At 71.9% G+C, this 56897-nt stretch carries 48 protein-coding genes, 3 pseudogenes and 2 riboswitches (1 of these 53 running past the window's edge); of the genes and pseudogenes, 19 read left to right on the forward strand and 32 right to left on the reverse strand.

Features of this window, described 5'->3' with window-relative positions:
* From M2266_RS30040 to M2266_RS30070, 7 genes are all read right to left on the reverse strand, one after another.
* A partial coding sequence (locus M2266_RS30040) for a response regulator transcription factor (protein WP_277441439.1) occupies positions 1 to 603 on the reverse strand: 603 nt, incomplete at its 3' end.
* A 45-nt stretch (positions 604 to 648) separates the two neighbouring features.
* The gene (locus tag M2266_RS30045; protein WP_277441440.1) at positions 649 to 1629 is read right to left on the reverse strand and encodes a lysylphosphatidylglycerol synthase transmembrane domain-containing protein; all 981 of its coding nucleotides are present in this window, start codon (positions 1627 to 1629) and stop codon (positions 649 to 651) included.
* A 339-nt stretch (positions 1630 to 1968) separates the two neighbouring features.
* On the reverse strand, positions 1969 to 4032 hold the full coding sequence (locus M2266_RS30050; protein WP_277441441.1) for a PQQ-dependent sugar dehydrogenase: 2064 nt from the start codon (positions 4030 to 4032) through the stop codon (positions 1969 to 1971).
* A 306-nt stretch (positions 4033 to 4338) separates the two neighbouring features.
* Positions 4339 to 5094, reverse strand: a complete 756-nt coding sequence (locus M2266_RS30055) for a dienelactone hydrolase family protein (protein ID WP_277441442.1) — start codon at positions 5092 to 5094, stop codon at positions 4339 to 4341.
* A 100-nt stretch (positions 5095 to 5194) separates the two neighbouring features.
* Positions 5195 to 5827 (reverse strand): hypothetical protein, encoded by a 633-nt coding sequence (locus M2266_RS30060; protein WP_277441443.1) that lies wholly within the window; start codon positions 5825 to 5827, stop codon positions 5195 to 5197.
* The gene (locus tag M2266_RS30065; RefSeq protein WP_277441444.1) at positions 5824 to 8913 is read right to left on the reverse strand and encodes a DEAD/DEAH box helicase; all 3090 of its coding nucleotides are present in this window, start codon (positions 8911 to 8913) and stop codon (positions 5824 to 5826) included. The genes M2266_RS30060 and M2266_RS30065 overlap by 4 nt, the downstream gene beginning before the upstream one ends.
* A 54-nt stretch (positions 8914 to 8967) precedes the next feature.
* On the reverse strand, positions 8968 to 10776 hold the full coding sequence (locus M2266_RS30070; protein WP_346780977.1) for an RICIN domain-containing protein: 1809 nt from the start codon (positions 10774 to 10776) through the stop codon (positions 8968 to 8970).
* A 315-nt stretch (positions 10777 to 11091) separates the two neighbouring features.
* Between M2266_RS30070 and M2266_RS30075 the strand changes: the two genes are divergently transcribed.
* Positions 11092 to 11919: an SDR family oxidoreductase gene (locus M2266_RS30075; RefSeq protein ID WP_277441446.1), complete on the forward strand. Its 828-nt coding sequence runs from the start codon at positions 11092 to 11094 to the stop codon at positions 11917 to 11919.
* A 42-nt stretch (positions 11920 to 11961) separates the two neighbouring features.
* Here M2266_RS30075 and M2266_RS30080 read toward each other — a convergent pair whose 3' ends face one another.
* Both M2266_RS30080 and M2266_RS30085 read right to left on the reverse strand, forming a co-directional pair.
* Positions 11962 to 12822 (reverse strand): tetrahydrofolate dehydrogenase/cyclohydrolase catalytic domain-containing protein, encoded by an 861-nt coding sequence (locus M2266_RS30080; protein ID WP_277441447.1) that lies wholly within the window; start codon positions 12820 to 12822, stop codon positions 11962 to 11964.
* A 23-nt stretch (positions 12823 to 12845) separates the two neighbouring features.
* Positions 12846 to 12930: riboswitch (ZMP/ZTP riboswitch) on the reverse strand.
* A 57-nt stretch (positions 12931 to 12987) separates the two neighbouring features.
* On the reverse strand, positions 12988 to 13725 hold the full coding sequence (locus M2266_RS30085; RefSeq protein ID WP_277441448.1) for a (2Fe-2S)-binding protein: 738 nt from the start codon (positions 13723 to 13725) through the stop codon (positions 12988 to 12990).
* 130 nt (positions 13726 to 13855) lie between these two features.
* Between M2266_RS30085 and M2266_RS30090 the strand changes: the two genes are divergently transcribed.
* On the forward strand, positions 13856 to 14719 hold the full coding sequence (locus M2266_RS30090; protein ID WP_277441449.1) for a serine protease: 864 nt from the start codon (positions 13856 to 13858) through the stop codon (positions 14717 to 14719).
* Positions 14720 to 14805: 86 nt separating this feature from the next.
* On the opposite strand, the gene M2266_RS30095 is transcribed toward M2266_RS30090, so the two are convergent.
* The 3 genes from M2266_RS30095 to M2266_RS30105 all read right to left on the reverse strand — a co-directional run bounded on the left by M2266_RS30095 (position 14806) and on the right by M2266_RS30105 (position 18607).
* Positions 14806 to 15816, reverse strand: a complete 1011-nt coding sequence (locus M2266_RS30095; protein WP_277441450.1) for an enoyl-CoA hydratase/isomerase family protein — start codon at positions 15814 to 15816, stop codon at positions 14806 to 14808.
* A 71-nt stretch (positions 15817 to 15887) separates the two neighbouring features.
* Positions 15888 to 17141 carry an MFS transporter gene (locus tag M2266_RS30100; RefSeq protein WP_277441451.1) on the reverse strand — a complete coding sequence of 418 codons (1254 nt, stop codon included), beginning with the start codon at positions 17139 to 17141 and terminating at the stop codon, positions 15888 to 15890.
* A gap of 83 nt (positions 17142 to 17224) precedes the next feature.
* The gene (locus tag M2266_RS30105) at positions 17225 to 18607 is read right to left on the reverse strand and encodes a GH1 family beta-glucosidase (RefSeq protein ID WP_277441452.1); all 1383 of its coding nucleotides are present in this window, start codon (positions 18605 to 18607) and stop codon (positions 17225 to 17227) included.
* Positions 18608 to 18736: 129 nt separating this feature from the next.
* On the opposite strand from M2266_RS30105, the gene M2266_RS30110 reads away from it, so the two are divergent.
* Both M2266_RS30110 and M2266_RS30115 read left to right on the forward strand, forming a co-directional pair.
* Complete coding sequence (locus M2266_RS30110; protein WP_277441453.1) at positions 18737 to 19393, forward strand: TetR/AcrR family transcriptional regulator; 657 nt, start codon at positions 18737 to 18739, stop codon at positions 19391 to 19393.
* A gap of 39 nt (positions 19394 to 19432) precedes the next feature.
* Positions 19433 to 19527: riboswitch (ZMP/ZTP riboswitch) on the forward strand.
* 19 nt (positions 19528 to 19546) lie between these two features.
* A complete protein-coding gene (locus M2266_RS30115; RefSeq protein WP_277441454.1) occupies positions 19547 to 21022 on the forward strand; it encodes a glycine hydroxymethyltransferase in 1476 nt (491 codons plus the stop codon).
* A gap of 228 nt (positions 21023 to 21250) precedes the next feature.
* Here the strand turns inward: M2266_RS30115 and M2266_RS30120 are convergent, their stop codons facing one another.
* The 3 genes and pseudogenes from M2266_RS30120 to M2266_RS30130 all read right to left on the reverse strand — a co-directional run bounded on the left by M2266_RS30120 (position 21251) and on the right by M2266_RS30130 (position 24300).
* A complete protein-coding gene (locus M2266_RS30120; protein ID WP_277441455.1) occupies positions 21251 to 22420 on the reverse strand; it encodes a hypothetical protein in 1170 nt (389 codons plus the stop codon).
* Between the two features lie 144 nt (positions 22421 to 22564).
* Positions 22565 to 23480, reverse strand: a pseudogene (locus tag M2266_RS30125) (SDR family oxidoreductase).
* A gap of 1 nt (position 23481) precedes the next feature.
* Complete coding sequence (locus tag M2266_RS30130; protein WP_277441456.1) at positions 23482 to 24300, reverse strand: SDR family oxidoreductase; 819 nt, start codon at positions 24298 to 24300, stop codon at positions 23482 to 23484.
* Between the two features lie 79 nt (positions 24301 to 24379).
* Here M2266_RS30130 and M2266_RS30135 point away from each other — a divergent pair, with 79 nt between their 5' ends.
* From M2266_RS30135 to M2266_RS30150, 4 genes and pseudogenes are all read left to right on the forward strand, one after another.
* Positions 24380 to 25135 (forward strand): enoyl-CoA hydratase family protein, encoded by a 756-nt coding sequence (locus tag M2266_RS30135; protein ID WP_277441457.1) that lies wholly within the window; start codon positions 24380 to 24382, stop codon positions 25133 to 25135.
* Between the two features lie 14 nt (positions 25136 to 25149).
* A complete protein-coding gene (locus tag M2266_RS30140) occupies positions 25150 to 25998 on the forward strand; it encodes a CoA-transferase (protein ID WP_277441811.1) in 849 nt (282 codons plus the stop codon).
* Positions 25995 to 26769: pseudogene (locus M2266_RS30145) on the forward strand (CoA-transferase). Before M2266_RS30140 ends, M2266_RS30145 begins: the two are co-directional and overlap by 4 nt.
* Positions 26766 to 27863, forward strand: a complete 1098-nt coding sequence (locus M2266_RS30150; RefSeq protein WP_277441458.1) for a nitronate monooxygenase — start codon at positions 26766 to 26768, stop codon at positions 27861 to 27863. Before M2266_RS30145 ends, M2266_RS30150 begins: the two are co-directional and overlap by 4 nt.
* 18 nt (positions 27864 to 27881) lie before the next feature.
* Here M2266_RS30150 and add read toward each other — a convergent pair whose 3' ends face one another.
* The 4 genes and pseudogenes from add to M2266_RS30170 all read right to left on the reverse strand — a co-directional run bounded on the left by add (position 27882) and on the right by M2266_RS30170 (position 31614).
* Positions 27882 to 28898, reverse strand: a complete 1017-nt coding sequence (gene add / locus M2266_RS30155) for an adenosine deaminase (RefSeq protein ID WP_277441459.1) — start codon at positions 28896 to 28898, stop codon at positions 27882 to 27884.
* A gap of 56 nt (positions 28899 to 28954) precedes the next feature.
* Entirely contained in the window at positions 28955 to 30112 is a 1158-nt protein-coding gene (locus tag M2266_RS30160; protein WP_277441460.1) for an acetyl-CoA C-acetyltransferase, read from the reverse strand.
* Between the two features lie 36 nt (positions 30113 to 30148).
* On the reverse strand, positions 30149 to 30736 hold the full coding sequence (locus tag M2266_RS30165; RefSeq protein ID WP_277441812.1) for a TetR/AcrR family transcriptional regulator: 588 nt from the start codon (positions 30734 to 30736) through the stop codon (positions 30149 to 30151).
* 78 nt (positions 30737 to 30814) lie between these two features.
* Positions 30815 to 31614: pseudogene (locus M2266_RS30170) on the reverse strand (SDR family oxidoreductase).
* Between the two features lie 105 nt (positions 31615 to 31719).
* Here M2266_RS30170 and M2266_RS30175 point away from each other — a divergent pair.
* The 4 genes from M2266_RS30175 to M2266_RS30190 all read left to right on the forward strand — a co-directional run bounded on the left by M2266_RS30175 (position 31720) and on the right by M2266_RS30190 (position 35148).
* Entirely contained in the window at positions 31720 to 32871 is a 1152-nt protein-coding gene (locus M2266_RS30175; protein ID WP_277441461.1) for an acyl-CoA dehydrogenase family protein, read from the forward strand.
* Positions 32871 to 33857 (forward strand): acyl-CoA dehydrogenase family protein, encoded by a 987-nt coding sequence (locus M2266_RS30180; protein WP_277441462.1) that lies wholly within the window; start codon positions 32871 to 32873, stop codon positions 33855 to 33857. The genes M2266_RS30175 and M2266_RS30180 overlap by 1 nt, the downstream gene beginning before the upstream one ends.
* Positions 33858 to 33993: 136 nt before the next feature.
* The gene (locus M2266_RS30185; RefSeq protein WP_277441463.1) at positions 33994 to 34632 is read left to right on the forward strand and encodes a TNT domain-containing protein; all 639 of its coding nucleotides are present in this window, start codon (positions 33994 to 33996) and stop codon (positions 34630 to 34632) included.
* Positions 34633 to 34926: 294 nt separating this feature from the next.
* Positions 34927 to 35148 (forward strand): hypothetical protein, encoded by a 222-nt coding sequence (locus tag M2266_RS30190; RefSeq protein WP_138354203.1) that lies wholly within the window; start codon positions 34927 to 34929, stop codon positions 35146 to 35148.
* 263 nt (positions 35149 to 35411) lie between these two features.
* Here M2266_RS30190 and M2266_RS30195 read toward each other — a convergent pair whose 3' ends face one another.
* The gene (locus M2266_RS30195; RefSeq protein WP_277441464.1) at positions 35412 to 36191 is read right to left on the reverse strand and encodes a L,D-transpeptidase family protein; all 780 of its coding nucleotides are present in this window, start codon (positions 36189 to 36191) and stop codon (positions 35412 to 35414) included.
* Positions 36192 to 36411: 220 nt separating this feature from the next.
* Between M2266_RS30195 and M2266_RS30200 the strand changes: the two genes are divergently transcribed.
* Positions 36412 to 36909 carry a DUF309 domain-containing protein gene (locus M2266_RS30200; protein WP_277441465.1) on the forward strand — a complete coding sequence of 166 codons (498 nt, stop codon included), beginning with the start codon at positions 36412 to 36414 and terminating at the stop codon, positions 36907 to 36909.
* A gap of 282 nt (positions 36910 to 37191) precedes the next feature.
* Positions 37192 to 37983, forward strand: coding sequence for a trypsin-like serine protease (locus M2266_RS30205; protein WP_277441466.1), 792 nt, complete (start codon positions 37192 to 37194; stop codon positions 37981 to 37983).
* 56 nt (positions 37984 to 38039) lie between these two features.
* Here M2266_RS30205 and M2266_RS30210 read toward each other — a convergent pair whose 3' ends face one another.
* The 4 genes from M2266_RS30210 to M2266_RS30225 form a co-directional block, all read right to left on the reverse strand.
* Positions 38040 to 38852 carry an SAM-dependent methyltransferase gene (locus M2266_RS30210; RefSeq protein ID WP_277441467.1) on the reverse strand — a complete coding sequence of 271 codons (813 nt, stop codon included), beginning with the start codon at positions 38850 to 38852 and terminating at the stop codon, positions 38040 to 38042.
* 70 nt (positions 38853 to 38922) lie between these two features.
* Positions 38923 to 40242: a cytochrome P450 gene (locus M2266_RS30215; RefSeq protein ID WP_277441468.1), complete on the reverse strand. Its 1320-nt coding sequence runs from the start codon at positions 40240 to 40242 to the stop codon at positions 38923 to 38925.
* Positions 40243 to 40383: 141 nt separating this feature from the next.
* Complete coding sequence (locus M2266_RS30220; RefSeq protein ID WP_277441469.1) at positions 40384 to 41955, reverse strand: MDR family MFS transporter; 1572 nt, start codon at positions 41953 to 41955, stop codon at positions 40384 to 40386.
* Positions 41956 to 42110: 155 nt separating this feature from the next.
* Positions 42111 to 43088, reverse strand: a complete 978-nt coding sequence (locus tag M2266_RS30225) for an NADPH:quinone oxidoreductase family protein (protein WP_277441470.1) — start codon at positions 43086 to 43088, stop codon at positions 42111 to 42113.
* Positions 43089 to 43506: 418 nt separating this feature from the next.
* Here M2266_RS30225 and M2266_RS30230 point away from each other — a divergent pair, with 418 nt between their 5' ends.
* Positions 43507 to 43917: a MarR family winged helix-turn-helix transcriptional regulator gene (locus M2266_RS30230; protein ID WP_277441471.1), complete on the forward strand. Its 411-nt coding sequence runs from the start codon at positions 43507 to 43509 to the stop codon at positions 43915 to 43917.
* A 69-nt stretch (positions 43918 to 43986) separates the two neighbouring features.
* Here M2266_RS30230 and M2266_RS30235 read toward each other — a convergent pair whose 3' ends face one another.
* The 5 genes from M2266_RS30235 to M2266_RS30255 form a co-directional block, all read right to left on the reverse strand.
* On the reverse strand, positions 43987 to 44820 hold the full coding sequence (locus tag M2266_RS30235; protein WP_277441472.1) for an ester cyclase family protein: 834 nt from the start codon (positions 44818 to 44820) through the stop codon (positions 43987 to 43989).
* 83 nt (positions 44821 to 44903) lie between these two features.
* Positions 44904 to 45866 carry a GNAT family N-acetyltransferase gene (locus M2266_RS30240; RefSeq protein WP_277441473.1) on the reverse strand — a complete coding sequence of 321 codons (963 nt, stop codon included), beginning with the start codon at positions 45864 to 45866 and terminating at the stop codon, positions 44904 to 44906.
* A 95-nt stretch (positions 45867 to 45961) separates the two neighbouring features.
* Complete coding sequence (locus M2266_RS30245) at positions 45962 to 46174, reverse strand: ferredoxin (protein ID WP_277441474.1); 213 nt, start codon at positions 46172 to 46174, stop codon at positions 45962 to 45964.
* A gap of 12 nt (positions 46175 to 46186) precedes the next feature.
* On the reverse strand, positions 46187 to 47254 hold the full coding sequence (locus M2266_RS30250) for a cytochrome P450 (RefSeq protein WP_277441475.1): 1068 nt from the start codon (positions 47252 to 47254) through the stop codon (positions 46187 to 46189).
* Entirely contained in the window at positions 47157 to 48254 is a 1098-nt protein-coding gene (locus tag M2266_RS30255) for an SDR family oxidoreductase (protein WP_277441476.1), read from the reverse strand. The genes M2266_RS30250 and M2266_RS30255 overlap by 98 nt, the downstream gene beginning before the upstream one ends.
* A gap of 248 nt (positions 48255 to 48502) precedes the next feature.
* Between M2266_RS30255 and M2266_RS30260 the strand changes: the two genes are divergently transcribed.
* The 4 genes from M2266_RS30260 to M2266_RS30275 all read left to right on the forward strand — a co-directional run bounded on the left by M2266_RS30260 (position 48503) and on the right by M2266_RS30275 (position 52029).
* Positions 48503 to 48877: a hypothetical protein gene (locus M2266_RS30260; RefSeq protein WP_277441477.1), complete on the forward strand. Its 375-nt coding sequence runs from the start codon at positions 48503 to 48505 to the stop codon at positions 48875 to 48877.
* A gap of 102 nt (positions 48878 to 48979) precedes the next feature.
* Positions 48980 to 50437 (forward strand): FAD-binding oxidoreductase, encoded by a 1458-nt coding sequence (locus M2266_RS30265; RefSeq protein WP_277441478.1) that lies wholly within the window; start codon positions 48980 to 48982, stop codon positions 50435 to 50437.
* Between the two features lies 1 nt (position 50438).
* Entirely contained in the window at positions 50439 to 51248 is an 810-nt protein-coding gene (locus M2266_RS30270; RefSeq protein WP_277441479.1) for an SDR family oxidoreductase, read from the forward strand.
* Positions 51249 to 51279: 31 nt separating this feature from the next.
* Positions 51280 to 52029, forward strand: a complete 750-nt coding sequence (locus tag M2266_RS30275) for an SDR family oxidoreductase (protein WP_277441480.1) — start codon at positions 51280 to 51282, stop codon at positions 52027 to 52029.
* 61 nt (positions 52030 to 52090) lie between these two features.
* On the opposite strand, the gene M2266_RS30280 is transcribed toward M2266_RS30275, so the two are convergent.
* The 3 genes from M2266_RS30280 to M2266_RS30290 form a co-directional block, all read right to left on the reverse strand.
* Positions 52091 to 52270: a hypothetical protein gene (locus M2266_RS30280; protein WP_277441481.1), complete on the reverse strand. Its 180-nt coding sequence runs from the start codon at positions 52268 to 52270 to the stop codon at positions 52091 to 52093.
* A gap of 4 nt (positions 52271 to 52274) precedes the next feature.
* The gene (locus M2266_RS30285) at positions 52275 to 52940 is read right to left on the reverse strand and encodes a hypothetical protein (protein ID WP_277441482.1); all 666 of its coding nucleotides are present in this window, start codon (positions 52938 to 52940) and stop codon (positions 52275 to 52277) included.
* Between the two features lie 103 nt (positions 52941 to 53043).
* On the reverse strand, positions 53044 to 56897 hold the 3' portion of the coding sequence (locus M2266_RS30290; protein WP_277441813.1) for a carboxypeptidase regulatory-like domain-containing protein. 235 nt of this gene lie beyond the right edge of the window; only the last 3854 of its 4089 coding nucleotides appear in the window; its start codon lies off the right edge, out of view — the gene reads right to left on this strand; the stop codon is at positions 53044 to 53046.

Raw genomic sequence — 56897 nt, forward strand, 5'->3', positions numbered from 1 at the left:
GACGGCGTCGGTCCGCACGTCGAAGTCGTACCCCCAGACCCGGTCGAGCAGCTGGTCACGGGTGAGCACGATCCCCGCGTTACGGGCCAGCGTCTCCAGCAGCTCGAACTCGCGGCGGGTGAGATGCAGCTCGGCGCCGTCCAGGTGCGCGGTGCGGGCCGCCGGGTCGAGCAGCAGGCCGCCGGCGCGCACGGCGTCCGTGGGCCGGGGCGGGCGGCGGCGCAGCAGCGCGTGCAACCGCAGCACCAATTCGTCGAGGGCGAACGGTTTGACGAGGTAGTCGTCGCCGCCCGCCTGCAGCCCGGCGACCCGGTCGGCCACCTCGTCCAACGCCGACAGCATCAGCACCGGTATGTCGTCGCCGTCCTCGCGCAGCGTCCGGCACACCTCGATACCGCTGATGTCGGGCAGCGAGATGTCCAGCACCACCACGTCGGGCGGGTCGTCGCGTACCCCGGCGAGCGCCGCCCGGCCGGCGTCCGCCTCGGTGACGTGGAAGCCCTCCAGGCGCAGCCCGCGGCCCAGCGAACGGCGGATCGCCGCATCGTCGTCGACGACCAGGACCCGCCCCCGACCTGCCGCATCACCCCATGGTTCCCGCATGGGGACGCACCCTACTCCCGGCCGTTCCGCGGGCCGGGCGGGGCCTCAGAGCACGCGGCGGCGCACCAGTGCGGCCAGCACCAGGACGCCGGGGATCAGCGGCAGCCAGACCGTCACCAGCCGGTAGCCGAGGACGGCCGACGTTGCCATGACGGCCGACGCGCCGGCGGTCACCAGGGTGAAGGCGAGGGCGGCGTCGAGCGATCCGAGGCCGCCGGGGGCCGGCAGCCAGGCCGCCGCGGTGCTCGCGAAGAGGTATGCGAGGATGACTCCGCTGACCGGCACGGGGGCGTTCAGCGACTGGACGACCGCCACCAGCACGGCGGCGTGCATCACCGGGAAGGCCAGGGATCCGCCCCACAGGGCCGCGATCCGTGCGGACTTGCAGTGCAGCGCCCGCACGTCGACCGCCACGGTGCCGAAGAACGCGCGCACGCGCCGGCGGATCCGGCGGGCGAGGAGCAGCAGCAGTGCGCCGGTCGCCGCGCAGCCCGCCACCACCGACGCGATGAGGACGGGGTGGGCGGGCCCGGTCGGCGCGACCCGGTCGACCTTCAGGGCGTTCGGGAAGACGACGAGCAGTATCAGGAGCATGCCGACGCGCACCACCGCGGCGGCCACGGCGCGCACCGCGAGAGCGGCGGCCGAACGACCGGGCGGCAGTCCGTGGCGCAGCAGGAACCGCAGGTTTACGGCGTTGCCGCCGACCCCGGCCGGCAGCAGGTGGTTGGCGGCGGACGCGGCGAACTGGGTGGCGAGCAGCCGTCCCGGGGGCAGTGACTCCACCACCGCGCCCTGCTGGGCGGTGGCCGAGCAGATCCAGGTCATGACGGCGGCGGCCGCCGCGACGGCCAGCCATTGGCGGTCGGCGGCGCCGAGCTGGTCGGCGCTGGAGCCGATCAGCGCCCACTTGCGGATCGCGACGACCGCGAGGGCGAGCAGTGGGATCAGGACGGCCAGGGAACGGACCGAGGTCCGCTGCCACCCCGACTGCCACGTGACCCGTTCGACCTGGGCAAGTGACATGGCCCCTCCTCGGTGCAGATGGTCTCGATACGGCAACGACCGGGTAACGGCGGTGCGGCGGTCCGCCCAGCGTAAGCGCGTTCCGGCACCCGGTCTCCCGCACGACCGGCTGCCGGGCTGGGTGTGCGCGTTCCCGCCACTGCCTCAATTCATGCCCAGCACGCGGAAAGTGCGGGGGGCCGCGGGTCGAACACTCCGTGAAGGAGTTCACCCGGTGTCACGGCCAAAGGGGTGACGAACCCGGAAAAACGCGATACCGGGCGGGGCACCTGCTCCCCGCCCGGCGTCCTGCGACCGGTTCCAGCGGCCGGTGGCCTCATGGCCCCGGCCGGGCTCGCGCTACTTCAACTCGATGCGGAAAACCTTGTCCGCGCCGTCGGCGGCGTTGCCGTTGTTGTCGCAATTGGTCGTGGACAGCCACAGCGCGCTCTTGCCGGGGATCTTCTCGACGGTCCGCAGTCGGCCGTACTGGTTGACGTAGTACGCGGCCGGGGTGCCCGCGGTGGTCCCGCTGACCGGGACGCGCCACAGCCGCTGCCCCTTCAGTGCCGCCATGTAGATGGCACCGTCGGAGTAGGCGATGTCACTGGGTGACGCCTGGGCGACCGGCCACTGGGCCTTCGGGTTGGTCATGCCGGAGGTGGAGCACTTGCCCTCGCAGGTGGGCCAGCCGTAGTTGGCACCCGGGGTGATCAGGTTCAGTTCGTCGTACTTGGAGTTGCCGAACTCGGCCTCCCACAACCGGCCCTGCGGGTCCCAGGTCAGGCCCTGCGGGTTGCGGTGGCCGTAGGAGTAGACGAGCGTTCCGAACGGGTTGCCCGGTGCGGCCTTGCCCGCCGTGGTCATCCGCAGGACCTTGCCGTTGAGGGAGCTCTTGTCCTGCGCGAGGTCCGGGGTCTGGGCCTCGCCCGTGGTGGCGTAGAGGTAGCCGTCGGGGCCGAACTTGAGGCGTCCCCCGTTGTGGTACTTGCTCTTCTTGATGCCGCCGACGAGCTGGGTGTAACCCTTCAGCGTCGAGCCGTCGTAGGTCATCCGGGCGATCCGGTTGCCCTCCGCGGCGGTGTGCATGAGGTAGACGTAGTGGTCGCTGCTCCAGTCGGGCGACACCGCGATGCCGAGCAGGCCTCCCTCGCCGTCGGTGGTCATCGCGTTCGGCACGGTGCCGACCTGGGTCCGCACGCCCGCCTGGGTGAGTTTGAAGACCTTGAACGAGTCGCGCTCGGTGATGAGCGCGGAGCCGTCGGGCAGCCAGCTCATGCCCCAGGGGATCGTCCAGCCGCCGGCGACCGTCGTGATGCTGGAGGGGGTCTTGTCGCTGCCGCTGTCGGGCAGGGTCTTCGCCGTGACCTGGTTGCCGGCCGGCGAAACGTTGCCCGCCGCGTCCTTGGCCCTGACGGTGAAGATGTACGAGGTGTCGGCGGCGAGTCCGGTGACCGTGGCCGTGGTGGCCGTGACGTCGGGGAGGATGACGTCCGCGCCGTTGTAGACGTCGTAGCCGGTCACGCCGGTGTCGTCGGTCGCGGCCGTCCACTTGAGCGAGACACTGCCGGAGGTGGTCCCGGTGACGGCCAGCCCCCCGGGCGCGGTGGGCGGGGTCATGTCCGAGCTGGGCGGGGTGCTGACGGTGGCCAGGTTGCTGGCCGGGGAGACGTTGCCGGCCGCGTCACGGGCGAAGGCGGTGAAGCGGTAGGCGGTGTTGGGGGTCAGGCCGGTGACGTTCTTCGAAGTGGCGGTGCCGGCAGCTTCCGCAATCTTGTTGCCGTCGTTGTAGATGTCGTACGCGGTGACGCCCGTGTCGTCCGTCGAGGCGTTCCAGGCGAGCGCGGCACTGGTCGGCGTCGTGCCGGTGGAGTGCAGACCGCCCGGGGTGGTGGGCGGTTTCGTGTCGGCGCTGCCGCCGCCGAAGACCTGGAACTCCTGCAGCGAGTAGCCCATCGTGGAGCGGCAGCGCGCCGATCCGGTGGTCCGGACGTAGCGGGCGGTGCCGGTGACCGCGAGGTCGTCGGTGCCGCCGTCGCCCGCGCTGGTGGAGTAGACGCTCTTCCAGGTGGTGTTGTCCGTCGAGAACTCGACCTTGTACGCCGTGGCGCAGGACAGGTCCCAGATCAGCTTGACCGAGCTGATGGGGGCGGCCGTGCCCAGGTCGACCTTGATCCACTGAGGGTCGACGTTCTTGACGCTCGCCCAGCGGGTCGCGGTGTCGCCGTCGAACGCGAGCTTCGCGGCGTATCCGGCGCCGCCGTCGGACGACGAGGTGGCGGGCTTGCCCTGGCTGAGCAGTACGGGTGCGGCGCTGCCCGTTCCGGCAACGGCGACGAGCAGTCCGGCGGCGGTGGCCGTGACGGCTCCCGCGGCGATCAGGGCTCTCGGGGTGAAGCGGCGAGGGGTGGGGGGCCTCGGCATTGCGCGTCCTCCTACAGGTTCCGTGCTCGACCCAGCATTTGTTCAAGGCATGACAAAGCAAGACATGACAAAGCACCGAGCGGACCGCGGCGGATGGGCCGAATCTCTACCGCCATGGACGGTAAAGAAACCTTCCAATTGCGTCAAGAGATCGGACCAGTTGGGCCTGATTGTTCGACGAATCGCGAGAGGTTCGTTACGTGTGGGGAGAGTTCCGATGACACATCCGACCTCACACCCAGCGGCTGCCGGAGTCCGAGGACTGCTCCTCGGACTCCGGCCGCCGGCCGGCGGTCGTGGAACGCGCTACCCGCGCTGCGGGAGTTCAGCGGCGAAGAGCTCCTGGACACGGAGCCAGGCGTCGTCCGCGGCCTCTTTGCGGTAGGTGTCCCGGACGTCGCAGAAGAAGCCGTGCGCGACCCCGGGGTAGACGGTGACCTCGTGCCGGACGCCGGCCTCCGCCAGCCGGGCGGCGATGGCCTCGCGGTCCGCGGCGGGGACCGCGTGGTCCTCGTCGCCGACGAAGAACGCCAGCCTGCCGCCGTGCTCGGCGATGCCCTCGGTGAGGCCGAGGGTCGGCTCCGGCCGGCCGAGCCCGATGTCGCCGCTGCCCAGCCAGCCCGCGTAGAAGACCGCCGTCGCGGCGAGGTCGAACTGCGTGGCGCCCAGATAGGCGAGATGGCCGCCGAAGCTGAAGCCGACCATCCCGACGGACGGCGCACCGCCCGCCCGCAGGTGGTCCACTGCCGCGCGGATGTCCTCGACGGCTCCCTCACGGGTGAGCCGTCCGCTGAGTTCGAGGCCCTTGCGACGGCCGTCCGGGTCGTCGGTGAAGTCGATGCCCGTTCCGGCCCGGTGATAGAAGTCCGGCACGATGACGGTGTAGCCGAGCCGGGCGATCCGCTCCGCGACGTCCCGGATGTGTGCGGTCAGCCCGAAGATCTCGAAGGCGACGACCACGCCCGGGTGGTCTCCGGGAGCCTGCGGCCGGACCAGATGGGCGGCCATGGAGCCGTCGCCCGACGGAAGGGTGATGCTTTCGCTGACGATCTCGAATGCCATGATCGAAGCGTAGGACGCGCACGCGAACCCCGACCAATAGCCCCAGTCGCAGCGGGACATCGGATATCCGATCCCGGGCGCGAACTCGTGACCGGCCAGGTCACCAGCCGGTGAACGCCTCGTAGGCCGGCCCCAGCACCTCGGTCAGACCGCGGCCGCGAACGGTGATGCCGGGCGGGCCGAGCAGCAGCAGCGCGGAGTCCGCCGGCTCACGCCTCGGTGCGGCGGGCGGCAGCTCCTTGAGCAGTTCCTCACGGGTCCGCCCGCGCCAGGTCAGGACGAGGTACGGATCGGCGTCGAACGCGTCGGCCAGGTTCCGCAGCACCGCGCTGAGGTGCGCGCAGGGCAGCGCCCAGTCGGGGCACGAGCACTCCATCACGAGGTCCGAGGTCCGCGCGGGGAAGAGCCGCAGACCGGCCCGGGCGAAGAGGTCCTCCGCGTCGGGGGCCAGTTCGTTGTCGAGCAGCCGGGCCCGGCAGTCCGGGTCGGCGGACATGGCCCGTGTGGCGCGGCTCCACTGCGCGGGAGTGAACTCCGCCAGCGCGATCCGCACGTCGTAGCGCGCCTGCCGCTCCCTGACCCGGGCCGTCACGGCGCCGGCCGCCACGTCCAGACCGATCACCCCGGCGGCGGGCGGGCCCGACGGCACGGTCGTGCCGATGGACGCCAGCCGCTCGGCGAACCGCCCGGACCACGAGCGCGTCCCGCCGGGCCGCCCCGGCCGCGCCGTCATTCGCTCACCGCGTCGGCGCCGAGACCGACCAGGTCGGACAGCGCTTCCGTCGACAACTCCGTCAGCCAGCTCTCGCCCGAGCCGACCGCCAGTCTGGCCACGGTCCGCTTCGCCTCGATCATCGCGTCGATGCGCTCCTCCACGGTGCCCACGCACACGAACTTGCGGACCTGGACGTCGCGGCGCTGACCGATCCGGAACGCCCGGTCGGTCGCCTGCTCCTCGACCGCCGGATTCCACCACCGGTCGACATGGATGACCTGGTTGGCCGCTGTCAGATTCAGGCCGGTGCCACCGGCCTTGAGGGAGAGCAGGAACACCGAGGGGCCGTCCCGGTCCTGGAAACGCTTGATCATCTCGTCACGGGCGCGCTGGGGCACACCGCCGTGCAGGAACAGGACGTCGGTGTCCAGCCGCTCGGCCAGATGGCCCCGCAGCAGGGAACCGAACTCGGCGAACTGCGTGAAGCACAGCGTCTTGTCGCCCTCGGCGAGCGCCTCCTCCAGCGTCTCCTCGAGCCGCGCCACCTTCCCCGACCGCCCCGCCAACGGGGAGCCGTCGTGCGCGAACTGCGCGGGATGGTTGCAGACCTGCTTGAGTTTGGTGAGTGACGCCAGCACCAGCCCCTTGCGCTCGATGCCGCGGCTCTCCTTGATCTGCTCCAGCAGGTCCGTCACGACCGCCTGGTACAGCGCCGCTTGTTCGGCGGTGAGATTGCACAGCACCGTCATCTCCTGCTTGGCGGGCAGGTCCCGCGCGATGGCCGGATCGCTCTTGAGCCGCCGCAGGACGAACGGCCGGGTGCGCTGCCGCAGCGCCTGCGCGGCAGCCTCGCTGCCGTCCCGCTCGATGGGCACGGCGTACCGCTCCTTGAACCGGTACGCCGAACCGAACAGGCCGGGGTTGGCGAAGTCCAGGACGGCGTGCAGCTCGGCCAGCCGGTTCTCCACGGGCGTGCCGGTGAGCGCGATGCGGTGGTCGGCGGTCAGTTCGCGGACAGCCCGGTACTGGCGGGTGGCGGAGTTCTTGACGTGCTGGGCCTCGTCGATGATGACGCGCCGCCACTCGGTCTGCGTGAGCGCCTCGGTGTCGCGCTGCACCAGCCCGTACGTCGTGATCACCAGATCTGCGTCGGCGACCGCTTCCCGCAGCTCCGCGCCGGACAGCCGTCCGGCCCCGTGGTGGACGTGGACCCGCAGCATCGGGGCGAACCTGGCGGTCTCCCGCCGCCAGTTGCCGACCAGCGACATCGGGCAGACCACCAGCGTCGGCCGGATCTCCGCCGTACGGTCCTGCTGCTCCGCGTGCTCCACCGCGAGCAGCGCCAGCGCCTGGGCCGTCTTGCCCAGTCCCATGTCGTCGGCGAGGACGGCGCCGATGCCCAGCTCCGACAGGAACCTGAGCCAGGCCAGACCCCGTTCCTGGTACGGGCGCAGCGTCGCGCCGAACCCCTGGGGCACGCTCACCGGTCGCAGCCGCTGCTCCGCGGTGCCGGAGAGCAGTTCGCCGAGCCGGCCGTCGGCGCTGACGGAGGCGACGGGCAGGCCGCCCGCCGTGGCGTCCGGGTCGAGCGCGATCCGCAGGATCCGGCCGGAGGCCATCGCGCCGCTGCCTTCGCGTTCCAGGAAGGCGAGGGCGGCGGCGATCCGGTCCGGGTCGACCTCGGTCCACTGGCCCCGGATGCGGATCAGGGGCTGTTTGGCGGCGGCCAGCTCGGCGAGTTCCGCGGCGGTCAGCGGCTGGTCGCCGAGCGCGGCCTGCCAGCGGAAGGCGACGATGGCATCCTGGTCCGCCAGGCTGCCGATGTCGACGGCGCCGGGCTGCGGGGTGCGTACGGTCAGGGTCATGCCGAGCTTCTGCGGCCGCTGCCACCAGGTGGGGAGCAGGACGCCGAAGCCCGCGTCGGCCAGTGCGGGGGCGGCGTCCCGCAGGAAGCCGAGGGCGCCGGGCCGGTCCAGCGGCAGCCCTACGGGCCGGTTGCCGCGCACCGCGCGCCGCAGCTCGGGGTAGGCGCGGCCGGCCCGATCGAGCCCGGACAGCAGGGCCTCCTGGGGGCGGGGGGCTTTGCGTTCCAGGGCGCTGAGAGCGGGGCCGTCGGTCCAGACGTCATCGGCGTGCACCATGAGCGACGGTTCGTCGGCCGCCTGGAGCAGGAAGTCCAGCCGCCAGTTGTCGTCGGACGGGTGGCCGCGCGGGTCGGCGGGGTCCGGTCCCACCGGTTCGACGAGCCGGAAGCAGACGCGCAGCGGGCCGTGGACGGGCGGCTCGGAGCGGTGCCAGGCGGTGAGCTGAGCCGCCAGCTCGCCCAGCTCCGCGGGGTCCGCGCCCTCGATCCGGCCGGTCGGCGAGGTCAGGGCCCGCAGCCACAGCTCGGTGGCGGTCGTAGCCGGCCGCCGGCCGCGTGCGGTGCGCAGCAGCTCGGGTTCGTCGTCGAGGACCGCGCGGGCCTCGCGGTCGGTGAGGACGTCGAGCAGGTCGGTGAGGATCGCGGCGGCGGCGCGGCCGTCGGGCCGGCCGTCATGGTGCTCGGCGAGGCACTCCCGCGGCGCGGCGCCGGCCAGCTCGCCGGCCTCCTGCCAGCCGGCGTCGTCGCGGACCGGGCGCCAGCGCGCGTACGGGGCTCCGCCCTCGCTGACCAGCACGGGCAGCACCCTGCCCCGGCCGACCGTGCGCCAGGCCAGGTCGTGGGCGGCGATCAGCCAGCGCAACGAGGCGCCGTAGGGCGCTTCGGGCAGTCCCGCGGTGGACAGCTCGCCCAGCAGCAGTGCGGAGTCCGAGGGTTCGAAGAGCAGGCAGGGGACGGTCCACGGTGCGACGGGCAGGCCCGTGGGCGCGGTGGGCCCGCCGAGTTCCGGCGACGGCAGCGGAGCGCCGTCACGGGTGGGCAGCAGCAGACCGGTCGGCCCCGCACCGGCCCGGCCGGCGAGCCAGCCGAGCGCGGCTCCGCCGTCGCCGAGCAGCTCGGCGACGGCGGGGCCGGGGACGGCGTACGGGTGGCCCGGCGCGGGGACCGGCGGCTGCCCGGAGTCCTCGGCCCACAGGGCGAGGCGCTGATCCGCTCTCCACAGCGCGTGCAGAGCGAACACGGTGCGGCCTCTTCCTGCTGGGCGTGTGATGACACCCGGAAGCCTACGTGCAGGTCAGGCCGCGGGGACGGTCCACTGCTGGTTGGCGCCGCCGGCGCAATCCCAGATCTGCAGCCGGGTCCCGTTGGCGGAGCTCATCCCGGTGGCGTCCAGGCATCTGCCGGACGCCGGATTGACCAGCGTTCCGCCGCTGCCGGGCTGCCACTGCTGGGCGCCGGTGCCGTTGCAGTCGTACAGCTGGGCCTTGGTGCCGTTGGCGGTGCCGCCGGCGGCCAGGTCCAGGCACTTGCCGAACGCCTGGTAGGTGCCGGCGGAGGCGGTCCACTGCTGGGCGGCGCTGCCGTTGCAGTCCCAGAGCTGGACGGCGGTGCCGTTGGCGCTGTTGCCGGAGGCGACGTCGGCGCACTTGCCGCCGATGCCGGTGATCGGGCCGGTCGCGCCGGTGCCGCCGCCCGATCCCGGGGTCCCGGTCCAGGTGAAGGTCGCCGAGGCGCCGGCGGGCAGGGTGTACGCGAAGGACTGGTTGCCCCAGTTGACGCGGACGGGCTGGGCGCTGCCCGTGTCGTTGTAGGCGATGAGCGCCTTCGAGCCGTCCGGGTTGCGCCAGGCGACGTTGGGCACCGAGGTGTTGGCGGTCGACGCGATCCGGTAGGCACCGGGCTTCACGAACTTGGTGAGGTGGCCCATCGTGTAGTACTCGACGGTGTAATCGACCTGTCCGCTGCGGCCGTCGCCGTTGTGCACGGTGACCAGACCGGTGCAGGTGCCGCAACCGCCGTTGTGCGGCCCCATGTTCTGGTCCACGGCCAGGCTCCACTTGACCCAGCTCTGGCCCCAGTTACGGGTGTAGTCGATCAGGTTGTGCATGTCCTCCTTCTGCTGGTTGGCGATCCAGGTGCCGCCGGAGTGCTCGGTGTCGAAGGCCTTCACGGTCGGGTACTTGTTGTGGACGGTGGTCTGTTGCGCGACGTCGCCGCCGTAGCCGTGCCAGGCCATGCCGCCGAAGTTCGGGTCGTTGCGGATCGCCGCGTCGTCGAGGGTCGGGGCGGCGAAGGCGTCGTACTGGTCCCAGTTCCAGTCCAGGGCCAGCACCTTGGTGGCGAGCCCGGCGGTGTGCAGGGCGGGCAGCAGGTTGTTCTTGGTGAAGAACGCCAGGCCGGCGCCGTTCCACTGCATGGACGGGTAGCCGCCGCAGCAGGTGGGCTCGTTCTGCGCCGAGATGTAGTCGACGGGCACGCCGTTCGCCTGGTAGGCCTGCAGGTACTTCGTGAAGTACTGGGCGTAGGCGGCGTAGTACTGGGACTGGAGCCAGCCCAGGCTCATGCTGCCGTTGTCCTTCATCCAGGCGGGCGCGCTCCAGGGCACGCCCATCACCTTGACGGCGGGGTTGAACCGGCGGGCCTGCTGCGTCAGGGGCAGGACGTCGGCCAGGTCGTGGGCTATGGAGAAGTGCGCCAGACTCGCGTCGGTCTGCCCGCTGGGCATGTCGTCGAAGGTGTAGTTCGAGCGCGCCAGGTCGGAGGCGCCCATGGGGTTGCGCAGGAAGCCGATGCCGATGCCGTTCACCGGGTCGAAGAGCTTCTTCATCACCCCGTCACGGGTCGCGCTGCTCAGCGCTCCGCTGGAGTTCATCAGCCAGGCGGCGGTGTCGGTGAACGACGCGCCCCCGCCCTCGAACTGCTGGTAGCGGGTGTTCTCGTCGACGGTGACGGACTGGCCGGAACCGCTGCCGGCGGTGAAGGCGATCGGTGCCTGCTGTTCGAGCCCCTTGACGACGTTGCGGCCGCCGGAGTCGGAGGTGGTGGTCAGCCACACCTGGACGCTCTCGCCCGCCGCGTGCGCGGTGAGCGGAACGGCCAGCATGGGGGTGACGACGGCGACGGCCGAGGCCAGCAGAACGGTGGCGGAGCGGGCGAGTCCGGTGCGGAGAAGCCTGTTCCTGCCCGTGTGGGGACGGGTGTGTGAGCGCATGGGTCGGTTGCCTTTCTACGGCACTTGCCCTGGTGCGTGACTTAATTCAGAACTTGATTTAGCGCTTAGTTCGAGGCGTGAGTTAACTCGGGCGACTTGAGCGCGTCAAGGCTTCGCACAGGAACGGCGGCTTCCGCGCCACGGTCGCCGCCGGGAGGCGGCCCCGGTGCCTTCCGAACTGACGCACCATCATGAGACCGTGCGCCCATGACACCACCGGCGACGACTCCCCCACTGCACGGCAGGACCGCGCTCGTCACCGGCGCGTCCCGGGGCATCGGGCTGGCCGTCGCGCACGCCCTGACCCAGGCGGGCGCCGCGGTCCTGTTGACCGCCCGCGACCCGGACGGGCTGCGGGCAGCCGTCGCGGAGGTACGGGCTCTCGGCGGCCGGGCCACCGGCCTCGCAGGGTCGGTGGGCGACCCCGCACACCCGGAGGCGTGCGTGACACGCGCGGTCGAGGAGTTCGGCGGGGTGGACATCCTGGTCAACAACGCGGGCACCAACACGCCGTTCGGCCCGCTCGTCGACATCGATCCGGACGCCTGGCGCGATGCCTTCGCGGTCAATGTGGACGGTCCCCTGCGGCTGGTCCAGTGCGCGTGGCGCGCCTGGATGCGCGAGCACGGCGGCACGGTGGTGAACATCTGCACCGAGGGGGCCCACGGCGTCGGCCCCAACATCGGCGCCTACGGCACCAGCAAGGCCGCACTGCTGCATCTGACCCGCCAGCTCGCGGGCGAACTCGCCCCGACCGTCCGGGTCAACGCGGTCTCCCCCGGCCTGATCCGCACGGAGATGGCCCGTTTCGTCTGGGAGGACGCCGAGCCGCAGATCACCGCCGGGCTGCCGATGGGCCGGATCGGCGAGCCGGAGGACGTCGCGCGCGCCGTCCGGTGGCTCGTCTCCGACGACGCCTGCTGGGTCACCGGGACCGATCTGGTGGTCGACGGCGGCACCCGGGTACGCGGCGCCCGCACCGGGGCGGGCGCCGCGTACACCGTCCACGAACGGCTGCGCGCCCACGGCGGATGACCCGCGGAACACCCGCGGACGATCAGGCCGGGTCGGCTGCCGTCAGCGGGAAGCCGCGACCGACGCCGCGTGCCGGACCGCCGCGTCCACGGTCTGCTCCAGCAGGACCGCGATCGTCATCGGCCCGACCCCGCCGGGCACCGGGGTCAGCAGACTCGCGCGTTCCATGGCGCCCTCGAAGTCGACGTCGCCCACGTTGCCCGGGTTGTACCCGGCGTCGATGACGACCGCGCCGGGCTTGATGTCGCGGCCCTTGATGAAGCGCGGTCTGCCGACCGCGGCGACGACGATGTCCACCGTCGCGACGATCGCGGGCAGGTCGACGGTCTTCGAGTGGCAGTAGGTGACCGTCGCGTCGCGGGCCAGCAGGAGCATGCCCATCGGCTTGCCGAGGATCGGACTGCGGCCGACCACGACCGCACGCCGTCCGGCGGGGTCGACCCCGTAGGCGTCGAGCAGGCGCATGATCCCGCCCGGGGTGCAGGAGGCGAAGCCAAGGTGGCCGAACGCCATCGCGGCGAACGACCACATGGTCACGCCGTCGACGTCCTTGGCCGGATCGATCGCCTCGAACGCGGCCCGCTCGTCGATGTGCGCCGGTACCGGGTGCTGCAGCAGGATGCCGTGCACCGAGGGGTCGTCCGACAGCGCCCGTACGGTCGCGACCAGCTCCGCCGTGGTGGTCGCGACCGGCAGCGGCACGTGCCGTGAGTCGATGCCCGCTGTGGCGCACCGGTTGCGCTTCATCGCCACGTAGGTGACCGAGCCCAGGTCCTCGCCGACGAGAACGGTGGCCAGACAGGGTCGCACGCCGGTCTCCCGCAACAGGTCCCGCGTTCGCCGGGCACTGCGGTCGAGGCTGTCCTTCGCCAGGTCGGTGCCGGTCATGAGCTGTGCCGTCATGGGCAGGTCCCATCGTTCGAGAAGGGGATCGCCCAGGCGCACGGCTTCGACTGAAGGCGGATCGCTCCCCGGTGGTGACCCACCCAAGCGCCAGTCACGGCCCGCTCCGTCATCGTACGCGGGTTCGGCGGCGGTGTGGCGTGTCGGCCGGCGGCTGCGCCCCGGTCACCGGAGCACGCAGTCACCGCACAGCCCGCCACCCGGGATCCGGTAGTAAAGGCAGCAACTACGGCGTATGAAGCCGACGTTGCCGGTGTCCAGCGTCCCCGTGCCGCTCAGCAACGGTTCCCGGAAGAGCTGCTCGGTGAGGGCCAGGGCGGTGCGCGCCTGCGCCGTCCTGCCGTGCGCGACGCACCAGGTGTGCAGCACCCGCAGGGAGCCGGCCAGCGCGGAGCCGGCGTTTCCCCACAGCAGCCCGTCGGCGACCGGACAGGCGTCCCGGGTCGCGCGGTGCAGCGGGACCAGATGCCCGGCCAGCACCATGCCGGCCAGCTGGCCGCCGAGGTCGGCGGAGTCGGGGAGGGCCGCCGGGTGCGGCAGCCAGAGGTCTTGGGGGGCGGTGAGTGCGGGGTTCCACCACAGGCGGTCGGCGGCCAGGTCGGGAACCCGGCCCCCGAGGACGGCCGCGCCCAGCGCCACCGACCACAGCCGGGCGGCAAGCCCCTGGAAGGCGAGCGAAGCGCCGACCCGGAGCTCCGGCGTACCCAGCCGTGCGGCGACGTCCGCCGCCCGCTCTCGGACCGGGTACGACGCGTCCGCTGCCGTGTTCGTGGCTGTGTCCGTGGCATCCGTCGCGTACAGCTCGGCGAGCGGCCGGTAGCCGTGGGCACGGGGATCGCCGGGCCCGGTCCTGACGGCGAAGAACGGCCCCACTTCCGCGACGTCCCGCAGCGTCCTGTCCATGGCTCGATCATGACCCACGCGTCGCACCGCGAACCGGGCGGCCCACGAGGCCCTATTGCCGGGGCATCGAGCAGTCCCGACAATGCTCATGACAATGCCGAAAGAACTTCGGTCTGGAGAGGACCCCCACATGAAACGACCTCTCGTCGGTGTCTTAGCCGCCCTGCTGCTCAGCGGCGCGGCGCTGACAGGCACCGGTGCGGCGTCCGCATCGGCCACAAGCCGGGATGCGGCGCCCGCACACACCGCGAAGGCGGCCGTCACGGTCAACTTCGCAGGCACCGTGGCACTCAGCAACTGTTCGGGCTCGGTCATCAAGATGCCGAACTCCGTGCCGACGGACCCCGCGATCGTCATGTCGAACGGGCACTGCCTGTCCGGCGGCTTCCTGGATCCGGGCGAGTCCATCGTCAACGTCGCGTCCAGCCGGACGTTCAGCCTGCTCAACGGGGCCGGGACCAAGGTCGCCACCCTGCGGGCGACCAAGGTCGCCTACGCGACCATGACGGACACCGACATCTCGCTGTACCAGCTGAACACCACGTACGCGCAGATCCAGTCCAGCTACGGCATCGCGGCGCTCGAACTCTCCGCCACCCACCCCGTGGCCGGGACCGCGATCAAGGTGGTGTCCGGCTACTGGAAGCGGATCTACAGCTGCAACATCGACGCCTTCGTCTACCGGCTGCACGAGGACAGCTGGGTCTGGAAGGACTCGGTCCGCTACACCTCGGCGTGCAACACCATCGGCGGCACGTCGGGCTCCCCGGTGGTCGACGCCACGACCGGCAAGGTCGTCGCCATCAACAACACGGGCAACGAGGACGGCGGACGCTGCACCCTCGACAACCCGTGCGAGGTGGACCAGAACGGCACCACCACCGTGCACCAGGGCATCAACTACGCCGAGCAGACGTATCTGATCACCCAGTGCGTCAGCGCCGGCAACAAGATCAACCTGAGCCTGCCGGGATGCACCCTGCCCAAGCCGTGACCTGAGGCGGCCCCCGGCGCACAGCGCCGCTCCCCGGACCTGGGATCCGGGGAGCGGTGACCGCCCCGGCGACCCCGCCCACGCAGCTACGCGTCGAACCAGCTCAGCAGGCCGGCGCGGTCCGCCGCCGTGAGCGGCTCGGGCGACCAGCGCGGAGCGCGGTCCTTGTCGACCAGCGCGGCCCGCACGCCCTCGGTGAAGTCATGGGCGCGGGCCGTACGGCAGGCCAGCCGCAACTCCCGGTCCAGACAGGCGCCGAGGTCGGATCCGGCGCCGCGCCGCAGCAGCTCGAAGGTGAGGAACAGGCTCGTCGGCGACATCCGGCGCAGCCCGGCCAGCGTCTCGGCCGCCCAGTCGCCGTCCTCGGCCGCCAGTCGTTCGAGGACCTCCGGCAGTTCGGGGGCGGAGAAGCAGCGGTCGACGGCGTCGAGGTGCGGGCCGAGTTCGGAAGCGGGCGCCGCCACCGCGAACCGGTCGAGCACCGCGGCCGGCGCACCCCCGCCGGTCAGCGCCTCCTCCAACGCGGGCAGATCCGTGGAGTGCGCGTAGTGCGTGGCGAGTGAGCAGCCGACCGCCGCCGCACCCGAGATCCGCGCGCCCGTCAGCCCCAGGTACCGGCCGATCGAGCCGGGCAGCCGGGGCAGGAAGTGGCTCGCCCCGATGTCGGGGAAGAACCCGATGGCCGTCTCGGGCATGGCCAACGCCGCCCGCTCCGTCACCACGCGCGCCGCGCCGTGCACGGAGATCCCCAGGCCGCCACCGAGCGCGAAGCCGTCGATGATCGCCGTGTACGGCTTGGGGTAACCGGCGATCAGCGCGTCGAGCGCGTACTCGGCGGCGAAGTACTCGCGCACGGCCGCGTGGTCACCGCGCAGGCTCGCCTCCCGGATCGTACGGATGTCGCCGCCCGCGCAGAACGCCTTCGGCGAGGTGCTGCGCACGACGACCGACCGGATCCCGTCGTCCTCCCGCCACCCCTCGAGAGCCTCGGTCATCGCCCGGACCATGGTCAGATCGAGCGCGTTGAGCGCCTCGGGCCGGTCCAGGGCGATGACGCCTGTGGCGTTGCCGACGTGCGTCTGCACGGGGAGGTACATGGTGCTCCGTGGGGCTCTGCGCGGCCGCGTCGCCGCGCCCGCGTCCGGTCTCTGGCCATTCGTCGGTGATCTCAGTCCACTCCGACAATACGCAGCACCAGCGCACCGCCGAGCAGGGTCACCAGGGCGGTGGCGACGTACAGGCCGGGGTAGCCGCCGAGGTGGGCCACGATCGGCGCGGCGACGGCGGGGGCCAGCACCTGCGGACCCGAGTTGGCGATGTTGATGACGCCGAGGTCCTTCGCGCGGTCGGCGGCGGACGGCAGCACCTGGGTGATCAGCGCCTGGTCGACGGCGAGGTAGACGCCGAAGCCGGCGCCCAGGACGGCGGCGGCGACCATCACCGCCGTCCAGGTGTGGGCGGCGGCCAGCAGCAGGGCGGCCACCGCCATGATCACGCTGCACACGACAACGAACACCTTGCGCCGGCCGATGCGGTCCGACGCGATGCCCGCGGGGATCGCGGTGAGGGTCGCGGAGACGGTGTAGATGACGGTCAGCACCAGCACGCCGGTGTCCGGGTCCGGGTGGTGCACCTCGTCGGTGAGGTAGAAGAGCAGGTAGAGCGTGCCCAGGGCGTTGCCGAGGTTGATCAGGAACCGGCTGAGCCAGGCCCAGCCGAAGTCCGGATGGACGCGCGGATCCACCCACAGCCCGGCGAGCAACGCCCGGAGGCGCAACGCGGGACGCAGTGCGCGCGGCAGGACCGGCTCCCGGAAGCAGAGCGCGTACGGCAGGGCCAGCGCGACGGCCAGCACCGCCGTGAGCAGGTAGCCGGGCCCGACGCCGGAGACGGCCGTGGTCACCAGCAGCGCCCCCAGCACCAGGCCGAGGGACTGCATGATCCCCGTCCAGCCGGAGACGGCGGCGCGCTGCCCGACCGGCACCTGGTCGGCCACCGGCGCCGTGACTCCGGCGAGCATCGCGTTCAGACCGCTCTGCGCGAGGCACCAGCCGGCGGCGATGCCGGGCAGGGTGTGCTGTGCCGCGGTGACCAGCAGCCCGGCCGCGCCCGCGAGGGCGCCGCCGACGATCCACGGTCGGCGGCGGCCCCAGCGCCCGGCCGTACGGTCCGACAGCGCGCCGGCCAGCGGGTTGACGACCACGGCGACGAGCGCGCCCGCCCCGGTCACCCACGCGAGGTTCGCCCCCTTGTGCGCCTCGTCGAGGTGTTCCAGCTGCAGGGGCAGCAGGATCTGGATCGGCGTGAAGAACGCCATGAACACCGCGAGGCTCGCCAGGCTCAGCGCGGCGGTCCAGCCGGCCCGCACCCGGACGGTGGGTTCCTCGAGCGCGGCCGGCGGACGTGCGGTCACGGCGCGCATGAGCTCTCCTCAGTTCAGCAGAACATGAGTGCTGCTCATGTTGGCGCGAGTGTAGCCACGCGGTCGGGCGCCGCCAAGGGGTCTCACCCGCCGCCGGAGCCGGTTCCGGTGCCGCGGTGGGCGGCGATCAGGTCGCGGTACCAGGCGTAGGAGTCCTTGGGAGTGCGGACCTGGGTGTCGTGGTCCACGTGCACCAGCCCGAACCGCTGGTGGTACCCCTCCGCCCACTCGAAGTTGTCGATCAGGGACCAGGTGAAGTACCCGCGCACGTCCACGCCGAGGGCCACCGCGTCGGCCACCGCCTTGATGTGGCCGTCCAGATAGGTGATCCGTGCGCTGTCCGCGATCCGGCCGCCCACGACCTCGTCGGTCTGGGAGCAGCCGTTCTCGGTGATGTACACCGGCGGCAGGGCGGTGCCGTAGCGCTCCTTCAAACCGGTGAGGAGTTCGGTGAGCCCGTCCGGGACGACCGGCCAGTCGAAGGCGGTCCGCTCGAAGCCCTCGACCCGGGCCTCCGCGAAGGGCAGCGCGGGGTCGCCCGCCGGGGCCTGGATCCAGGTGGGGTTGTAGTAGTTGACGCCGAGCCCGTCGAGCGGGGCGGCGATGATCTCCAGGTCACCCTCCGATACCGCACCGCCGAGGTCGGGGCCGACGCCGTAGGCCGACAGGTCGGGGTAGCGGCCCAGGAACAGCGGGTCGTTGAAGAGGCCGTTGTGCAGGGCGTCGTACGCCCCGGCCGCGGCCCGGTCGGCGGTGGACTCCCCCACCACGCGTACCGGCGTGCAGTTGTTGGCGATCAGGACTTCGGCGGCGCCGCGCTCGCGCAGCGCGGCGACCGCAAGACCGTGGCCGAGCAGTTGGTGGTGGGCGGCCGGCAGGGCGTCCAGCATCAGGGCCCGACCGGGCGCGTGGACGCCCAGGGCGTAGCCGAACACCATGTGCACGAAGGGTTCGTTGAGGGTGATCCAGCGGCGGACCCGGTCGCCGAGCCGGTCGGCCACCAGTCCGGCGTACTCGGCGAACCGTTGGGCGGTGGCGCGCGCGAGCCAGCCGCCCTCGTCCTCCAGGGCCTGCGGCAGGTCCCAGTGGAACAGGGTGGGGGTGGGCGCGATGCCGGCGGCGAGCAGTTCGTCGACGAGCCGGTCGTAGAAGTCCAGCCCCGCCGCGTTCGCCGGGCCCTTGCCCGACGGCTGGACGCGGGGCCAGGCGACGGAGAAGCGGTACGCGTCCAGTCCGAGGTCCTTCATCAGCGCGACGTCCTGCGGATAGCGGTGGTAGTGGTCGCAGGCCACCGCTCCGGTGTGGCCGTCGCGGACCGTGCCGGGGCGCGCGGTGAACGTGTCCCAGATCGAGGGTCCCCTGCCGCCCTCGTTGACGGCCCCCTCGACCTGGTAGGCGGCGGTGGAGACACCCCAGACGAAGGATGCGGGAAGCTGCGGGCGCTGCGGTGTCGACGGGTCCGGCACTGGCTCACTCCTTGACGGGAAGAACGAGGTGACGCGCGAGCAGGCGCGGCATGGGCCGCTGGGTCAAACATGAGCGATGCTCACGATAGCTGGCCACTCGCCGGGCGCCCGATCCGGCAGAGTGGCCTCATGCACGAACACCCCCCGACCGCCGCCCCCGCCCTCGTCGCGGGCCCCGCCACCGTCCGCCGCAGTCCGGTGCAGCGCCGCAGCGCCGAGCGGGTCGAGCGCATCCTCGGCGCGTGCGCGGCCCTGCTGGACGAGGTGGGCTACACCGCGCTCACCACGAAGGAGGTGGCCCGCCGGGCGGAGGTGCCGATCGGCACCCTCTACCAGTTCTTCCCCGGCAAGGACGGGCTGCTCGGCGCGCTCGCCGCCCGCAACCTGGAGCGCTACACCGACCGCCTGTCGCGGCGGATGGCGGCCGAGTCCCCCCAGGACGTCGCCGCCCTGGTGGACCTGGCCGTCGAGGAGTTCGTCGCGATGCGGCGGGCGGTGCCGGGATTCGGGGTCGTCGACTTCGGCGCCGTCGGCCGCGAGGACCCCGCCGCCCGGCATCTGCTCGACACCGAGATCGACAACAACACCGCCGTCGCCGACCGGCTGTGGGCCCTCACCGGCGGCCTGCTGGACCCCGCCGCCTCCCGGCTGACCGGCCGCGTCGCCCTGGAGTGCGCCGACGCCGTGCTGCGGCTCGCCTTCCGCACCGACCCGGACGGCGACCCCGCGCTGATCGCCGAGTGCAAGCGGTTGCTGCGCCGCTATCTCACCGTTCGGACGGACTGAGCCGGGACCGCGCGCGCCGCGGGTCGCGCTGCTAGGGTCGGCGTGAGCCGTGACTGGCGCTTGGATGGGACCGACCATCGGGGAGCGGCTCCGTCTCCTATGACGATGTGATGCCGCGCGCCTGGGCCACCCCTTCTCGTCCAGGAGGCCCGCATGGCCGCAGAACCGTCGTCCTTCAGCATCAAGCCCGGCGAATCCACCGAATCCACCGCCTTCCGCAGCGCGCTGGACGTCATCCGGGCCGTCGAGCCGCGCGTCGCCGACGCCATCGGCGCCGAGGTCGAGGACCAGCGCGCCCAGCTCAAGCTCATCGCCAGCGAGAACTACGCCTCCCCCGCCGTCCTGCTGACCATGGGGAACTGGTTCAGCGACAAGTACGCGGAGGGCACCATCGGCCGCCGCTTCTACGCGGGCTGCCGCAATGTCGACACCGTCGAGGCGCTCGCGGCCGAGCACGCCCGCGAGCTGTTCGGCGCGACCCACGCCTACGTGCAGCCGCACTCCGGCATCGACGCCAACCTGGTCGCCTTCTGGTCGGTGCTCGCCCAGCGGGTGGAGAGTCCGGCGCTCGAGCGCGCCAAGGTCCGGCACGTCAACGACCTGAGTGAGCAGGACTGGGCGGCGCTGCGCCGCGAACTCGGCGACCAGCGCATGCTCGGCATGTCGCTCGACGCGGGCGGCCACCTCACCCACGGCTTCCGCCCCAACATCTCGGGCAAGATGTTCGACCAGCGCAGCTACGGCACCGACCCGAAGACCGGACTGCTGGACTACGACGCGCTGCGCGAGACCGCACGCGAGTTCCGCCCGCTCATCCTCGTCGCCGGCTACTCCGCCTACCCGCGGCTGGTCAACTTCCGCATCATGCGGGAGATCGCCGAGGAGGTCGGCGCGACCCTGATGGTCGACATGGCGCACTTCGCCGGTTTGGTCGCGGGCAAGGTGCTCACCGGCGACTTCGATCCGGTGCCGCACGCCAACATCGTCACGACCACCACGCACAAGTCGCTGCGGGGGCCGCGCGGCGGCATGGTGCTGTGCGACGCCGAGCTGGCCGAGCACGTGGACCGCGGCTGCCCCATGGTGCTCGGCGGGCCGCTACCGCACGTGATGGCCGCCAAGGCGGTGGCGCTCGCCGAGGCCCGCAGGCCCGACTTCCAGGACTACGCCCGCCGCATCGTCGACAACGCCTCCGCACTGGCCGAGGGGCTGCTGCGGCGCGGCGCCTCCCTGGTGACCGGCGGCACCGACAACCACCTGGTGCTCGCCGACGTCTCCGGCTACGGACTCACCGGCCGCCAGGCCGAGGCCGCGCTGCTGGACGCCGGCATCGTCACCAACCGCAACTCCGTCCCGCAGGACCCGAACGGCGCCTGGTACACGTCAGGTGTCCGCATCGGGACCCCGGCACTCACCACCCGCGGGCTCGGTGTGCGGGAGATGGACGAGGTCGCGGGCCTGATCGACACGGTGCTCGCCAACACCCGCCCCGGCACGACCGCCCACGGCACCCCGTCCAAGGCGAGCCACGTGCTCGACGCGTCCGTGGCGGACCAGGTCGCCGCACGTTCGGCCGACCTGCTGGCCGGATTCCCGCTCTACCCGGGTGTCGACCTGAGCCAGGGCTGATCCAGGGCACGTACCTGCCGGAACGGCGGCGCCACGGGTCGAACCGCTTGCGGTGTCACCGGGACCGCCGACCGCCGCACTGCGGCACCTGCTCAACGCCCTCGCCGAGACCGATGCCGCGTGATGCGTGATGCGTGCTGCGTGCTGCGTGCTGTGTGCGTGACACGTGACACGACAGCGGCCCGGCCGAACCCCGGCCGGGCCGCTGCCTGAGGCCGAAGCCGTCCCCTACCTGCTACGGGCGAACTTCCGGCTGACCGCGTTGTAGACGCCCTGTGCCTCGGGGCCCAGGTGTGGGCCCGCCAGCCAGGTGTTGTCGGCGGGCTTGATCGACGTGTCCGACACCAGGGCGGTCTTCCCGTTCGGCATGGTGGCGAACCAGCCGCCACCCGAGGAACCGCCGGTCATCGTGCAGCCGATCCGGTACTCCGTCGGCATGGTGGCGCTCATCGACAGCCGACCGGGCTTGCCGATGCAGTCGAACATCCGCGCGCCGTCGTACGGCGCCGCCTGCGGGTAGCCCCAGGCGCCGATGCCGCTGAACAGCGTCGGTGACGGGGCGCCGAACCACACCGGCAGCGAGGCGCCGACGGTCTCCTGCAGGGACTTGCCGCCGCCGTTCTCCGGCTGGACGTGCAGCACCGCGAAGTCGTACGGCGAGCCGCCGCCTCCGGAGTGGGTGCCGGTGGCGATCCACTGCGAGGAGGTCTGCGACCAGTCGGCCCACCAAGCGCCGTAGGGTGTGCGGTTGCGCTGCGGCGAGTTGCCGACCCGCGAGGCGGACAGGCCGTTGTCGTTGTACGACGGGACGAAGATGATGTTGCGGTACCAGCCGCCCTTCGCGCCGTCGTGGACACAGTGGCCGGCCGTCCACACCAGGTTCGACTTGCCCGGGTGCGCCGGGTCGTCGACGACGGTGCCGGAGCAGACCATCGGGCCGGTGGGGCTGTCGAAGAAGACCTTGCCGACCGGTGCCGCGTGCTGGTGGTACGGGCGGGCGACCTCCTTGGCCGCCACCGGGCGCGGAGCGGGGTCGGTGGTCCCCTGGTCCGAACCGAAGTTCGTCTGGACGGTGTTCTCGTTGTCCTTCGCCCCGGACATCCGGGACGGCTTCCACAGGTCCTTGATGACCGGGTTGGCGAAGTCGGCCGCGTCACGCGCCCACTTGTCCCAGTTCTTCCAGTCGCCCTGCTGCCACTTCTCCAGGTCCTCGAGGCTGGTGGGCAGGCCCTTGGGAAGCTTGGCGCTGGAACCGGTGTCCGTCGCGGCCGGGGTACTGGCAGCCGCGGTCGACTTCGCCGCCGCGTCGCTGTCGTCAGGGCCGCAGGCGGTGGCGGTGAGCGCGAGCAGCGCGGTCACCGCCACCGCGGCTCGGGCGGACCGTCGTATGGATGGCATTGAGTTGTTCCCCCATGTACGTGCGCTTTGGTGCGTCACTTGTCATGCCCCCACCGGGGGCGGCCCCCACTATGCCGTTTCGGCGGCGGCATTCGATCAGTGGGCCCCCGTTGTCACAGAACCGTTTCGTGGTGCGCGCAATCATCACGTCCCGTAGACCGGCCGCGGAGGTTCGGCGTCGGCGAGCAGTTTCAGTGCGGTCTCGCCGGCTTCCGCCGGGGTCCACCGGGCGCCCTTGTCGGCCGTCGGTCCCGGCCGCCAGCCCTCCATGACGGTGATCCGGCCCGCCTCCGTCTCGAAGACCCGTCCGGTGACGCCGGCCGAGGCCGCGGAGCCGAGCCAGACCACCAGCGGGGAGACGTTCTCCGGCGCCATGGCGTCGAAGGCGTCGCCGTCGGGCGCGGCCATGGTCGCGGCGAAGGTCCGCTCGGTCATCCGGGTGCGGGCCGCGGGCGCGATGGCGTTGACGCGGACGCCATAGCGGGCCATCTCGGCCGAGGCGACGAGCGTCAGGCCGATGATCCCGGCCTTGGCCGCCGCGTAGTTGCCCTGTCCGACGCTGCCCAGCAGTCCCGCCCCCCGAGCTGGTGTTGACCACCCGGGCGTCGGGAGCGCGTCCCGCCTTGGCCTCGGCCCGCCAGTGCGCGGCGGCATGCCTGAGCGGTAGGAAGTGGCCTTTGAGGTGGACGCGCAGCACCGCGTCCCAGTCGTCCTCTTCGAGGTTGACGAGCATCCGGTCGCGCAGGAACCCGGCGTTGTTGACGAGGGTGTCGAGCCGCCCGAACGTATCGATCGCGGTGGCGACCAGGGCGGCGGCCCCTGTCGTGGTGGCGATGTCGTCGCCGTTGGCGACCGCTTCGCCGCCCAGCGCCCGAATCTCGTCGACGACCCGCTGGGCCGGCCCCGTCGAGCCGCCCGCGCCGTCGAGGCCGACCCCGAGGTCGTTGACGACGACGCGCGCGCCCTCGCTCGCGAAGGCGAGGGCGTGGGCGCGGCCGAGGCCGCGCCCCGCGCCGGTGACGACGGCGACCCGCCCCGCGCAGATTTCGGCTCCGGTCATGTCAGTTCTCCTTGCTCGCGGTTGACGGCGGCGGTGGCGACGAATCGCGGTTGACGGTGGCGGCGTCGAGGAAGGCCGGGCGCTCGCCGCCGCCGTGCACGAGCAGGCTCGCCCCGGTGATGTACGCGGCGCGGTCCGAGGCGAGGAAGACGCAGGCGTCGCCGACGTCCGCGGGCTCGGCCAGCCGCCCGGCGGGCACCGTCCGGCCGACGGCCGCGATGCCGGCGTCGTCCCCGTAGTGCAGATGGGACAGTTCGGTGCGGACCATGCCGAGGAGCAGGGTGTTGACGCGAACCGCGGGCGCCCATTCGGTGGCCATGGAGCGTGCGAGGCTGTCCAGGCCCGCCTTGGCGGCGCCGTAGGCGGCGGTGCCGGGCGACGGGCGGCCGCCGCTGACGCTGCCGATCATGAGGATCGAGGCGCCGCCCGGCTGGCCTCGCATCACCTCGTAGGCGGCCAGTGACGCGGTGAGCGGGGCGGTGAGGTTGAGTTCGAGGACCCGTGCGTGCCGGGCGGCGCCGCCGTCGGCGAGCAGCCGAAAGGGCGTCCCTCCGGCGTTGTTGACGAGGGTGTCCAGTCGCCCGTGATCGTCCTTCACCTGGGCGAAGAACGCCGTGACGGAGTCGGGTTCCCGCAGGTCCAAGGGGCGGAACCGGGCCGTGCGGCCGTCCGCCGCGACGGGTTCCGCCGGGGGGCGGCGGGCGCAGACCACCACCTCGGCGCCCGCTTCCAGGAAGGCGCGGGCGATCCCCGCGCCGACGCCTCGCGTGCCGCCCGTGACGACGGCGACGCGTCCGGACAGATCGACGGTGACCGTCAACTGGCACCTCCCACGGTGCTCGATCCGCTGCTACCTTCTACCTAACAAATGTTTGGTGGAAAGGTAGCTGATCCTCATCATGGGTGTCTCCACCTCGGCCCCGCAAGACGGAATCACCGTCATCACCGTCGACTTCCCGCCCGTCAACGCCCTTCCCGTACAGGGGTGGTTCGACCTGGCCCACGCGCTGCGCGCCGCCGGCGCCGATCCGGCCGTCCGCTGTGTCGTGCTCACCGCCGCGGGCCGCGGCTTCAACGCGGGCGTCGACATCAAGGAGATGCAGCGCACTCCCGGACACCAGGCGCTGATCGGCGCCAACCACGGCTGCGCCGAGGCGTTCAGCGCGGTCTACGACTGCGAGGTGCCGGTCATCGCCGCCGTGCACGGCTTCTGCCTGGGCGGCGGCATCGGCCTGGTGGGCAACGCCGACGCCATCGTGGCGAGCGACGACGCGACGTTCGGACTGCCGGAGTTGGACCGGGGAGCACTCGGGGCCGCCACCCACCTTTCCCGGCTCGTCCCCCAACACCTCATGCGTGCCCTGTACTTCACCTCCCGCACCGCCACCGCCCAGGAGCTGTACCGGCACGGCTCGGTGTGGGAGGTCGTGCCGCGCGAGAGGGTGCTGGACGCCGCACTCGCACTGGCCCGCGACATCGCGGCCAAGGACGGTGAGCTGCTGCGGCTGGCCAAGGCCGCGATCAACGGCATCGACCCGGTGGACGTCCGGCGCAGCTACCGCTTCGAGCAGGGCTTCACCTTCGAGGCCAACCTCAGCGGGCTCGCCGACCGGCACCGGGACGCGTTCGTAGCGACGAAGAAGGAGGAGCGGTGAGCACGGACAAGACCATGACCGCCGAGCAGGTCGTCGACCGGCTCGAGAGCGGGATGACGCTGGGCATCGGCGGCTGGGGGTCCCGCCGCAAGCCGATGGCGCTGATCCGTGCGCTGCTCCGCTCGGACGTCACGGACCTGACCGTGGTCTCCTACGGCGGTCCCGACGTCGGGCTGCTGGCCGCCGCCGGGAAGATCCGCAAGCTGGTCGCGGCCTTCACCACACTGGACTCGATCCCGCTGGAACCGCACTTCCGGGCCGCCCGCGAGAGCGCCGCGTTCGAGATGACGGAACTGGACGAGGCGATGTTCATGTGGGGGCTGACCGCGGCCGTGCACCGGCTGCCCTTCCTGCCGATCCGGGCCGGCCTCGGCTCCGACCTGATGCGGGTCAACCCCGGCCTGCGCACCGTCGTCTCCCCCTATGAGGACGGCGAGGAACTGGTGGCGGTGCCCGCGCTGCGGCTCGACGCCGCGCTCGTGCACCTCAACCGGGCCGACGCGTTCGGCAACGGTCAATATCTGGGCCCCGATCCGTACTTCGACGACCTGTTCTGCGAGGCGGCCGATGCCGCGTACGTCAGCTGCGAACGCATCGTCGACAGCGCCGAGCTGCTGCGGGCCGGCACCCCGCAGACGCTGCTGGTCAAGCGGTATGCGGTCACCGGGGTCGTGGAGGCGCCGAACGGCGCGCACTTCACGTCCTGCGCCCCGGACTACGGCCGGGACGAGGCCTTCCAGAGCGCGTACGCCAAGGCCGCCGCCGACCCCGCGGCCTGGCGGGAGTTCACCCAACGCTTCCTGTCCGGCGACGAGGGCACCTACCAGGCCGCGGTGGCGGCGTTCGCGAGGGAGGGCGCATGACCGGGCCGGCGAAGGCGGCGGGCGCGACGCGCGCCGAGTACTGCGTGGTGGCGTGCGCCGAGGCCTGGCGCGGTGACGGCGAGATCCTCGCCAGCCCGATGGGCACCGTGCCGACGATCGGCGCCCGGCTGGCGAAGCTCACCTTCTCGCCCGACCTGCTGCTCACCGACGGCGAGGCGATGCTGATCGGCGACGTCCCGGCGGTCGGGAGCGCGTCGGAGCTGATCGAGGGCTGGCTGCCGTACCGCGCGCACCTGGCGATGGTCACCGGCGGCAAGCGGCACGTGATGATGGGCGCCGGCCAGGTGGACCGGTTCGGCAACCAGAACATCTCCTGCATCGGAGGCTGGGAACAGCCGACACGCCAGCTCCTGGGCTCTCGGGGCGCCCCCGTCAACACCCTCAACAACCCCACCAGTTACTGGGTGCCGCGGCATTCCTCCCGGGTCTTCGTCGCGCGCGTCGACATGGTCAGCGGCGTCGGTTACGACCGCGCGGCGGCGGGCCGGGAAGACCGCGACCCGGTTCCACGAGATCCGCCGGGTCATCTCCGACCTCGCCGTCTTCGACTTCGACACCCCGGACCGGTCGATGCGGATCCGCTCGCTGCACCCGGGCGTGAGCGCGGAACAGGTGCGGGACGCCACCGGCTTCCCGCTCGTGATCTCCGACGACGTCCCGCTCACCCGCGAGCCGACCGACGGTGAACTGCGATTGATCCGCGAGGTGATCGACCCCCGGTCCCTGCGCGACCGCGAGGTGCGGACATGAACGGGACGCAGCCCGACGAAGGCCCACCGTCGTTCACCACCCCGCTGACCGAACTGGTCGGCGTGCGGTACCCGATCGTGCAGACCGGGATGGGCTGGGTGGCCGGCCCCCGGCTGGTGTCCGCCACCGCGAACGCGGGAGCGCTCGGCATCCTCGCCTCCGCCACCATGACGGCGGAGCAACTGCGGGCCGCCGTACGGGAGGTCACGTCGCGGACCGACGCACCGTTCGGCGTCAACCTGCGGGCGGACGCGGGCGACGCCCCGGAGCGGGTCGGGATCCTGATCGAGGAGGGAGTGCGGGTGGCGTCCTTCGCGCTGGCCCCTTCCCGGGAGCTGATCTCGCGGCTCAAGGACGCGGGCGTGGTCGTCATCCCGTCCATCGGCGCCCGCCGCCACGCCGAGAAGGTCGCGGCGTGGGGCGCCGACGCCGTCCTGGTGCAGGGCGGCGAGGGCGGCGGCCACACCGGGAACGTCGCGACGACGGTGCTGCTCCCGCAGGTCGTGGACGCCGTCGCCATCCCCGTCATCGCCGCCGGAGGTTTCTTCGACGGCCGCGGGCTCGTCGCCGCCCTGGCGTACGGGGCGGCCGGGATCGCGATGGGCACCCGCTTCCTGCTCACCTCCGACAGCACCGTCCCGGACGCGGTCAAGGCCCGTTACCTGGCGGCGTCGGTCCAGGACGTCACCGTCACCACCAAGGTCGACGGCCTGCCGCACCGGATGCTGCGCTCCGAGCTGGTCGACGCCCTGGAGCGCTCCGGGCGGCCCGCCGCCCTGCTGCGCGCCCTGCGGCACGCGGCAGGGCTCAAGCACGATGCCGGGCTCGGCTGGCGGCAGATGGTCCGCGACGGTCTCGCGATGAAGCACGGCAAGGAGCTGACGTGGAGCCAGGTGCTGCTGGCCGCCAACACGCCGATGATGCTCAAGGCGTCGATGGTCGAGGGCCGCACCGACCTCGGGGTGATGGCCTCGGGCCAGGTCGCGGGCCTGATCGAGGACCTGCCGTCGTGCGCGGAGCTCGTCGACCGGATCATGGCGGAGGCCCGGACGGCGCTCGGCGCGCTGCCCGGAGCCCAGCCGGCGGTGCACTGAACCAGCGGCCCCGGACCGTCAGGAGCCCGCGGTGAGCCAGTGGTCGATCTCCGCGCGGAGCCGCGCCTTGGTCCCGTCCGGCGCGAACGAGGCGTCCACTCCCGCGCGGGCCAGGCCGGCCGACACCTCGTCCCCGTAGCCGAAGGCGTCCGTGACGAGCTCGTACTCGCGCGCCAGTGACACGTTGATCATCGACGGGATGTCGGTGCTGAGCGTGACGTTCAGGCCGGCCGCGCGCATCCGCTCCAGCGGGTGCGCGCGCAGCGACGCCGCGAAGCCCAGGGCGACGTTCGACGACGGGCACACCTCCAGCGGGATCCCCCGCTCCCGCACCTCGGCGACGAGCGCCTCGTCGTCCAGGATCCGGATGCCGTGGCCGATCCGCTCGGCTCCCCCGACGTCAAGGGCCGCGCGGATGCTCTCGGGACCGCATGCCTCGCCGGCGTGATGCACGATGTGCAGCCCCGCCTCGCGCGCGGCGGCGAAGACCTCCGCGAACGGTTCGACGGGGTGGGCCTCGTCGCCCGCGACCCCGATGCCCACCACCCCGCTCCCGGCGTGGCGTTCGGCGAGTTCCAGGGTGCGCCAGGCGCGCTCCACCGAGCGGCGGCGGGAGTGGTCGAGCAGGACCCGGCACTCGATGCCGAACGCCTCCTGGCCCGCCGCCAGTCCCTCCAGCACGCTCACCAGCGGCATGTCGAGATCGCCGAGCCGCTCCCCGTGGCCGGCGGCGGTGAAGGACACCTCCGCGTAGCGGGTGCCGTTGGCCGCCTCGTCCTCGCAGAACTCGTAGGCGATCCGGTGGAAGTCCGCCGGCCGGCACAGGCAGGAACGCACCAGGTCGTTCTGTGCGAAGAAGTCCGCGAAGCTCTCGAAGGCGTGCCCGCCGTCCACCAGATGCGCCGGGATCGGCACGCCGTTGGCGGCACCGATCTCCGCCAGGGTCGGCCACCGCACGGTGCTCTCGAGGTGGACGTGCAGATGAGCTTTGGGAAGGGTGCGCAGGTCACGCGTCGTGGCGGTCGTCGACGTCATATCGGGAAGCCTGCCACCGGGTACGGGAGGCGTCGAACGAATTGCCCGGCCCCCGGCTACAGCCGCTCGATGATGGTGACGTTCGCCTGGCCGCCGCCCTCGCACATGGTCTGCAGGCCGTACCGGCCGCCGGTGCGCTCCAGTTCGTGCAGCAGTGTCGTCATCAGCTTGGTGCCGGTGGCACCGAGGGGGTGGCCCAGCGCGATGGCGCCGCCGTTGACGTTGACCTTCTCGGGGTCGGCGCCGGTCTCCTTGAGCCAGGCGAGCACGACCGGGGCGAACGCCTCGTTGATCTCCACCAGGTCGATGTCGTCCATGGACAGCCCGGTCTTCTTCAGCGCGTACGCCGTCGCGGGGATCGGTGCGGACAGCATCCTGATCGGGTCCTCGCCGCGGCAGGACAGGTGGTGGATGCGGGCGCGCGGTGTCAGGCCGTGCTCGGCGACCGCCCGCTCGGAGGCGATCAGCATGGCCGAGGCACCGTCGGAGACCTGGGAGGAGACCGCGGCGGTGATCCTGCCGCCCTCGACCACCGGCTTGAGCGCCGCCATCTTCTCCAGGCTGGTGTCCCGGCGCGGCCCCTCGTCGGTGGTCACCTCGCCGTACGCGACGAGTTCGCGGTCGAACCGCCCCTCGTCAATGGCCCGCAGCGCCCGCTGGTGGGAGCGCAGCGCCAGCTCCTCCATCGCCTCGCGGGTGATGCGCCACTTGTCCGCGATCAGCTCGGCGCCGTGGAACTGGTTGACGGGCCGGTCACCGTAGCGGGCCCGCCACCCCTCAGAGCCGGCGAACGGGCCCTCGGTGAGGCCGAGCGGTTCGGCGGCCTGGCGACTGGCGAAGGCGATGGGGATCATCGACATGTTCTGCGTACCGCCCGCCACCACCAGGTCGCTGGTGCCGGAGAGCACCGCTTGGGCGGCGAAGTGCACGGCCTGCTGGGAGGAGCCGCACTGCCGGTCCACGGTGACCCCCGGCACCTCCTCGGGAAGACCCGCCGCCAGCCAGGCCGTCCTGGCGATGTCGCCGGCCTGCGGACCGACGGTGTCCAGGCAGCCGAACACCACGTCCTCGACCGCCGCCGGGTCGGCGCCCGAGCGCTCCATGAGCGCCTTGAGGACATGCGCCCCCAGATCGGCGGGGTGCACGGCGGACAGTCCGCCCCTGCGCCTGCCGATCGGGGTGCGGACCGCTTCGACGATGTAGGCCTCGGCCATGACTACTCCTCGCGCTGAATTGTCGCTTCGTCCATGTCAGCTCCGGACGGCCACGCCGTCCAGCACCATCGACAGGTACTGCCGGGCGATCTCCTCCGGGCTGTGCTGTCCGCCCGGCCGGTACCAGGAGGCCGCGACCCATACGGTGTCGCGGACGAACCGGTAGGTGAGCCGGACGTCGAGGTCGGCGCGGAAGACCCCGGCGGCCACCCCGCGCTCCAGCGTCCCCAGCCAGGCCCGTTCGAACTTCACCTGCGAGTCGGCGAGGTAGCCGAAGCGCGGCTGGGCGGCCAGGTGCCGGGCCTCCTTCTGGTAGATCGCCACGGCCGCCCGGTGCCGGTCGATCTCCTTGAAGGACTGCGTGACCAGGGCCTCGATCGTCTCCCTGGGGCCGAGGCCGGCGGCCAGCACCTCGTCGTACCCGGCCCACAGTTCGTTGAGGAAGGTCGAGAGGATCTCGTCGACCATCGATTCCTTGGAGTCGAAGTGGTAGTAGAGGCTGCCCGCAAGCATGCCCGCCGCGTCCGCGATCCGCCGGACGGTCGTCGCGTTGTAGCCCTGCGCGGCGAACACCTCGGCCGCGGTCGCCAGGAGTTCGCCGCGGCGCTCGGGGGCGGCACTCACCGCCGTCTTCCCGCTGCTCTTGGCGGTCCTGCCGCTCTTGCTGCTCTCGCTGCTTTTCTGCACCCGTCCATTCTCGCCTCACGCGTGCTGGCTGCTGGCCGACACGGTCTCGCCGGTCAGGTACGACGAGTAGCCGCTGGCCAGGAAGACGATCACGTTGGCGATCTCCCACGGTTCGGCGTACCGCCCGTAGGCCTCCCGCTCGGTCAGTTCGGCGAGCAGTTCGGGGGTGGTGACCTTCGCCAGGTGCGGGTGCATGGCCAGGCTGGGCGAGACCGCGTTGACCCGGACCCCGTACGCGGCCGCCTCCACGGCGGCGCAGCGGGTGAGCGCCATGACGGCCGCCTTGGCGGCTGCGTAGTGCGCCTGCCCCGCCTGTGCGCGCCAGCCCACGACGGAGGCGTTGTTGACGATGACGCCGCCGGCGCCGGCCGCCTTCATGCGGCGCAGCGCCGCACGGGTGCAGCGGAAGGTGCCGCCGAGGGTGACGTCCAGGACCCTGGACCACTGCTCGTCCGTCATGTCGACGAGGGCGGCGGTGCCGCCGAGGCCCGCGTTGTTGACCAGGACGTCCAGCCGTCCGTGCCGCTCCTCGGCGAGGTCGAGGAGCGCGGTGACGTCGTCCTCGCGGGTCACGTCGCAGACCAGGCCCGCCACCCGGTCCGCGCCGAACTCCGCCGCCAGCGCCTGCGCGGACTCCTTGACGCGGCGGGGGTGCGCGTCGCCGATGACGACGCTCGCCCCCTCCTCCAGCAGCCGGCGCGCGCGGTGGCACCGCCGATTCCGGCGCCCGCCGCCGCGGTGACGACGGCGGTACGTCCGGCGAGGAGGTCGTGCCCCTGCGGATACGGGGGCGGAACACCCAGGTTCGCGGTCATACGCGGGACTCCTCCTCGGCTGCTTCCTCCTCGACGGCTGACGGGGCGTACGTTAATCTACCAAACACTTGTTAGGGAAGGATCGTCAGGGGAGGACGGAATCCGATGGACCTCGACTTCACGCCCGGGGAGGACGCGTTCCGGGCCGAGGCCCGCTGCTGGCTCGCCGCGCACGTCCCCTCCACGCCACTGCCCTCACTGGAGACCGCCGAGGGCTTCGCCGCCCACCGGGCGTGGGAGCGCGAGCTCGCCGCCGCCCGCTGGTCGGTGGTGTCCTGGCCGGAGGAGTACGGCGGCCGGGGCGCCTCGATCCTGCGCTGGCTGGTGTTCGAGGAGGAGTACTACGCGGCTGACGCGCCCGGCCGCGTCAGCCAGAACGGCATCAACCTGCTCGCCCCGACCCTCTTCGAGCACGGCACCGACGAGCAGCGCGCCCGCGTCCTGCCCGCCATGGCGAGCGGCGCGACCATCTGGGCGCAGGCCTGGTCGGAACCGGACGCGGGCAGCGACCTGGCCTCGCTGCGCTCCACCGCCACCCGTGCCGACGGGGGCTGGCTGCTGAACGGCCAGAAGACCTGGTCCTCCCGCGCCGCCTTCGCCGACCGCGCGTTCGGCCTCTTCCGCAGCGACCCGGCGGCCGACCGGCCGCACCGCGGCCTGACGTACCTGATGTTCGCGCTGGACGCGTCGGGCGTGACGGTGCGGCCCATCGGACGGCTCGACGGTAAGCCCGCCTTCGCCGAACTCTTCCTGGACGACGTCTTCGTACCGGACGAGGACGTCATCGGCGCCCCGGGCGAGGGCTGGCGGGTGGCGATGAGTACAACGGGCAACGAGCGCGGCCTCACCCTGCGCAGCCCCGGCCGCTTCCTGGCCGCGGCCGACCGGCTGACCGCCCTGTGGCGGGAGCGGGCGGACCCGCTCGACACGGAGCTGCGCGACCGCGTCGCCGATGCGGTGATCGGCGCCCGCGCCTACCAGCTCTTCACCTTCGCCAACGCCTCCCGGCTCGCGGAGGGCGGGGACATCGGCGCCGAGTCCAGCCTCAACAAGGTCTTCTGGTCGGAACTCGACATCCGGCTGCACGAGACCGCCCTCGACCTGCTCGGCGCCGACGGAGAGCTCGCCGACGGGGACGGCGGGTGGGCGGAGGGATATGTCTTCTCCCTCGCCGGACCGATCTACGCGGGCACCAACGAGATCCAGCGCGACATCATCGCCGAGCGGCTGCTCGGCCTCCCGAAGGGACGCCGGTGATGCGGTTCCTCCTCGACGCCGAGCAGACCGAGTTCGTCCGCACCCTGGACCGGCTGCTCACCTCGGCGGACACCCCGGCCGCCGTCCGCGCCTGGTCGGCGGGCGACCACGGGCCGGGCCGAGCCCTGTGGGAACGTCTCGCCGGAGCCGGCGTCTTCGCCCTGGCCGTGCCCGAGGAGTACGACGGCCTCGGACCGCTCCCCGTCGAACTCGCCGCCGCCTTCGTGGAGCTCGGCCGGCACGCGGCGCCGGGCCCGCTGGCGGAGACCGTCGCGGTCTGCGCGCTCCTGAGGGGACTCGGCGACCGGGGGCCGGCGAAGGAGTGGCTGCCACGGGTCGCCTCCGGCGAGGCGGTGGTTTCGCTGGCGCCGGCCGGCTCGTACGCCCTCGACGCGGATGCCGCTGACGCCGTCTTCCACCCGGTGGACGACGGCCTGGCCGTCGCGACCGGCCACGGGCCGGTTCGTGCCTCGCTCGATCCCGCGCGCCGACTGGCCCGCCCCACCGGCGGTGACGTGTTCGTCACCGGTGCGGCCGTGCGGGACGCGGTGCGCGCTGCTGCCGACTGGGCGGCCCTCGCCACCGCCGCCCAGGCCCTGGGGGTCGGCCTCGCCCTGGTGGAGCGGACGGTGGCCTACGCGAAGCAGCGGACCCAGTTCGGAAGCGCCATCGGCGGCTTCCAGGCCGTCAAGCACCAGCTCGCGAACGCGCTCGTCGGTCTGGAGTTCGCGCGGCCGCTGCTGTACGGGGCGGCGGTGGCGCTTTCCCAGGCCGGGGGCGCGGTGGACGCGGGCCGCGAGATCGCGGCGGCCAAGGTCGCCTGCGGCGAAGCGGCGTACGCGGCGGCCCGCACGGCTCTGCAGCTGCATGGCGCGATCGGATACACCGCGGAGTACGACCTGTCGCTGTGGATCGGGAAGGCACGGGCGCTGCGAACGGCTTGGGGGACGCCGTCGTCGTGCCGGGCTCGGGTGCTTGCCCGGTAGCCCGGTGCATGGGGGGCACGGCGCCCGGGCCCCTCGCCGCCGCTCGAACACCTGGGCGCCGTTGCCCGCTCCCCGCGGAGTCTGCTGTAGTCCTCTGGTTGCGCTGTGTGGCCAACATGACTGAGCAGGGGAAAATATGAGGCTTCGTCAGCTGTTCGTTTCGCTGGTGGCCGGGGCGCTGCTCGCCACCACCGCCGGGGTCGCCGCGGCGGCGCCGGAGGGTGCCGGTACCGCACGGACCGAATGCTCCGCGACCTTCTTCGCGGGGGACCCCCGACTCGGGCCGGAGGTGCTGCCCGACCGGGGCGCGGTCGGGCGTGAGCTCGTCGGGTACCACCGGACGGGGGGACTGTCCGAGCAGGCGTTCCTGGCGACGTACAACACCGGCACCGGGTGGATCTACCCACCCCGGAACGGTTACGTCCTCGACCCCGACGGCCGGCCCGTCGAGTGGCGGCAGACGCTGCGCCCCGGTCAGGACATCGACCGGTTCGGCAGTGAGTACGGTTCGTTCCTCGCGCCCGAGGGCCTGCCGTACGCCAACCGCTCCATCCCGCCGCAGAGTCTGGACGGCACCCCCGCGGCCGGTTGCAACTACCACGACTACCGCGTCCTGAAAGCGTTCACCGTGGACGCGGGGCCGATCGCGCCCTGGTTCGCACAGCCCGGCCACGGACTGCAGTACCAGTTGGACGCGACTCTCGTGCCCGGCTCCCCCGCCACCCTCAACGTGATGTGGCTGGTGGCCAACGGCTATCTCCAACGGCTCGTCTAGCCACGTTGGTTACCGAAGGTGATGTTGTGGCACCGACGGTAGTTGACGAGCCGCTGTACAGGAGCGTTCGGGCGTTAAACACATGTCGAACGGTCAAAAATCCGCGGGCTGGACGGCGGCGCCAAAGGCGTAATCGAAGGTGACGCTCGGTGACGGATGCCGCGATGAACTCAGCAGATGGCCTTCCGGGACGCCACCGACCGCCTACCGGGCGGTACTCCGCGCCGGCCACCCGGAAGAAAGGCCACCGGTTGGGAGGACCGCAAGGGCCTCGGAGGGGCCATACTGGGGGTAATGACGAAATCAGCCGTGACCCGCCGCCACCTGCCCGCCAGCCCCTTCCGGATTCCGGTCGCCCCTCCCGTCGAGAACTTCGAGGTGGGTGACCGGGTAACGCACGACGTCTACGGACTCGGCCGAATCATCGGTGTCGAGGACGAGGTCGCCGTGCTCGCCGACTTCGGTTCCCGCCAGGTACGGATCATCAAGCCGTACTCGAAGGTGACCAAGCTCTGAGCTTCCTGGCCGCGCCCCGCAAGGTCGCGGCCAGGATCCTCTCCGCCTGCCGCCCTGAGCTCCACAGACCTCAGGGACGGCCTGAATTCCGGCATGCCGTTTGTCGCTCACGGCACGTCGGCCGGTATCCCGACTCGGCACTGTCGAGCCCTCGCACCATCTCTTCATGCCTCAACTCCCCACCGTTCAGACGTGTTCCAGGCCCGTGAAGTTCCCCGGCTCCGGCACGAGTTTTTCCGTGTGCGCGCGGCCCGCCGACCGGTTCAGCGTGCCAGCGAGGCCCCGTCGCCCATGGCGATCACCGGGTGGCTCCGGGGGTCGAGCGCGCGCAGCAGGTCGACCATGTGTGCCGCGGACAGGCTGACGCAGCCGTGCGTCGGACCGCCGTGGTCGACGTGGATCCAGATGCCGCCGCCGCGCGGACTGCCCAGTGGCTGCCTGCCGTCCAGCGGTGAGGAGCCCGGCACGCGGTTGTAGTCGATCGCGATGACGTAGTCGAAGGATCCGCCCAGCGCCTCACCGCGGAACCCGGTGCCGCCCGCGGTGAAACCCTGTGAGCGGTGGTACGGCAATCCGCTGCCCGGGTCCGCTTTGAAGCCGCCGGCGTCGCTGAGGGTGAAGATTCCCACGGGGCTGTGCAGATCGCCCTCGTGGTGCGTGCCGGTCCAGCCGCGCAGGGCGTTGTGCGCGGGCCAGGCGGAGCCCGCCCGCCACCGGCCGTCGGCGGCCCGGGTCCACAGCGTGACGGTGGAGTCGGACGAGTCCTTCGCCCGGCCCGAGGCCAGCAGCACCTGGCGGGAGGCGGTGGGGATGGACGCCAGCGTGGCCGGGCCCAGCCCAGCTATCGACGCCGACTCCCGGCCAGGCCCCTGGCCGGGCGCGGTGTCCGCCACGGGCGCCGGGGGCCGGGGGTCGTCCCCGCCGATGACGGCGGGGACCGAGTCCGCCCGGTCCTGCGACCGGGGGCCGAAGACGTCGACCGGTCCGATGGAACCGACCCCGCACCAGGCGGCGGCGGTGGCCAGCGCCAGTACCGCCGTCACCCCGGCCAGGGCGGCCGTCCGACCCGAGGCGCGACGGGGGGCCCGGTGCGCCGCCCGGTGGCGGCCATGACCGGATCGTGTCGGGAGCACTGTGACGGGCCTCACGGGCAGCCATACTGGCAAAGTCCGGGAGCGATGGGGCCAGCCACGCCGACATCCGTCCCAGATGTCACAACCCGTCCCTCGTGCCGCCGGGCCGTCACTGATGAACAATCGCACGATGGACGAGACCCCGCAGTACGACAGCGCCTCCGACGACCGCGACCGCGACCCCGCCGGGCGGGCCCGCAACGCCCGGCCGCGCGACGGTCTCGGCCGTCCGCTGCCCTACGGGTCACCCGGCGTGGAGCGGCAGCCCGAGGGGGTGCCGCGCTCCCCCGGCCAGTCGCTGGCCGAGGCCCAGCGGCTGCTCGACGCCGGGATGCCGTTCCACGCCCATGAGGTGCTGGAGGACGCCTGGAAGGCCGCCGACGAGCCGCAGCGCGCCCTGTGGCGCGCCCTGGCCCAGCTCGCCGTGGGGCTCACCCACGCCCTGCGCGGCAACGCGTCGGGCGCGGCCTCCCTGTTGCGGAGAGGCGCGGAGGGCATCGATCCTTACAGGGAGGCCGCGCCGTACGGCATTGACATCGCGGGCCTCGCCGACTGGGCCCGTGAGCTGGCGGACCATCCCGGCTCGGCACCGGGCGCCCCGGCCCCGCGCCTGGTGGGAGGCGCGTAACGGTTTTGGGCGCCCGGCCCAAGGACAGACGTAAGGCATCGCTCGTCTGTTCAAGGAGTCGTTTGTGCCAGCGGAGCATTCGATACCGCCACCCCCGCCGCAGTCCCGGCTTCTTCTCAGAACGCTCATACAGCTCTCTCACAGGGCTCTCACACTGGCCCGGGATGATCAGGTCGACCGGGGCGACGAGAGAGGACCCGCCGCATGGAAAAGCGTCCGCGGCCCCTACGCGGTGAAACGGTTCGTCTGTCCCGCCTGCTGGGCAGGACCTGGGTCCTGGTCATGGCATGGCTGACCGTCACGGTCGCCGGAACCGGGGTGGTCGTCGCGACGGGCGGGACGCCGTTCGCGGCCTCCGAGGCGGCGAGCGGGCCGGGTGTGTTCGCCGGGCTTCCCGGGGTCTCGAACACGGTGCACGCGACCGCGAGCGTCAAGCAGGTCGGCGCGCTCTTCGACGGCGGCTTGTCCGGCGGCCACTTCTGCACGGCGAGCGTGGTGCGCAGCGCCGGGAAGAACGTCGTGGTGACCGCGGCGCACTGCCTCAGTGGCGGCACCGACGGCACGGTCTTCGTGCCCGGCTACCACGACGGCGAGGCGCCGTACGGCGTCTGGCCACTGCAGGGCGTCACGCTCGCCCCGGGCTGGACCAGCGGCGCGGACCAGGACCTCGACGTGGCCTTCGCCGAGGTGGCGCCGTTGCACGGACGCGAGGTCCAGGACGTCGTCGGCGGTTACACCTTCGGAACCAGTGGGAGCCGTGACAACGACGCGGCGACGGCGACCACCGTGCGGATCACCGGCTACCCGTCCACCGCGGACGCCCCGCTCACCTGCTACAACGACGTCACGGCGTACTCCGCGGACCAATTGCGGATCGCCTGCACCGACTACACCGGTGGGACCAGCGGGAGCCCCTGGGTCACCGGACTGGATCCGGAGTCCGGCACCGGGACCGTCATCGGGGTGATCGGCGGGTACCAGGAGGGCGGCGACACCGCGGACGTGTCGTACAGTCCCGCCTTCGACAGCGCGATCGGCGCCCTCTACGAACAGGCCGTGAAGTCGTCCGAGTGAGGTGGGACGTCGGCTCCGGGCCCCGGACAGGTCCGCGGGGCCCGGAGCCGACGCTGTCAGACGGCGGGCTTGAGGGCGGCGCCCGCCAGCATGGGTGCGCCGGCTCCCAGCCCGTCGACGTCCGCGTCCGCGTCGGGCCGCCACACGGTCACCGGCGTGACGCCGGGATCGATCAGCTGGAAGCCTTCGAAGAGCGCGGTGAACTGCTCGGTGCTGCGCCAGATGACCTCGCTGACCGCGCCGCCGTAGGACTTGGCGACGTTCGGCGCGGCCTGCGGCACCTCGTCCGCGCCCGCGTGGGAGAGCACCAGGTAGCTGCCGGGCACCAGGCGGTCGGTGAACTGCCGGATGAGCGCGAGCGGGTCGTTCTCCTCCGGCACGAAGTGCAGCACTGCGCCGAGGATCAGTCCCACCGGCTGGTCGAAGTCGATGAGCCGCACGGTGTCGGGCGCCTCGAAGATGTCCTTCGGCTTGTACAGGTCGCCCTGGAAGATCGCCGCGCGCGGTTCGTCGGCGAGGATCGCCCGGCCGTGGGCGACGGCGACGGGGTCTATGTCGGTGTAGACCACCTTGCTGTCGGGCGCGGCCGCGAAGACCGCGTCGTGCACGTTGTGCTCGGCGGGGATGCCGGATCCGACGTCCAGGAACTGTCGGATGCCGAGCCCGGCCAGCTCCCGGCCCGCCCTGCGAAGGAACGCCCTGTTGGCCCGGAAGGTCTTGGGGAGCGCGGGGTTGGCCTCCTCCACCTGCCGGGCGACAGCGCGGTCGACCTCGAAGTTGTGGGTGCCGCCGACCCAGTAGTCGTAGACCCGCGCGATGCTCGGTGTCTCGATGTCCACGTCGGACGGTGCCCAGCTCGGTCGCTCCACGTCGCTTCCTCTTTCCGTTGTGTCGGGGGCGGTATGTCAGGTGGGGGCGTTGGACCGGTCGCTGCCCGGGTCAGCCGTGCAGGACGGGCAGTTCCTCGAGCCCGCGCATCATCAGGCTGAAGCGCCAGCGCAGTTCGCCTGGCTCGACCGCGAGGCTCAGGTCGGGGAAGCGCGCGAAGAGCCGGCTGAGCACGATGTGCCCTTCGAGCCGGGCCAGCGGCGCGCCCAGGCAGTGGTGAATGCCGTGGCCGAAGGCGAGGCCCGCGGTGGCGCGGCGGGTGATGTCGAGCTCGTCGGGCTCCTCGTAGTGCGAGGGGTCCCGGCCGGCGGCGCCGATGGAGATCGTGACGAACTCCCCTTCGGGGATGACGACTCCCCCGACGTCCACCGGCTCCGTGGTGTAGCGCCAGGTCGCGTTGGTGACCGGGCCCTCGAACCGCAGCAGCTCCTCGACGGCGTTCGGCCACAGGGAACTGTCGGCGGCCAGTTTCGCCCGCTGGTCCGGGTGCGTGAGCAGCGCGTAGGTCCCGTTGCCGATGAGATTGACGGTGGTCTCGTGGCCGGCGACCAGCAGCAGGAACGCCATGGCCATCAGTTCGTTCTCGTTGAGCCGGTCGTCGCCCTCACTGGCGTTGACCAGGTCGGTGAGCATGTCGTCCGCCGGGTTGGCCCGCTTGTCGGCGATCAGCGCCCGCAGGTAGTCGACCATCGCGACGCTGGCGTCGCGCACCTCGTCGGTGCCCACTCCGGAGACCAGCAGGTTGGACCAGCGGCGGAACTCCGCGCGGTCGTCCGGCGGCACTCCCAGCAGCCAGCAGATCACGGTGAACGGGACGGGGAAGGCGAGCGCGTCCATGAGGTCGGTGCGGTCCTGGAGGGCGATGGCGTCCAGGAGTTCGTCGACGAGTTCGACGATCCGCGGGGTCAGCGCCTCGACCCGGCGGGTGGTGAAGGCCCGACCCACCAGGCGGCGCAACCTGGTGTGGTCGGGCTGGTCGCTGTCGAGCATGTGCTCGCTCAGTTCGTGGGCGAACTGCCGGCGCGAGCCGGCCTCCTTGAGGAACTCCTGGCGCTTCTCCTCGTCGATGAAGTTGCGCGGGATGAGTTCCTGGCCCTTGCGCATGTCCTTGCTCAGCCGGGGGTCGGCGAGCAGCGACCTGGCGTCCTCGTAGCGGGTGACCAGCCAGGTCCGCAGTCCGTTCGGAGTGGCCACGGGTTGCGCCGGCGCCTGCCCGCGCAGATCGGCGAGCGCGGCGTGCGGCTCCTGGAAGAAGTCCGGCGTGAACAGCTCTTTCACGCTGGTCGGTGATTCCGTCCGATCCACGACGCGGTTCCCCTCTTCGGTCTTCGGCGTTCCTGACGTGGGCGTGACGGCCCGGTGCGGGCTCATCGGCCTGGCTCCACCATCACGGGTCGGTTTCGAGCGGCACTCGCGCCGGGCTGTAGCGGCCCCGCGCGTGCGGGGACGCGGGAATGCCCTGCCTCCCGTGGCCGCGGGTGGCAGGGCACTCGATCCGTGCGGAACGGTGGTTCAGTGCTGGTCGGCGCCTTCCTTCTGCTCGGCGGGGGCGTCGCTGTTCCAGGTGCGCAGGGGGATGTTCTTGAGCAGCGCGGAGAGCACCAGTCCCACGGCGAGCACCACGGCCGCGGTGACGAAGACGGGGGTGAGGGAGGCCGCGTACGCCTGCTCCACCGCCCGCCGTACCGGCGCGGCGAGGTGTTTGAGGACATCCGCGTCCGACAGCGAGTTGTTGTCGGTGGTGCCGAGCGCACCGGCCGGGACGCGCTGGGTGAGTTCGTCGGTGAGGCGGTTGTAGAAGAGCGCCGCGAAGACGGAGATGCCGAGCGAGGCACCGAGCATCCGGGCGAACGAGACGGTCGCCGAGACCGCTCCGATGTCGTCGCGCGGGGCGGTGTTCTGAGCGGCCATGGTGAGCACCGACATGTTGAGGCCCGCCGCGATGCCGAGCAGCAGCATGTAGCCGGTGGCCATCACGCGCGAGGTGTCCGCGTCCATGGTGGCGAGCAGCAGCGCGGAGACGATGCCGATGGCCATGCTCGCCGCCGGGTACCACTTGTAGTTGCCGGTGCGGTGGATGATGCGCGCGCTGATCATCGAGGAGGCGACCAGGCCCAGCATCATGGGCAGCAGGATCACCCCGGACATCGTCGCGCTGGCGCCGGTGACGACCTGCAGGAAGAGCGCGAGGAAGTTCACCGAGCCGACGAAGACGAAGCCGGCGACGATGCTCACGACCGCGGCGATGCTGAACGTCGAGTCCTGGAACAGGTGGAGCGGGATGACGGGTTCGGCGGCCCGTTTCTCGACGAGGATGAACAGGGCCGTGGCGACGACGATCACGACGGCCAGGCCGAGGATCGGCGCGGAGCCCCAGGCGTAGCGCACTCCGGCCCAGCTGGTGAGCAGGGTGAGGGCGACGATGGCGGCGCTGAGCAGCAGGAAGCCGGTGTAGTCGATCTGCGGTCGGCGCGGCCGGACCGGCAGTCGCAGGAAGACGGCGACCAGAAGAAAGGCGAGGGCCCCGACCGGCAGGTTGATGTAGAAGACCCAGCGCCAGCCGAGTGCGTCGGTCAGCACGCCGCCGATGGGCGGCCCGGCGAGTGCGGCGCCGGCGAACGCGATGGAGAAGTAGCCGTAGTAGCGGGCTCCTTCGCGCGGGCTGAAGAGCTCGCCGATGACGGAGAGCACGGAGACGAACAGGCCGCCGGCGCCGATGCCCTGCAGAACACGGAAGGCGAGCAGCTGCTCGATCGACTGGGCCCAGCCGCAGGCCGCGGAGCCGACGAGGAAGATGCCGATCGCGACGAGGAACACGCCCTTGCGTCCGAACAGGTCGCCGAGCTTGCCGTACAGGGGCGTGGTGACGCTGCTGGCGATGATGTAGGCCGTCGCCACCCAGGCGAAGACGTTGAGGCCGCCGAGGTCCCCGACGACACGGGGCAGCGCCGTCGCCATGATCTGGGCGTCCAACAAGGCCAGGAAGACCGCGGTCAGGCAGCCGAACATGATGAGACCGGTGCGGGGAGGCGGACCGGTGGTGCCGGCCGGCGGGGGGCCGGACTCGTTCGCGGTGTCGTTCACGGGTGTGCCCTTTCGTGGGGCGTGGCCCCGGTGGCCGGCCCTTCCACGGGGGAGGTCGGGCCGGCCGCCGGACTCCCGGCCCGGTGTCCCGCTGCAGCCGGGGGCTGGGGCGGGACGCCGGTCGGGGAGCTTCACGAGGTGCGCGGGGACGGGGGTTACGGGATGAGGACGACCTTGCCCAGCTGCGAGCGGGCCTCCATCAGCTCGTGCGCGCGAACGGCGTCCTCGAGGGGGAGGCGCTCGTGGATGATGGGCTTGACCTTGCCGGAGCTGATCATTTCGAGCAGGTCGCGCTGGCCCGCGGCGATGACCTCGGGCTTGTAGTAGAGCAGCGCGTACAGGGCGAAGCCCGCGATGGTCTTCATCCGGCTCAGCGCGAGGATGTTGATCTCCGGGACGTTGCCCGCGGCCGATCCGTAGAAGACCAGCCGGCCGAAGGTGGCGGTGAGCCGGACGCTCTTGAGGAGGATGTCGCCGCCGACCGTCTCCATGACGACGTCGGCGCCCTTGCCGCCGGTGGCGGCCTTGACCTGCTCGTCCCAGTCCTCGTCGGTGTAGTTGATCGTGACGTCGGCGCCCAGCTCGCGGACGAAGTCCAGCTTGGCCTGGCTGCCGGCGGTGGCGATCACCTTGCCGGCGCCCATCGCCTTGGCGATCTGCACCGCGAGGTGGCCGACGCCGCCGGCCGCGGCGTCGATCAGGACGGTCTCACCGGGCTTGAGCTGGCCGGCCTCCTTGAGCGCGTGGTACGCGGTCTGGGCGGGGCTCGGCAGAGCGGTCGCCTCGGCGGCGTCCAGGCTGTCCGGGATCTTGATGAGCCAGTCGGCCCGGGTGGTGCAGAAGTCGGCGTAGGCACCGGTGTCGACATCGCCGACCACCCGGTCGCCGATCTGCACGTTCGTGACGCCCTCGCCGAGCGCCTCGACGGTGCCGGCGACGTCGCCGCCGGGGGCTCCGGGCAGCTCGGCGTGGCCGCCGATCGGCACGCCCTGCCGACGCTGGACCTCGGCGAAGGTGACGCCGATGGCCTCGGCGCGGATCAGCACCTCTCCCGGGCCGGGCTGCGGCTTATCGGCCTCTTCGACACGCAGCACCTTGGGGGCTCCGTGTTCGTAGTGGCGGACGATTCGCATGGTGTTCTCCCAACTAGGAAGTCTTGACGAGTCCCCGGCGTCTGCCGGCGACTCCGCCCAGGAAATCGCGTGCAAGTACATGCTCTCATGCACATGTATGCGTGTCTACAATGTATCCGCGACAGCGCGGAGTCGTACGGCCCCCTTCTCCTGGAGCCGTCCGCGCCACCGCGGCGCACGGGTCACGTGCACCCAACGGTCCCACCCGCGCCTTGAATTCACCTGGACCGGGTCTGGACCGCGCCACCGCGGCAGCGCGCTCCGTATGCGTGACGCCGTACACGTGCTTTCAGACAGGCAGATGCGGTCGCGCACCCTTCGTCAGCGCCTAGCATGGAGGGATGACCTCCGAGAGCGGGACCAAGAAGGCGCAGGCCGGAGCGCTGCTGGACGCCGTGGGCCCGGCGTTCTCCCGCGCTTGCGGCGCACCGCGCTGCTGGATGTCGAGAACCCGGTCTCGCGCAAGGACATGACCAGAACCCTGGTGCTCGCCCTCGTGGAGGATCCGGCCGACGTCCCCGGCCAGGAGACGACCGTCGGGGTGGTCGCCGAACGCCTCGCGGTGGACCCGTCGGTCGCCAGCCGGATGGTGTCCGACTGCATCACGTCGGGGTACCTGGTCCGTGCCGCCTCCCAGCGCGACGGCCGTCGCACGATCCTGGAGCTCACCGCGGAAGGCGTCGAGATGCTGGCGCGGTTCCGCCGGCACCAGCGCGAGGCGTTCGAACACATCACGCGCGAGTGGAGCGAGGACGAGCGACTGCACTTCGCCCGTCTGCTGATCAAGTACGTGGACGCCGTCGCCGACCTGCGCCCGCCCACCCGGTAGCGTGCCCGCCGGCGGGACCGACGGGCACACCATGTCGGGCCGGGTCATGTCAGGCCAGGTCGCCCCACGTCACGGGGTCGGCAACCCGGCCTGCTCCAGCGCCAGGTAGTCGACGACCTCCCAGTGCTCCGCCACCTTGCCGCCCGCGATCCGGAACTGGTCGCAGGTGCGCATCTCCAGGACCTGGTCCGAGGGCCCGCCACCGCTCCAGGCGCCGGTCAGCGTTCCGCGCCACACCACGAAGACCATGACGCGGTCGCCGTCGGCCACGATGTGCTCGACCGTGGTCGTCAGGTCGGGGAACGCGGCGATGTTGTCCGCGAAATACGCCTTGAAGGCGTCGAGTCCGGCCGGGACCTGGTCCGTCTTGAGATTGTGATGGGCGTAGTTCTGGTGGTAATACGTCTCGGCGAGATCGAGCCGGTGCTCGCTGAACACCTGGCGGTACGCCCCCAGCACCAGCGCCGCGTTGGCCTCCTCCAAGTCGGTGTGCGGCCCGACCAGGCCCGGGCCCGCCGGCTGACCGCCCGGCGCGGGCCCGATCCCCAGCGGTGCGAGCACCGACTGGTCCACCACGTCCCAGTGCTCGGCCACCTTGCCGTTCTCGAGACGGAAGAGCTCGGCGGTGTGCAGCGCTTGCGTCGTCCCGGAGCGGGTGCGGCCCCGCCAGGTCACGAAGAGCATGACCCGGTCGTTGTCCGGCACCAGGTTCTCGACCGCCACCTCCAGGTCGTCGAACTCCGCAGCGATGGTCCGCCAGAAGCCGACCAGCCCGCCGCCTTGTAACGTGATCAGCGGATCGTGCTCGACATAGCCGGAGCGGATGCGCTCCGCCGCCTCCTCGAACCGGCCCCCGGCCAGCAGCTCCTCGAAGAGCTCCCGCACCACTTCCGCGTTCCCCACCCTTGTCGGCGTAGCGCCGACTATGTATCCGACTGTCATGATTTTCCTGCCTCCCCCGTACCGATGGAACATGTTGGTCGTGCTCAGGTCTTCAGCTCGTAGGTGGACCAAGAGGAGTCCGCGGCGAAGCCGAGCTTTCCGTTGAGTGCGACGATCGCCGCGTTCTCCGTCTCGTTCCACGCCTGGACCAGGGCGAGCCGCGGGTTCTCCCGCGCCGCCCAGGCCGTCGCGAACGCCTTGGTCAGCGTGCCGAGTCCGCGGCGGCGGTGGTCCGGCAGGACCAGCACCTCCCCGGCATCGGCCATCGGACTGTCACGGACGTAGAGGGTGCTGTAGGCCACGACCGCTCCGGTGCCGTTCTCGACGGCCGCGGCGGTGTACTGGCGGTGGCCGGTGCGGGCCGCCTCCTCCTCACGGGCGCGCACATCGGCCGCGGTCGGTGCCGCGATCCTGGCCTGGCCGTTGACCTGGACGTCGAGTTCGCCCCAGGCCAGCGCGAAGGAGTCCACGAGGTTTCCGGGGCAGCCGCCGAGCCAGAACGCGAGGTGGTAGCCGGACGCCTTCCGGTCCGCGTACCCGTCCAGCCGCGCCCGGACCGCCTCGTCGAGCCGCAGCCGGTTGCGCAGATTGGTGACGGTGCGCCGGGCACCGACCGCGTCCGCGAAGCTCTCGGAGGCGGCGGTGTGCGGGGCGTCCAGCAGCAGCCGGCCGCGACCCCGGTCGGCGAGTTCGGTGCGGGCCGCCTCGATGAGCAGCCGGCCCGCGCCGCGGCGCCGGAACCCCGGGAAGACCCAGAGGGATCCGTGCCCCGCGTCGGCGGACTCCGCCAGGTCCAGGCCGAGTTTGAGCGAACCCGCGACCCTCCCGCCGTCGAAGGCCGCCAGCACCACTCGGTCCGTGCCGTGTCTGCGCTGCAGAAGTCGGGCCAGCAACGCCTCGGTCACCGGCGGATCGTCGGGTAGTTCGAGGCTCATCGTCTCCCGGAAGCCGGGGAGGAGAGCGGCGATGGTGGCCGGGTCGTCCCCGTCCAGGCTGCGGATTTCCATACCAATTATTTACCCAGCCACTTCCATCGTTTTCATCGAGGCCCACTTGAACGCGGAGTGGGGCCCGGAATTCCGGACCCCACTCCGTCACCGCGTCACCACGTCGCCGCACTCACTCCACGGCCACGGAGATGGCCATGCACCGGGCAGACCCGCACCGCTTCGTGCACCCTCGGGTCTCCCGCCCCGTCCTCGCTGCCCGCGATGACCCCGCTGACCCCTTCGTCGTCCTGCTCGAAGACGCCGGGCGCGGTCATGGTGCACAGAGCCGCTCCCACGCACCGCTCACTGTCGACGCTGACACGCATGGCATGCCTCCCTCACCAGGTCACCGGAAGTTCTTCCACCCCTTGCAGGACGAAGGCGGGCTTGCCCCGCACCTCGCTCGCGGGAATCGCCAGCCGCAGGTTCGGCAGCCGGGAGAAGAGCCGGTTCAGCGCGATCTCCATCTCGGCCCGCGCCAGGTTCTGCCCGATGCACTGGTGGATGCCGAAGCCGAACGCGACATGCCGTCCTGCCGCCCGCCGGATGTCCAGCTGGTCGGGGTTCTCGAACGCCGACGGGTCGCGGTTCATCAGCATGTTGGAGACGATGACGCCTTCGCCCGCCTTGATGAGCTGCCCGCCCACCTCAATGTCCTCCGTCGCCACCCGGGGCAGGGTGTCGCCGATGGACGTGAAGCGGAACAGTTCGTCGACCGCGCCCGGCAGCAGCGCGGGATCCGCGCGCAGCTCGGCCAGTTGCTCAGGGTGTTCCAGCAGCGTGAGCACACTGATGCCGATCATGTTCGCGGTCGTCTCGTGGCCCGACACCAGCAGCACCGTGGCGATCATCGCCAGTTCGTTGCGGTCCACCGCGCCTTCGAGCAGCCGCTGGGTGATCAGTTCGTCCAGCAGCCCGTCCCGCGGGTCGGCCTCGCGCTCGCCGATCAGGTCGTACAGGTACTGCAGGATCTCCCCGAAGGCCTGCTGCGCCTGCGCGGCCTGCTCCTCACCCGACGAGGAGAGCACGTGCCGCGAGCGTTCCGCGAAGTAGTCGTGGTCCTCGTACGGGATGCCCAGCAGCAGGCAGATCGCCTTCGAGGGCAGCGGCAGCGCGAAGTCCGCCACCAGGTCGGCGGAGGAGCCCTGCGCCGTCATGTTGTCGATCAGCGTGTCCGCGATCTTCTCGATCTCCGGCCGTAGCGCGTTGATCCGCCGGATGCCGAAGCCCGGGATGGACATCCGCCGCTGCCGGGCGTGCTCAGGGTCGTCCACGCCGATCAGCGGCGTCGCCCGCTGGCGCTGCGCCTCAATGCGCGGCGCCATGAGCGGGAAGTCGGGGTTGCGGACGTCGACGGACAGCCGGGGGTCCGGCAGCAGCGCCCGGCCCTCGGTGTTCCCCGCCACGACCCAGGCCGTACGCCCGTCGAACAGCGTCACGCGGGCCAGCGACCCCTGCTCCCGCAACTGCTCGTAGCCCTCCGGCGGCTGGTAGGGGCAGGTGCGCTGCATCGGGTAAGCGGGGGCCTCCGGCTCGATCTGCCGGGTGTCGGCTTCCGCCATGGTCTACCTCCTGTGTGTGGGGCCTGGTGGCCGAATTGCGGACTGATGCGGCAGGTGCCCCGAAACGGCTCAGGATCCGCCGGTGACCCTGACGGGCCTGGCCGTTGATGTTGCCGTTGGCGGCCGAGCCGAGGAACACGATCGTGTTGGCGACGTCCTCCGGCGTGGACAGGTGCTGGGAGGCCAGCGTCTTGGCCTTCGCCTCCAGCATCGGAGCGGGGGCGTTGCGCAGGACGGTCTCGGTGAGGGTCTGGCCGGGGACGACCATGTTCACCAGGATGTTCTCCGGCCCCAGGTCCCAGGCCAGGCTGCGCAGCAGCCCGTACAGACCGGACTTGGCCGCACCGTACGCCCCGCCGCCGACCATCCCGGCCTCGGCCAGCCCCGCGCCGAGCATCACCACCCGGCCCCACTCACGCCCGCGCATCGCGGGCAGTGCGGCCTGCAGCGTGTGGTAGACGGCGTCGACGGAGGTCCGCAGGACCTCCTGCCACTGCTTGACGGGGACGTCCTCGAAGGCGGGCATCGGCCGGCCCGGGCGCGGGATGGCCTCCCCCCACACGACGGCGTTGTTCACCAGCACGTCGATGCCACCCCAGGTGGACACCACCTGGTCGACCGCCTCGCGGATCACCCGCTCCTCGTTGAGGTCGTAGCGGACGATCAGCGGGGTACCCCCCTCGGCGGTCACCTGGACCGCCGTCTCCTCGGCGCCGGCCAGGTTCGAGTAGTAGGTGATCGCGACCCGGGCGCCCTCGGCGGCGAAGGCTCGCGCCGTCGCGCGTCCGATCCCCGAGGAGGCCCCGGTCACCAGCACTACCTTGTCGCGCAGATCGGTCTTCATCCGGGACAACCCGCTTTCGTGGTCAGGGCAACGGCGGTGGTACGGCAGCGCGCCCCGCGAGTGGCGCTCGAGCCCGAGCATCGGGCCTGCGGCTCGAATCACGGTCAACTGCGGGCGGGGCGCCGGGCGCGGACTGCACGACGGTTCGACCACTCCTCAAGACCGTCCTGTCAGCGTCCTGTCCGACCGCCCGCGGGGTGGAGCGGAGCCCTGACCGGGGCCAGCCGAACTGATGGAGGACAGCTGCGATGAGCGAAGCGAGCGGACGACTGGTCGGTACGTGGACCACCGAACTCGACAACGACGGCGAGCCCACCTTCGGGCTGGTCTCCTTCTCCGCCGACGGCGGTGTCACCTCGACCCAGACGAACACCAAGAACATCGGCCTGGGCAACTGGGCGCTCACCGGCGAGGACACCTTCGAGTACAACTTCCACATCCTCGCGACCGACGAGGCGGGCAAGCTCGTCGGCGAGGCGCACATCAACGTCGAGGGCGAGTTCGTCTCCGACACCCGCTGGGAAGGGCTCGGCGGCGCGTCGTTCTACGACCCGCAGGGCAACCGGCAGCGCGGCCACGGCGGTTCGAAGGTCGTCGCCGTGAAGTACGGCATCGACAAGTAACCGGAACCCGACCCGGCTCAGCCCCTGTCCCGTGCGAGCACCGGCGTGCGCGGCGCCGAGCGGTCCGCTGTCTCCCCGCACCGTTCCCGGGAGGAACGAACTTTGGCCACAGAACAGACTCTGCTCCGCGCCGCCCCCGGCTCCGCCGGATGGGAAGGACTGCGCTCCTTGCTGCGCGGTGACGTCGTCCTTCCGTCCGACACGGGTTACGACCTCGCGCGGCAGTTGCAGAACAAGGAGTACGACGTCATCGGTCCGCAGGCCGTCGCCTACTGCGAATCGCCGTACGATCTGCGCGCCTGCGTGCGCTTCGCCCAGGAGCACGACCTGCCGCTGCACACCCGCAGCGGCGGCCACAGCTTCAACGGCTGGTCCACGGGTCCGGGTCTGGTCGTCGACCTGTCCCGGATCAACCACGTGCTGGTCTGCAACGGCTCGGTCCGGCTCGGCGCCGGCACCCAGTCGGTGGACGCGCTCGACACGTTGAAGTCGACCGGCACCCAGCTCGTCACCGGCACCTTCCCCACGGTGAGCGCCGGCGGTTTCCTGTCCGGCGGCGGCCTCGGCTGGCAGACCCGCAAGTTCGGCGTCGGCAGCGACCGGGTCGTCTCGGCCCGTGTGCTGCTGGCCGACGGCCGGGTGATCCGCTGCTCCGCCACCCACGACCCGGACCTGTACTGGGCGGTGCGCGGCGGCGGGGGCGGCAACTTCGGGATCGTGGTGGACTTCGACGTCCGCCCGATCGACGCGCCGCTGCTGGTCGGCTACGACACCATGTGGGACTTCGGCCAGGCCGCGGACGTCCTGACCGCCTGGCAGGAGTGGTGCGCGAGCGCCCCGAACGACCTGGGCTCCTCCCTCGTCGTGCTGCCGCAGATGTTCAGCCCGCACGACGCGCCGATCATCAACGTCTGGGGCGCCTACCACGGTGCGAAGGACGAACTGGAGACACTGCTGGATGAGTTGGCCGAGCGGGTGGGCGTCCGGCCGGTCAAGCGGACCGTGGGCGAACCCCTGCCGTACAGCGAGGTCATGCACGAGCGGCTGTGCGACGACAAGTCCGTCGCCCAGTGCCACCGCACCGGCCACAACCCGCTGGCGATCGGCCACCGCCACCCCTTCACCCGGCAGAGCTACGCGCTCACGAACCGGCCGGTGACCCGGGACGAGGCGAACCGGCTGCTCGACGCGTGGGACCCGCTGCGGGACAACGAGCGGTACCTGCTGTGCATCGCGCTGGGTGGCGTGGCCAACGAGGTCGGCAGGACCGACACCGCGTACGTGCACCGCGACGCGCAGTTCCTGACGGGTTATCAGATGGCGGTGCGCGAGGACGTGCCGGCGCCGGAGACCGTCGCGGACATCACCGCCTGGGCGGACGGCGCCTCGGCGGCGCTCGCCCCGATCGCCGGCGGCGCGTACATCAACTTCCCCAGTTCCCGGACCCCGGAGAACTGGGGCGCCGCGTACTACGGCGAGAACCACCCCCGGCTGCTCGACATCAAGCGGCAGTACGACCCGGAGGACTTCTTCCGGCATTCGCAGAGCATCGGGAGCTGAGATGACCCTGGACCACGACCACGACCACACGACCGATCCGAACCCGGCCCCGCACGGCGCCGGCAGCTTCGACCTGCGGGACAAGCGCATCCTCGTCACCGGCGGCTCGCGTGGCATCGGGCGCGGCATCGTGCTCGCCGCGGCGCGGGCCGGAGCGCAGGTCGCCACCTGCTACCGGCAGCCCGGCGACGCGGTCACCACGCTGGAGGCGGAGCTGTCGGCGACCGGCGGCAAGCACCTCGTGCTGCGCGCCGACGCCACCAAGGCGGCGGACATCGAGGAGATCGCCGACGCCTGCGAGGCCCGCTTCGGCGGTCTCGACGCGATCGTCAACAACGCCGGCACGTACGTCCCGACGCCGTACGCGGAGCTGGACGCGGCCCAGTGGGGCGCCACGGTGGACGGCAACCTCACCGCGGCACACCTCGTCATCCACCGCTCGCTGCCCCTGCTGGCCCCCGGCTCCTCCATCGTCAACATCGGGTCCACGGTGGCGTTCATCGGCATCGACGGCGGCGTGCACTACACCGCCGTCAAGGCGGCCCTGGTCGGCCTGACCCGCTCCCTGGCCCGCGAACTCGGGCCCCGGGGCATCCGGGTCAACACCCTGTCGCCCGGCCGGATCGACACCGAGGCGATGGACGACCTCCCCCCGCAGGTCGCCGCGTTCCAGCGGAAGATGTTCTCCTCCTTCACCGCGCTCGGCCGGCTCGGCAGCGTCGAGGAGATCGCCGGATCGGTGCTGTTCCTGCTGAGCGACCTCTCGACGTACATCACGGGTCAGAACATCCACGTCGACGGCTGCGTGTGAGCCCCGTCGGCACTGCGGAGGGACAGGGAACGTGGGAATCTCGCTGACAGGCAGGAAAATCCTGGTCACCGGTGGCAGCCGGGGCATCGGCCGCGGCATCGTGCTGGCGGCCGCGGCGGCCGGGGCCGATGTGATCACCTGCTACCGGCAGGAGGGGGAAGCGGTCGAGTCCCTCGTCAAGGCGCTGGCCGACACCGGCGGCGACCACCATGTGGTGCGGGCGGACGTGCTGGAGATCGCCGAGATCGACCGGCTGGTCGGCGAGGCCAAGGAGCGCTTCGGCCGGCTCGACGGCGTCGTCAACAACGCCGGTGTCATCAGCCACGTGCCCTTCGGGGAACTCCCCGCCGAGGAGTGGTCCCGGGTCCTCGACTCGCACGTGACGGCCGCGTACCGGGTGATCCAGCAGGCGCTGCCGCTGTTCGGCGAGGGTGCCTCCGTGGTCAACATCGGCGCTCGCGGGGCCGCGGCCGGCATCCCGCTGCGGGCGCACTACACGGCGGCGAAGGCCGCGATGATCGGACTGTCCCGGTCGCTGGCCGTGGAGCTGGGCCCGCGCGGCATCCGCGTCAACGTCGTGGCCCCCGGCATCATCGAGACCGAGGCCTTCGCGGCGATGCCGCAGGAACGGGCCGACGGAATGCGGGCGATGTACTCGAAGAAGACCGCCCTCGGCCGGCTCGGCACCGTCCCCGAACTCGCGGGCCCGGTGCTCTTCCTGCTCAGCGACCTCGCCTCGTACCTCACCGGCGAGACGCTCAACGTCGACGGCGGCATCTGACCGCGCACGGCCTGCGAGGCCCCCGCCGCGTGCCGGCGGGGGCCTCGCGCGTCCGGTCTCCTCAGCCCTCCGGCGGTGTCGCGAGCAGGCCCAGCGCGATCAGGTCGTCGACGGGCTCGTGGACGCTGCAGGAGCCGACGGACGTGAAGGCGGAGCGCACCCGCGCGATGCCGTCGGCGCCCAGCCGCTCGACGCGGTCCTGGACCGTTCCGGCCGTCCGCTCAGCGAGCAGCGCCGTCACCGTGTCACTGCCGGCGCCGTCCAGGGCCGCTCCGGTGGCCAGCAGGACGTTGAGGAACCCGTGGTGCTCGAAGCCGGTCGCGGGGTCGGTGTGCCGCAGGGCGTGGTGCAGTCCCGCGGTGCACTTGAAGGCCAGTCCGCGGCTCGCGCACGTCACGATCGCCCCGGCCAGCTCCGCCTCGCCCGGGAACGCCGCGGCGGCGGTGCCGCCGGTGCGCAGCTTGGCGTGGTGCCGGCCCCGCGGCGAGGGCGTCGGCCACGTCCGGGCCGAGGGCGCCGCGCGGTACCTCCACGTGTGCGGTGACGTCCGCGGGCAGCTCTCGGTCCAGGACGGCGAGCGCCTCGCCGATCGCGGCGCCGTCGGGCAGCGCGATCTCCACCGCCGCGAGCCGGGTGCCGGGCACCTTCGCGAGCAGGTCCAGCGCGGGCGCCACTGCCCGGGTACCGCCGGGCACGGTCAGCCCGATGGGGATGACGTCGTCGCCGGGGAGCGCCGCGATGGCGGCCGCGAGCTCGCCGAGCCGGGGGGCGGGGAAGACGAAGGGGCCGACGAGCTCCGCGAACCACGCCGTCCGGTAGCCGAGGTGCGCGGGCAGCGCCCGCGGCAGCGGCACGTCCCCCGGCGGGAACAGCGCGGCGTCGTCGATCAGTCCGGACCATGCGGTGTTCATGAAAAAGCGGCCTTCCCTTGGGATGGCCCTGCCGCCACCCGCGTGGAGGGGACCGGCGCGCCCGGTCCCCTCCAGCGATCTCAGCGGTTCAGCTCACCTTTCGTCAATCCTTCAGGAGATTGAAGTTACTGGTGGTGACCGCGCCCTTCTTGATCTTCACGGTGGTCGTGGTCGGTTGGTAGCCGTCCTTGGCGATGATCAGGGTGAGCGGGTTGTTGCGGACGTCGAGCCACAGGGCGTACGTGCCGTCCGTGCCCGTCTTGAGCGTGTAGTGCGTCGCCCAGGTGTTGATCTGGACGGTCGCGCCCGCCAGCGGCGTGCCGGCTCCGGTCACCGTGCCGGTGATCTTGCCCCAGGTGGCCGGGGGCTTGACGGTGAAGGTGACGCCTATCGGGTCCAGCCGGTAGGGGGTGTCACTGGTCAGCGCCAGCGAGGCGTGGAACGTGCCCGGCTGGGTGACCTCCGGGACCGTCGCGTCCAGCGTGACGGTGAAGGAGACCGTCGCGCCCGCCGCCACGGTCAGCGTGTCCGTACTCTCGCTCAGCCAGCTGACGTCGGCGCTGTCCGACTGGTCGTAGCCGGGCAGCAGCTCGGCCGTCTTGACGGGCGTCTGGCCCGCGAGGCCGCCGATCGCGTAGAAGCCGGGTCCCGCGCCGCCGCGGTAGACCGACGCGTTGGCGTTGGGCAGCGCGCTCCAGGTGTTGTCGGCCGGGTTGTAGGCCCACGCCTGGTTGGTGATGGCCGCACCGCTGTTGATGGCGCCGCCGGCGATCAGCAGGAGCCCGTTGGCGGAGGTGTACGACGTGCCCCACTGGTCGGTGGGCTGGTCGGCGATCGGCGACCAGGCGTCGGTCGCCGGGTTGTAGACGTAGCCGTGCTTGACGGTGCCCGCGTCGGTGGTCCCGCCGGAGCAGTACAGCTTGCCGCTGATGGCGCCGCACGCCTCCCAGGAGATGGCCTCCGGGTAGGCGGCCGCCGCGGACCAGCTGTTGGACGCCGCGTTGTAGACCGACACGTCGGTGGTGCCGCAGACGGTCGCGGTGCAGCCGCCGACGACGTACAGCTTGTCGTTGACGACGGCGCTGCCCGAACCGGCGTACGGCTTGGGAGTCGCCGCACCGGTGGACCATGCGTCGGTCGCGGTGTCGTAGACCTCCAGCTTGGCGTCGGGGGCGCCGGAGGCTCCCCAGCCGCCGGCGACGTAGAACTTGCCGCCGATGACCCCGTGGGCGGGTGCCTCACGGGTGTCGGCCGCGGAGGCCTTCTTGGTCCAGGTCCCCGCGGTCGTGTCGTAGGCGTACAGGTCGCGGGTGTCCGCGGCCCCGGTGAAGCCGAAGCCGGAGTAGACGGTGCCGTTGGCGACGCCCACGACGTTGTCGCCCGTCGTCACCGGCAGGTCGGCGATCGACTGCCAGGCGGTGCCGGCCGCGTTCTGCGCGGCGGCGGCGGTCCGCCCGCCCTTGTCCGACTTCAGGGACAGCTTGGTGGTGCCGCTCTTCACGACGTTCAGCGGGGCGCCGCCGGTCTTCGCGATGACGAAGTCGCCCGCGGTCTCACCGACCTTCAAGGTGGCGGGGGCGGTGCCGGTGTTCTTCACCGTCACCTTCTGGGTGGCGGTGCCCTGCCAGGCGGCCGTCTTGTTGATGGCGCCGGGGGTGACCTGGAGCCGGCCCGCCTTCAGGGCGAGGTCCGCCCCGACGGTGCCGTCCGGCGGCACGTTCGCGGTCGTGGAGGCCTTGGAGTAGCCGGCCGCGGAGGCCGCGAACGGGTGCTTGCCCGTCAGGTGCGAGAACAGCCAGTAGAAGCCGTCACCGAGCGCCGGGTCGTCCGGCGTCGCCGCGGTCGTGGTCTTCTCCGCCGGGGCGTCGACGCTGGAGACCGTCGCGCCGTTGACGCCGGTGTGGGTGTTGGCGTCCGTCACGTTGCCGACCACCAGGCCACCGGGGACCGGGTCGTAGGAGCGCTGGCCGACGAAGACGTTGTCCAGCTCCCACCAGTAGGCCCAGGTGCCGGAGTAGTGGAAGCGCAGCCGGACGTCGCTCTTGCCCGCGTAGGCGGTCAGCGGCAGGTCCACGTGGGCCGGGCCCAGGACCGAGGTGGTCGTCTGGTGCCACAGGGTGGTCCAGGTGGTTCCGCCGTCGGCGCTGACGTCCACGTCGGCGGTGGAGTTGGAGTAGCCCTTGTACTCGGTGTCGAAGCCGACCACCGGGCCGGTCTTCCCGGTCAGGTCGAACGACGGGGAGATCAGCTGGCTGTCCTGGTGCTTGCCGCTCCCGAGGTGGTCGCTGTCGATCATGGCGAAGCCGCCGGTGCCACCGGTCTTGTTGGTGCGCTTGCCGGCGTCGTCGAAGCCCCAGCCGCCGGTCGTGCCGTCGGCGTTGGCCACGCTCCAGCCCGCGGGCGCGCCGCTGGTGGCGTCGAAGGGCTCGGTCGCGCCGTTGAGGTGCACGGCGTAGCCGGGCGCCTGCGCGGCGATCTCGTCCACCGGGACGGCGACGTTCACCGTCTGGTCGGCGGTGCCGACCGCGACGACCTTGTCCACCGGCTTGTAGCCGGTGTAGGCCGCGGTGACGTGCAGGGTGTACGAGACGCCCTGCGGCAGCGTCAGCTGGTAGGCGCCGGTGACCGGGTCGGTGAAGACCGGGCCGCCCGGTACGCCGTTCACGGTGATCTTGGCGTAGAGCGGCCACCCGTGGCCGGATCCGTCGGCGATCTTGCCGGATACGGTCTGGCGGGGCACCGCGTCCAGGGCGAACGACTGGGTGACCGTACCGCCGTCGGTGAGGACGACGGAGGCGACGGTCTTCGTGGCGTAGCCGTAGGCGCTCGCGGACACGTCGTAGCTGCCCGGCGGGATGTCGAGCTGGTACGCGCCGGCCGCGTCGCTGACCGCGCTGTGGTCACCCGCCTTGACCTGCGCTCCGGCCAGTGGCGCGCCGGTGGCGTGGTCGGTGACCGTACCGGAGATCACGCCGTGCGGTCCGCTGCGGAAGGCGTCGAGGCCCTTCGGGGTACCGAGGCCGGTCGGGCCGTCGTAACCGGTTCCCGCGGTGCACAGGTAGGACGGCGTGCAGCTGCCGTTGATGCCGGTGGTCACGTCGTTGAGCGCACCGGGCTTCGCGTACGGGTACGCGTTCGGGTAGGTGCCGGCGCCGGGGGTGCCGGCCGCCGCGTAGACGCCCGCGATGATCGGCGAGGCGGCGCTGGTCCCGCCGTACACCGACCAGCCGGTGGCCCCGTAGGTCTGGTAGACCGCGACGCCCGTCAGCGGGTCGGAGACCGCGGAGACGTCGGCCACCGCGCGCTTGGCGCAGGGCGTGTCCGTCTGGAAGGCCGGCTTGGGCTCATAGAGCGAGCACCCGGAACCGGGGCCGCCGTACGAGTTGTGCCAGACCGACTCCGCCCAGCCGCGCCCGCTGCCCGCGTCCCTGGCCAGCGCGGTACCGCCGACGGCGGTCACGTACTGGGAGGCCGCCGGGTAGCTGACGCCGTAGTCGCTGTCGCCCGAGGAGGCCACGATGGCCACGCCCGGGTGGTTGTAGTACGGGTCCATCGCCGTCGTCTCCGACGGGTCCTCGCCGCTGCCGGGCGTCGAGTCGTAGCCGGTGCCGTACGAGTTGGAGACGTACTTGGCGCCGAGCGCGACCGCCTGGTCCACCGCCGCGCCGAGGTTCTCGAAGCTGGGGTCGTCGGCCTCGACCAGCAGGATGTGGGCGTTGGGCGCGGCCGCCGACACCATGTCGACGTCCAGCGAGATCTCACCGGCCCAGCCGGTGTCGGGGGCCGGGTAGTCGGTGCCGCCGCGCTGGCTGACCTTCTTGAAGCAGCCATTGGCGGTGGTGCAGGCCGGGAGTCCGTACTGCGCCCGGTAGACCGCGAGGTCGGCCTCCGCGGTGGGGTTGTCGTAGGCGTCGACGATGGCCACGGTCTGGCCGGCCCCGCCGTCGGCGGGGAGCG

The sequence above is a fragment of the Streptomyces sp. SPB162 genome (assembly GCF_029504575.1).
Taxonomy (GTDB): domain Bacteria; phylum Actinomycetota; class Actinomycetes; order Streptomycetales; family Streptomycetaceae; genus Actinacidiphila.

What these genes read in the sequence shown, in the direction of transcription:
- M2266_RS30175 (WP_277441461.1), top strand. Translation starts at nt 31,720, where the DNA reads ATGGACCTCGACTTCACGCCCGGGGAGGACGCGTTCCGGGCCGAGGCC.
- M2266_RS30100 (WP_277441451.1), bottom strand. Translation starts at nt 17,141, where the DNA reads ATGCGCGCCGTGACCGCACGTCCGCCGGCCGCGCTCGAGGAACCCACC.
- M2266_RS30245 (WP_277441474.1), bottom strand. Translation starts at nt 46,174, where the DNA reads ATGCGTGTCAGCGTCGACAGTGAGCGGTGCGTGGGAGCGGCTCTGTGC.
- M2266_RS30070 (WP_346780977.1), bottom strand. Translation starts at nt 10,776, where the DNA reads ATGCTGGCCGTTCCGCTCACCGCGCACGCGGCGGGCGAGAGCGTCCAG.
- M2266_RS30255 (WP_277441476.1), bottom strand. Translation starts at nt 48,254, where the DNA reads ATGAAGACCGATCTGCGCGACAAGGTAGTGCTGGTGACCGGGGCCTCC.
- M2266_RS30200 (WP_277441465.1), top strand. Translation starts at nt 36,412, where the DNA reads ATGGACGAGACCCCGCAGTACGACAGCGCCTCCGACGACCGCGACCGC.
- M2266_RS30050 (WP_277441441.1), bottom strand. Translation starts at nt 4,032, where the DNA reads ATGCCGAGGCCCCCCACCCCTCGCCGCTTCACCCCGAGAGCCCTGATC.
- M2266_RS30190 (WP_138354203.1), top strand. Translation starts at nt 34,927, where the DNA reads ATGACGAAATCAGCCGTGACCCGCCGCCACCTGCCCGCCAGCCCCTTC.
- M2266_RS30110 (WP_277441453.1), top strand. Translation starts at nt 18,737, where the DNA reads ATGCACGAACACCCCCCGACCGCCGCCCCCGCCCTCGTCGCGGGCCCC.
- M2266_RS30260 (WP_277441477.1), top strand. Translation starts at nt 48,503, where the DNA reads ATGAGCGAAGCGAGCGGACGACTGGTCGGTACGTGGACCACCGAACTC.
- M2266_RS30185 (WP_277441463.1), top strand. Translation starts at nt 33,994, where the DNA reads ATGAGGCTTCGTCAGCTGTTCGTTTCGCTGGTGGCCGGGGCGCTGCTC.
- M2266_RS30215 (WP_277441468.1), bottom strand. Translation starts at nt 40,242, where the DNA reads ATGAGCCCGCACCGGGCCGTCACGCCCACGTCAGGAACGCCGAAGACC.
- M2266_RS30285 (WP_277441482.1), bottom strand. Translation starts at nt 52,940, where the DNA reads ATGAACACCGCATGGTCCGGACTGATCGACGACGCCGCGCTGTTCCCG.
- M2266_RS30150 (WP_277441458.1), top strand. Translation starts at nt 26,766, where the DNA reads ATGAACGGGACGCAGCCCGACGAAGGCCCACCGTCGTTCACCACCCCG.
- add (WP_277441459.1), bottom strand. Translation starts at nt 28,898, where the DNA reads ATGACGTCGACGACCGCCACGACGCGTGACCTGCGCACCCTTCCCAAA.
- M2266_RS30240 (WP_277441473.1), bottom strand. Translation starts at nt 45,866, where the DNA reads ATGGAAATCCGCAGCCTGGACGGGGACGACCCGGCCACCATCGCCGCT.
- M2266_RS30085 (WP_277441448.1), bottom strand. Translation starts at nt 13,725, where the DNA reads ATGGACAGGACGCTGCGGGACGTCGCGGAAGTGGGGCCGTTCTTCGCC.
- M2266_RS30080 (WP_277441447.1), bottom strand. Translation starts at nt 12,822, where the DNA reads ATGACGGCACAGCTCATGACCGGCACCGACCTGGCGAAGGACAGCCTC.
- M2266_RS30055 (WP_277441442.1), bottom strand. Translation starts at nt 5,094, where the DNA reads ATGGCATTCGAGATCGTCAGCGAAAGCATCACCCTTCCGTCGGGCGAC.
- M2266_RS30045 (WP_277441440.1), bottom strand. Translation starts at nt 1,629, where the DNA reads ATGTCACTTGCCCAGGTCGAACGGGTCACGTGGCAGTCGGGGTGGCAG.
- M2266_RS30115 (WP_277441454.1), top strand. Translation starts at nt 19,547, where the DNA reads ATGGCCGCAGAACCGTCGTCCTTCAGCATCAAGCCCGGCGAATCCACC.
- M2266_RS30140 (WP_277441811.1), top strand. Translation starts at nt 25,150, where the DNA reads ATGACCGCCGAGCAGGTCGTCGACCGGCTCGAGAGCGGGATGACGCTG.
- M2266_RS30120 (WP_277441455.1), bottom strand. Translation starts at nt 22,420, where the DNA reads ATGCCATCCATACGACGGTCCGCCCGAGCCGCGGTGGCGGTGACCGCG.
- M2266_RS30270 (WP_277441479.1), top strand. Translation starts at nt 50,439, where the DNA reads ATGACCCTGGACCACGACCACGACCACACGACCGATCCGAACCCGGCC.
- M2266_RS30160 (WP_277441460.1), bottom strand. Translation starts at nt 30,112, where the DNA reads ATGGCCGAGGCCTACATCGTCGAAGCGGTCCGCACCCCGATCGGCAGG.
- M2266_RS30135 (WP_277441457.1), top strand. Translation starts at nt 24,380, where the DNA reads ATGGGTGTCTCCACCTCGGCCCCGCAAGACGGAATCACCGTCATCACC.
- M2266_RS30075 (WP_277441446.1), top strand. Translation starts at nt 11,092, where the DNA reads ATGACACCACCGGCGACGACTCCCCCACTGCACGGCAGGACCGCGCTC.
- M2266_RS30060 (WP_277441443.1), bottom strand. Translation starts at nt 5,827, where the DNA reads ATGACGGCGCGGCCGGGGCGGCCCGGCGGGACGCGCTCGTGGTCCGGG.
- M2266_RS30225 (WP_277441470.1), bottom strand. Translation starts at nt 43,088, where the DNA reads ATGCGAATCGTCCGCCACTACGAACACGGAGCCCCCAAGGTGCTGCGT.
- M2266_RS30090 (WP_277441449.1), top strand. Translation starts at nt 13,856, where the DNA reads ATGAAACGACCTCTCGTCGGTGTCTTAGCCGCCCTGCTGCTCAGCGGC.
- M2266_RS30180 (WP_277441462.1), top strand. Translation starts at nt 32,871, where the DNA reads ATGCGGTTCCTCCTCGACGCCGAGCAGACCGAGTTCGTCCGCACCCTG.
- M2266_RS30095 (WP_277441450.1), bottom strand. Translation starts at nt 15,816, where the DNA reads ATGTACCTCCCCGTGCAGACGCACGTCGGCAACGCCACAGGCGTCATC.
- M2266_RS30205 (WP_277441466.1), top strand. Translation starts at nt 37,192, where the DNA reads ATGGCATGGCTGACCGTCACGGTCGCCGGAACCGGGGTGGTCGTCGCG.